Raw genomic sequence first — 55,455 nt, forward strand, 5'->3', positions numbered from 1 at the left:
GCGTCCCGACCAGAAGGCCGGAGACGGGGTATTTTATAGTCTGGCGTTGACTTTTGGCACGCTGTTGAGTTCTCAAGGAACGGACGCTTCCTTTGTACTCACCCTCTCGGGCTTTCCTCCGGGCGCTTCCCTTCGGTATTTCGTGTTTCCAACCTTACCAGATCCGTTTCCGTCCCTGGCCCCCTGCTGGAGCGGGGTCCCACCGTCTCGCTTTCGCTTTCCGGCGGTGCCGACTCTACCAGATCCTTTTCCGTGCCGTTTCCGGCTCGATTTCGTTTCCGATTCCCCGTCGGCGGGGATTTGTTTCGCGCCTTTCGGCGTGATCACTACTTTAGCGGATTCCCCGGGCGGTTCCTAATCGGAACCCGGTCCCGAATTCCGGCATGCCGAAATCGATCCCGTTCAAGGGCCGTGCGGTAGAGAGTGCCGCCAGTGAGGCGTGAAGTGCGGCCTCGCCGTCCTCGCGGACGCCGTGGCAACTCGGAGAACACTACACGAGTCCCGGGGGTGCTCCGTACCCACCCGTACACCCCACCCGTACGCCCCGCCCGTACCCACCCGGCACCGCCGACGGACCCGTCAGCGCCCCTTGCGCCGACCCTTGCCCTTGCCGTTGCCCTTCGCCTTCACCGACGGGTTGCCCGTCCGCGTCGTGCGGCGGCGCTCGTACCGCGCGGCGGCCTCCTCGTACTCCCGGCGGTGCAGCTTCTCGCCCGGGGCCTCGGTGAGGGTGCGGAGGGCGTACGCGAGAAGGGAGCCGATGAAGCCGATCAGCATGATGCTCTGCATCGACCGCTCGTCCACCGTGCCGGTCGGGCGGCCGACGAAGCGCTCCCATGTACGGCGGAACGCGAGCGCGCTGCATACGGCGAAGGCGACGACCACCAGCATGTTGACCAGGCTGCCGACCTCGGCGATCGCCAGGCCCTCGTAGCCGAAGCGCAGGACGAACGCGCCCGCCGCCGCGGCCACGAGCGCGCCGAGGCCGGCGCCCACGCGGCGCAGCGCGTAGCCGCCGTCGTGGTGGACCCAGGTCGTGCCGTAGAACCGGATCGGTTCCGGCCGCGGGCCCGTCGCGTCGGGTGCCGGTGCCTGCTGCTCATCGCTCATACGTCGATTATCGCCACCGGCGCCGGACCCGCCGTGGCCCCGGCGGCCGTCAGGCGCAGCGGATCGTCACGAACCCGTCGGCACCCGTCTTCACATACGCGTCCGACACGTACTGACCCGGCGCGATGCTGTCCCAGATGTCGGTGGTGCCGTACGGGCCGGTGACCGTCTCGCCGCGCGTCTGGCAGCGGATGGTGACGCGGGAGTCCTCGGGGAGGACCTTGATGATCTGGCTTCCGGTGTTCGGGCCGCGGCGGACGTTGACCTGGACGCCGGGGGCGACGGGGTAGTAGACGGCCGCGGCGGCCCGCATCGTCGGCGACGCCGTCTCGCCGGCCTCGGTCAGTTCGCCGCTGTCCGTGCTCTCGTTGATCTCGTCGACGGCCATGTGGCCCTCCCCCGTGAAGAATTGATCGCTCATCGAATGGCATGTGCAGGCTAGCAAGGCGGCCCCGGCACGCCTCCCGGGAATCGTCCAGGCCATCGATTAGGCTCCGGAGGCCGCCGGAAGCGGCCGAAAACACACGGGGGTGGGGGGAATGCCGCCGCTGCGCAGGACCGGGGGGCGCCCGGAAGCGGAGGATCCGGGGTACGCCGGTCAGTACCGTCTGGAAGGGCGGCTCGGCTCCGGCGGCATGGGCGTGGTCCATCTGGCGCGCTCCGCCTCCGGGCTGCGGTTGGCGGTCAAGGTGGTGCACGCCGAGTACGCGGCGGATCCGGAGTTCAGGGCACGTTTCCGGCAGGAGGTCGCGGCCGCGCGGCGGGTGAGCGGCGCGTTCACGGCGCCGGTCGTGGACGCCGATCCGGACGGTGAGCGGCCCTGGATGGCCACTCTCTATATTCCCGGTCCCACGCTTTCCGAGCGCGTCAAGCGGAACGGCCCCATGTCCGGCGGCGAGGTACTGCGGCTGGCGGCCGGGCTGGCCGAGGCGCTGCGCGACATCCACCGTGCCGGTGTCGTGCACCGCGATCTCAAGCCGAGCAATGTGCTGCTCGCCGAGGACGGCCCGAAGGTCATCGACTTCGGGATCTCCCGCCCGTACGACAGTGAGCTGCGCACCGAGACCGGCAAATTGATCGGGACGCCGCCCTTCATGGCGCCCGAGCAGTTCCAGCGCCCGCGCGAGGTGGGGCCGGCGGCGGATGTGTTCGCGCTGGCGTCGCTGCTGGTGCACGCGGCGACGGGTCGCGGGCCGTTCGAGTCGGAGAGCCCGTACATCGTCGCGTACCAGGTGGTGCACAACGAGCCGGATCTGAGCGGTGTCCCCGAGGACCTCGTGCCGCTGCTCCGTGCCTGTCTGGCGAAGGACCCGGCGGAGCGGCCCACGCCGGACGCGATCATGGCCCGGCTGCCGGACGCCGCGTCCCGCCGGGAGCCCGACGAGGCGTGCCGCCGGGAGATCCGGGGCGTCCCGCCCGCGCGGTCCGCCCCGTGCGACGCCCTCCCCACCCACGTCCGTGTCCCTCCTCAGCAGGCCGCGGCGCCTGCCCGCGCCGGCGCTCCCCGTCGCCGCGGCCGGTGGATCGCGGCGGTGGCCGCGGCCGTCGTGGCCCTGGGCGCCGGCGGCTACTGGGTGCTGGACCGGGGGGACGTCCTGGACCGCCCCTTGGAGTCGCGGCCCACCGCGGCCGGGGCCGACTGGCAGCCGTGGGAGGCGTCCGTACCGGCGGACGCGGCCGGGGACGGCACGGTACGGGCCGGCTTCTGTACGTACGGGCAGTCGGCGCTGTACTGCTCCGCGCACGGCGTGCCGGCGGCCCGGATCGACACCGGCGGCGGCAAGGTCGTCTGGCGCCGCCCGGCCGACAGCGGTCCCGCCGAGCCGGGCGCCACCGCCGCCCCGCCCGCGCCGGTGGTCTCCGGTGGCCTCGTCCACGTCATGACGCCGGACGGCGGCGTGCTCTCCGCGCTCGATCCGGCGACGGGCGAGCCGCGGTGGACGCGGAACGTGGCGGCGTACGGCGGGCGGGTCTATCACGCGGGTGACACGGTGCTGCTGGTCGCCGAGGACGGCACCGTGACCGCCGTCGACGGCGCCACCAACCGGCAGCGCTGGAGCCACCGCCTCCCCGGTCACGCCAAGCCCGTCTTCTCCTTCTACGGGGACGGCCCCGCCTATGCCGTCTCGCCGGCCGGTCAGGGCCGGCACCGTACGCAGATCCTCGCGCTCGACGCGGCGCGCGGTACGACGCTGTGGCAGCGGACGGCGGACGGGGACCTGACCGCCGTCGGCGCGGGACCGCGCGAGGCGTTGTACCTGACCGCCGCCGACTCCGACAACCGCGTCTCGGCCGTGGTGCGCTACGAGCCGGCCGACCGGCGCGAGCACCGGGTGCCGCTCGGCTCGCCCCTGTCCGTGACGAGTGCCGTCGCGTACGGCGACTCGGTCTATCTGCTTTCCTCGGACGGCGGGTTGACGGCGGTCGGCACCCAGGAGGGTCGGCGGCGGCAGCTGTGGCGGCTGGAGACCTCCATCGCCAACGGTTCGGCGCTGGTCGCCGCCGACCGGCGGCTGTACTTCTCCGCCGCCGACGGCCGGCTGCTGGCCGTGGACACCGGGCGCGGCGCGCTGCTCGGACAGACCTCGCCCCGCCTGACCAGGGCCGGGCGGGGCTATCTGGATCTGCTTCCGGCGCCGGTCGCGGCGGACGGGAAGGTCTTCGGGGCGGCGCCGGACGGGACGGTGTTCGCGGTGAGCGACCACAACCCGGCCGGCTGGCGGTGACCCGGCGGGCTAGGGCAGCCGGCTGACGTCGCGCACGGCGCCCTTGTCGGCGCTGGTGGCCATCGCCGCGTAGGCCCGCAGCGCCGCCGAGACCTTGCGGTCGCGGTTCTTCGGCGCGTACGTACCGCCGAGCGCCTCCCGGCGGGCCGTCAGCTCGGCCTCGCCGACGAGGAGTTCGATCGAGCGGTTCGGGATGTCGATGCGGATGCGGTCGCCGTCCTCGACCAGGGCGATCGTGCCGCCGGAGGCCGCCTCGGGCGAGGCGTGGCCGATGGACAGGCCCGAGGTGCCGCCGGAGAAGCGGCCGTCGGTGACCAGGGCGCAGGACTTGCCGAGGCCGCGGCCCTTGAGGAACGACGTCGGGTAGAGCATTTCCTGCATGCCGGGGCCGCCGCGGGGGCCTTCGTAGCGGATGACGACGACGTCGCCCTCCTTGATCTCCTTGCGGAGGATCTTGTCGACGGCCTCGTCCTGGGACTCGCAGACGACGGCCGGGCCCTCGAAGGTCCAGATCGATTCGTCGACACCGGCCGTCTTCACGACGCAGCCGTCGACGGCCAGGTTGCCCTTGAGGACGGCCAGGCCGCCGTCCTTGGAGTAGGCGTGCGCCGCGTCGCGGATGCAGCCGCCGGCCGCGTCCGTGTCCAGGGTCTCCCAGCGCTCGGACTGCGAGAAGGCGGTCGCGGAGCGGACGCAGCCGGGGGCCGCGTGCCACAGCTCGACGGCCTCGGCCGAGGGCGAGCCGCCGCGCACGTCCCACGTCTCCAGCCAGTCCTTGATGCCCCGCGAGTGGACGGTGTGGACGTCCTCGTCGAGCAGCCCGGCGCGGTAGAGCTCGCCGAGGATGGCGGGGATGCCGCCGGCGCGGTGCACGTCCTCCATGTAGTACGTGCCGCCGGGCGCGACGTTCGGGGCGACCTTGGCCAGGCACGGCACGCGGCGCGAGACCGCGTCGATGTCGGTCAGGTCGTAGTCGAGCCCGGCCTCCTGGGCGGCGGCGAGCAGGTGCAGGATCGTGTTGGTCGAGCCGCCCATGGCGATGTCGAGCGCCATGGCGTTGTCGAAGGCGGCGCGGGTGGCGATGTTGCGCGGCAGGACCGAGTCGTCGTCCTGCTCGTAGTAGCGCTTGGTGATCTCGACGACCGTGCGGGCCGCGTTCTCGTACAGCGCCTTGCGGGCGGTGTGGGTGGCGAGGACGGAGCCGTTGCCCGGCAGGGAGAGGCCGATGGCCTCGGTCAGGCAGTTCATGGAGTTGGCCGTGAACATGCCGGAACACGAGCCGCAGGTCGGGCAGGCGTTCTCCTCGATGCGCAGGACGTCCTCGTCGGAGACGTTCTCGTCGACCGCGTCCACGATGGCGTTGATCAGGTCGAGCTTGCGGACCGTGCCGTCGACGAGGGTGGCCTGGCCGGCCTCCATCGGGCCGCCGGAGACGAAGACGACCGGGATGTTGAGGCGCAGCGCGGCCATCAGCATGCCGGGGGTGATCTTGTCGCAGTTGGAGATGCAGATCAGCGCGTCGGCGCAGTGGGCCTCGACCATGTACTCGACGGAGTCGGCGATCAGGTCGCGGGAGGGCAGCGAATAGAGCATGCCGGCGTGGCCCATGGCGATGCCGTCGTCGACCGCGATGGTGTTGAACTCGCGCGGGACCGCGCCCGCCGCCAGGATCGCGTCGGAGACGATCCGGCCGACCGGTGCGAGGTGGGTGTGGCCGGGGACGAATTCGGTGAAGGAGTTGGCGACCGCGATGATCGGCTTGCCGATGTCCGCGCCCGCTACGCCCGAGGCCCGCATAAGGGCGCGGGCGCCCGCCATGTTGCGGCCGTGGGTGACGGTGCGGGACCTCAGCTCGGGCATCCTGCTCCACTCCTCGAAGTGTGTCGGCGACGCGTGGTGCGGCAGCGCTGTGACAGCGTCTTTCGAGCGTACGCCGGTGATCCGGGATCCGGACAGGGTCTCCGCCATTTGAGACGTATCGCGAGACGCATTGCGAGATGCATGCGAGACGTGGCGCGTCATCGGCGGGCGCCGCGGACCGTTATCCGGGTCCCGTCAGATGGTGCTGGACCGCCGGTGCCACCCGGGCGACGACCTGCTCGAAGTCGGCCGACGCCAGCGGCTCGACCTTGATCACATAGCGCAGCATGGCGACGCCGACCAGCTGGGCCGCGGCCAGCTCGGAGCGCAGCCGCGGGTCGGGGACGTCGAGCTCGCCGGCGATGCGGACCATCAGGCGGCTGGTGACGAGGTCGCGGAAGACGGCGGCGGCGGTCTCGTTGGCGACGGCGGAGCGGACGATCGCGAGGAGCCGCTCGCGGGTGGCCGGGTCCTCCCACAGGCCGAGGATGAAGCGGGTCATCCGCTCGCCCAGCGTCTCGGGGCCGCCGTGCCGGAGGATCTCCGGCGCTTCGAGGGCGGGCGCGAAGTCCGTCTCGACGGCGGCGGCGAAGATCTTCTCCTTCGGTCCGAAGTAGTGGTGCACGAGCGCCGGGTCGACGTCCGCGCCCTTGGCGATGGCGCGGATGGACGCCTTGTCGTAGCCGCGCTCGGCGAATTCGGCGCGGGCCGCGGCGAGGATGCGCTCACGGGCGCCGGGGCCCGCGGAGGCGTCGGTACGGGCGGGCCGGCCGCGCTTCTTGGGGGCACCGGCGGAGGCGCCGGCGGGGGTGTCGGCCCGGGCGTCGGTCATGGGCGGGGCACGCTGGTGGGCGAGGCCAGGTGCAGACGGGTGAAGGCCAGGGCCTCGGCGAGGTCGGCCTCGCGCTCGGCCGATGACATCGCGCGGCGGGTGTTGACCTCGATCACCACGTGCCCGTCGAAGCCGGTGGTGGCGAGCCGCTCCAGCAGCTCGGCGCAGGGCTGTTTGCCGCGGCCGGGGACGAGGTGTTCGTCCTTGGCCGAACCGTTTCCGTCGGCGAGGTGGATGTGCGCGAGCCGGCCCCCCATCCGGTCGATCATCTGGAGGGCGTCCGTCCGGGCGGTGGAGGTGTGCGAGAGGTCGACGGTGAAGTGGCGGTAGTCCTCTTTGGTGACGTCCCAGTCGGGCGCGTAGGCGAGCATCTCGCGGTCGCGGTAGCGCCAGGGGTACATGTTCTCGACGGCGAACCGGACGTCCGTCTCGTCCGCCATCCGCCACAGGCCCCGGACGAAATCGCGCGCGTACCCCCGCTGCCAGCGGAACGGCGGGTGGACGACGACCGTGCTCGCGCCGAGCTTCTCGGCGGCCGTACGGGCGCGCTGGAGCTTGACCCAGGGGTCCGTCGACCAGACTCTCTGGGTGATCAGCAGGCAGGGGGCGTGAACGGCCAGGATCGGCACCCGGTGGTAGTCGGACAGGCGGCGGAGCGCCTCGATGTCCTGGCTGACCGGATCGGTCCACACCATGACCTCGACCCCGTCGTAACCCAGGCGCCCCGCGATCTCGAAGGCCGCCGCCGTCGACTCGGGGTAGACCGAGGCCGTGGACAGCGCGACCTTCGCATCCGGGATGCGCACCACTGGCTCTGTCACGAGGGACAGCGTACGACCGCCTCTCACGCGGCGTGGCAGGTGTCTCCCATGTGGCGGAGTGTGATCCATGGTGCGGCCGACCGGCTCACCCGGTCGTACGAGTGTCCGACAGGCGCGGGGGGTCACCCCGTCGGCAGGTGATCCAGCCTGCGCAGGATGACGCCCTCGCGCAGCGCCCAGGGGCAGATCTCCAGTTCGTCGATGCCGAGGAGGTCCATCGCCGCCTCGGCGACCAGCGCGCCCGCGAGCAGCTGGGGCGCCCGGCCCTCCGCCACCCCCGGCAGCTGCGCGCGCCGCGCGGTGGTCATGCCGGCGAGTCTGGGCACCCACTCCTCCAGGGCCTTGCGGGTGAGTCCGCGCTGGACGTAGAGGCCCTCGGTGGAGCGGGCGGCGCCGGCGATGCGGGCGAGCTGCCGGAAGGTCTTGGACGTGCCGACGGTGCGGTCGGGGGCACCGAGCCGGGCGAAGTCCCCCACGATGCGGGCGATCTGTGCCCGTACGTGCCGCCGCAGGGCCCGTACGTCGGTGGGGTCGGGCGGGTCGCCGGGCAGCCAGGCGGCGGTGAGCCGGCCTGCGCCCAGCGGCAGCGAGGCGGCCCGGTCCGGCTCCTCGTCGAGGCCGAAAGCGATCTCCAGGGAGCCGCCGCCGATGTCGAGGAGGAGCAGCTTCCCGGACGACCAGCCGAACCAGCGGCGGGCGGCCAGGAAGGTCAGCCGCGCCTCTTCCTCTCCGCTCAGGACGGTCAGGGTGACGCCGGTCTCCTTCCGTACGCGGTCGAGGACGGCGTCGGCGTTGGCGGCTTCCCGGACGGCGGAGGTGGCGAAGGGCAGGACGTCCTCGCAGCCCTTGTCCTCGGCGGCCTGGAGGGCGTCCTTGATGACGGCGACGAGGCGGTCGATGCCGCCGTCGCTGATCGATCCGTCGTCGTCGAGGAGTTCCGCCAGGCGCAGCTCCGCCTTGTGGGAATGGGCGGGCAGGGGGCAGGCGCCCGGATGCGCGTCCACCACCAGCAGGTGGACCGTATTCGAACCCACATCGAGGACACCGAGTCTCATGGCCTGAACGCTACTGCTGCCTTCGCGGGCGCATAGGCTTGAGGGGTGGCAAAGACGAAGAAGGCGAAGTCGGACAAAAAGCGCGACAGGGCCAAGAAGACCTCCGAGGTCGTGACGGCCGCCGCCGGGACCGCGGAGGTCCCGGACGAGGTCGGGCTCGACTTCGCCCGCGCCTGGGTCGAGTTCCCCGACCCGGCCGATGACGAGCAGGTCTTCCGCTGCGACCTGACCTGGCTGACCTCCCGCTGGAGCTGTGTCTTCGGCAGCGGTTGCCAGGGCATCCAGGCCGGGCGCGCGGACGACGGCTGCTGCACGCTGGGCGCGCACTTCTCCGACGAGGACGACGAGAAGCGGGTGGCGGGGCACGTGGCCCGGCTCACGCCGGAGATGTGGCAGTTCCACGACGTGGGGAGCGACAGCGGCTGGACGCAGCTCGACGAGGACGGCGAGCGGCAGACGCGCCGCTGGCAGGGCTCGTGCATCTTCCAGAACCGGCCGGGCTTCGCGGGCGGCGCCGGGTGCTCGCTGCACATCCTCGCGCTGAAGGAGGGCCGCGAGCCGCTGGAGACCAAGCCGGACGTCTGCTGGCAGCTGCCGGTGCGGCGCACCTACGACTGGATCGACCGGCCGGACGACACGCGGGTGCTGCAGATCTCCATCGGTGAGTACGACCGCCGCGGGTGGGGGCCGGGCGGCCATGACCTGCACTGGTGGTGCACGTCGGCGACGTCCGCGCACGGCGCGGGCGATCCGGTGTACGTGACGTACGCGCCGGAGCTGCGGGAGCTGATGGGCAAGGAGGCGTACGACCGCCTGGTCGAGCTGTGCGAGGAGCGGCTGGCGTCCCTGCTGCCGATGGCTCCGCATCCGGCGGACCCGCGCTGACCACTGTCGGCGCGCCCCGCGGGCGCTCAGGGCGACGGCGTCGGCCCCGGTGACGTCGGTGTCGGGCTCGGCGGGGTCGGGGACGGCTGGGGCGGGGTGGGGGTGGGCTCCGGGGCGCTGCCCCGGCCCTCGATCGTGACCACCGCGCCGCCCGGCGCCATGACCACCCGGGCGCTCCAGCGCCCGGCGGGCTCGCTCGCGTGGTCGACGGTGACCACGACGGTGAGGGACTGACCGGGCCGCAGCACGCCGCCCGTACGGCTGAGCTTCAGCCAGGGCGCGTCGGTCGTCATCGACCAGACCACCGGTTCCCCGCCGCTCGCCGAGAGCGTGATCAGCGTCGTCGTGCCGCTGGGCCGCGCCTCGACCGTCAGCCGGCCGGGGCCCCGCTCGGGGCCGGGAGGCGGACCGGGCAGCGGCACCGCGCTGCCGCCGGACGCGACCGGGGCGCCGCTGGTCCCCGGGGAGGGCAGCGGTCTGCCGTCCGGTCCGAGCACCGCGACGGAGACCTCGGTGACCCCGGGCGTCCGGCGCTCGCCCGCGGCCCGCGAACCGACCGAGCCGACGGCCTTTCCGGCCTTCCCCGTCTCCTCGTACGGATACTCGCCGCCGGTGTCCCTGGCGGACAGCGACGCGGGGTCCTGGCTCTCCCCCGTCATCGGCGCGCCCCGGTAGGCGGCCCACAGCGCCAGCACAGGGGCGGCGATGACGGTGGCCACGACGGTGATGGTGATGGCTCCCTTGCGCAGCCGGCTGCGGCGGGCGGCGCGGTCCTTGGGGTCCTGGGGGTAGCCCCGCCGGTCGAAGCGCGGGGTGGGGGGTGCGGCGGACCCGCGCTGCCGGCTCGCGCGCTGGGCGTCCAGCATGGCGGCGTGCGCCGCGGCGGCCGGCGCCGCTATGACGGGCAGGGGCGCCGAGGAGGCGGCCGTGCCGGGCCAGGGCTCGCCCGCGGTGGCGCGCTCGGCCGTGCGGCGGCAGTCGGCGCAGTCGTCGACATGGCGGACCAGCTCGCGCCGGAGCGCCGCGCCCAGCAGCACCTGGGCGTCGCCGGCGAACCGGGAGACGACCGGGCAGTGACCCGACTCGACGACGGCCAGCGCGGTCCGGGTCCGCTCGACCTCGCAGGCGGCGCTGGAGAGCAGCGTCCGGGCGGCGTCGGGCTCCATCCGCACCACGGCGGCGACCTCGTGCGGGGTCAGCCCGTGGCGGACGGCCAGTTCGAGGGCTTCGCGCTGCTCGGCGGTGGTTCCGGCGGCCTCGGGCCAGGCCAGGCGGGCGAGCTCCGCGCGGCGCCGCTCGTCGGCGGGGGCGGTCCGGCCGGGGGCGGCGCCCTTCGCTCCCTTCTCCAGGAGCCGGCGCAGGCACGCCCAGCGGGCGAGGGCGTAGAGCCAGGGGCGGAGCTGCTCGTCGCCGGGGGCACGGTCGGCGCGCCGTTCGGCCAGGGCGAGGACCTCGCCGAGCGCGGCGGTCGCGGTGTCGTGCTCGCACAGGACGGACAGGCAGTAGGTGAAGAGCCCGTCGACGTACGGTTCATAGCGCACGGGCAGCCGCTGCACGAGCGTGTCCTGGCCCGTACGGGCCGTGCGCGGCGCACCGCGCCGGGCTCGGTGCGCGCCGGTGGCGTGCGTGGGGTGCTCGGGCCTGCTCGTCGTCATCCCGGCGACGGTAGGCGGGTGACAGGCCCTCGCCCCTGCTGCGGACGCATGATTAACCCATTCGGGTGACCTTCTCGCTCAAAAGGGGACAGGAGGTCCACGTTCCGTGTCGGGCGGTCACGGTGCGGGGCCGTTCGGCGGCCGCTTGTCAGTGGTCACGGCTACGGTGACCCCATGGCTGCCCGTACCTCACGCTCGTCCGCCAAGGACCGGCCCTCCTACCGCTGCACCGAGTGCGGCTGGACCACCGCCAAGTGGCTCGGCCGCTGCCCCGAGTGCCAGGCGTGGGGCACGGTCGAGGAGTTCGGCGCGCCCGCCGTGCGGACCACCGCCCCCGGCCGGGTCACCTCGGCGGCGCTGCCCATCGCGCAGGTGGACGGCCGCCAGGCCACCGCGCGCGGGACGGGCGTGGACGAGCTGGACCGCGTGCTGGGCGGCGGCCTGGTGCCGGGCGCCGTGGTGCTGCTCGCGGGCGAGCCCGGCGTCGGCAAGTCGACGCTGCTGCTGGACGTCGCCGCCAAGGCCGCGTCCGAGGAGCACCGCACGCTCTATGTGACGGGCGAGGAGTCCGCGAGCCAGGTCCGGATGCGGGCGGAGCGCATCGGCGCCCTGTCCGACCACCTCTATCTGGCCGCCGAGACCGATCTGTCCGCCGTCCTCGGGCACCTGGACACCGTCAAGCCGTCGCTGCTGGTCATGGACTCCGTCCAGACCGTGGCCTCCCCCGAGATCGACGGCGCGCCGGGCGGCATGGCCCAGGTGCGCGAGGTCGCGGGCGCCCTGATCCGGGCCTCCAAGGAGCGCGGCATGGCCACGCTGCTGGTCGGCCACGTCACCAAGGACGGCGCGATCGCCGGCCCCCGGCTGCTGGAGCACCTGGTGGACGTGGTGCTGAGCTTCGAGGGCGACCGGCACGCCCGGCTGCGCCTGGTGCGCGGTGTGAAGAACCGCTACGGCGCCACGGACGAGGTCGGCTGCTTCGAGCTGCACGACGAGGGCATCACCGGGCTGACCGACCCCAGCGGCCTGTTCCTGACCCGCCGCTCCGAGCCGGTGCCCGGCACCTGCCTGACGGTGACGCTGGAGGGCCGCCGACCCCTGGTGGCCGAGGTGCAGGCGCTCACCGTCGACTCGCAGATCCCCTCGCCCCGCCGCACCACCTCGGGCCTGGAGACCTCCCGGGTGTCGATGATGCTCGCGGTGCTGGAACAGCGCGGCAAGATCAGTGCCCTGGGCAAGCGCGACATCTACAGCGCCACGGTCGGCGGTGTGAAGCTCTCCGAGCCGGCCGCCGACCTGGCCATCGCGCTCGCCCTGGCCAGCGCCGCCAGTGACACTCCACTGCCGAAGAACCTGGTGGCCATCGGCGAGGTGGGCCTGGCGGGCGAGGTGCGGCGCGTCACGGGCGTGCAGCGGCGGCTGGCCGAGGCGGCCCGGCTCGGGTTCACGCACGCGCTGGTGCCGGCCGACCCCGGAAAGGTGCCCAGCGGCATGCGGGTGCTGGAGGTCGCGGACATAGGCGAGGCGCTTCGAGTGCTGCCCAAGCGGGTACCCCGGGAGAACCGGCGCAGAGCCGGAGCGGCCGCGCCGGCCGGGGGCGCCCTCTCCGAACCGGAAGAGAGCCCCCTTTAATAGGCTGGGCGCCGGAATACGCCAGTAGACTTTGCCCTGGTCTCGCCCGTACGTACGGACGGCAGGGCGGCCTGCGGTACCGATGACCTTGCGACCGGAGGAGTGCAGTGGCAGCCAATGACCGGGCATCGGGCCCCGGCAGGGCCGGGGGAAGCTCCGGTGGCTCCGGCGTCGACGGCCTGATGCGCGCCTCGCTGAGCGCCGTCGCGCCCGGCACGGCCCTGCGCGACGGCCTGGAGCGCATTCTTCGCGGCAATACGGGCGGACTCATCGTCCTCGGCATGGACAAGACCGTCGAGTCGATGTGCACCGGCGGTTTCGTCCTCGACGTGGAGTTCACCGCCACCCGGCTGCGCGAGCTGTGCAAGCTGGACGGCGCGCTGATCCTCGACAAGGACATCACCAAGATCGTGCGGGCGGGCGTCCAGCTGCTGCCGGACGCCTCGATCCCCACCGAGGAGACCGGCACCCGCCACCGCACCGCGCAGCGCGTCTCCATCCAGTGCGGGTTCCCCGTGGTCTCGGTCAGCCAGTCGATGCGCCTGATCGCGCTGTACGTGGGCGGTGAGCGGCGGGTCCTGGAGGAGTCGGGCGCGATCCTCTCCCGTGCCAACCAGGCGCTGGCCACCCTGGAGCGCTACAAGCTCCGTCTGGACGAGGTCGCCGGCACGCTGTCCGCCCTGGAGATCGAGGACCTGGTGACCGTCCGCGACGTCACCGCGGTCTCCCAGCGGCTGGAGATGGTGCGCCGGATCGCCACGGAGATCGCGGAGTACGTCGTCGAGCTGGGCACCGACGGCCGTCTCCTCACGCTCCAGCTGGACGAGCTGATCGCCGGCGTCGAGCCCGAGCGCGACCTGGTCGTACGGGACTATGTCCCCGAGCCCACCGCCAAGCGCACCCGCACGGTCCCCGAGGCCCTGTCGGAGCTGGACTCCCTCACCCACGCCGAGCTGCTCGAACTGCCCATCGTGGCACGCGCCCTGGGCTACAGCGGCTCGCCGGAGACGCTGGACTCCGCGGTCTCCCCGCGTGGTTACCGCCTGCTGGCCAAGGTGCCGAGGCTGCCCGGCGCGATCATCGAGCGGCTCGTGGACCACTTCGGCGGGCTCCAGAAGCTGCTCGCCGCGAGCGTGGACGACCTGCAGACGGTCGACGGCGTGGGTGAGGCCCGCGCCCGCTCGGTCCGCGAGGGGCTCTCACGGCTGGCGGAGTCGTCGATCCTGGAGCGCTACGTCTAGCGGGAACAGCGGAACGCACGACTGGAGGGGCGGCCCCGCGGGGCCGCCCCTCCAGTCGTTTCCCGGCGAGGTCGAGCTCACCGGCGGGCTCACTTCTCCAGCTTGAATTCCAGCCGTTCGGTGACGCCCGCGACCTTGACCTCGACCCGGTAGGTGCCTTCGCCCGCCGCGGCGTCGCCGGACGGGGTGGCGCACTGCGGGGCGCTGCGCTTGCGGTCCCACTCCACGGTGCGCTTGGTCTCGCCCGAGCCGGGGAGCTCCACCAGAACGGCACCGGCGCCGCGGGCGCAGTCGTCGGAGGACCAGACGTGGTCGTCACCGCTGGTGATTTTGAGGAAGGCCGCGGTCGCCCCGAAGTTCACCTTGCAGGCGCCGCTGCCGGTGTTCTTGACCACGATCTCGAACTTCGGCTTCTCGTCGGGCCGGTAGGCGTCCTTGACGCTGTGGAGCTCCAACCGCACGGAATCTGACGCGCAGTCGGGGAGCTTGGACCCGGCCGGGACGGGCTTGCCGTCGCCCGTTCCGAGGACTCCGGCGCCGGGGCCGCCGGCTCCACCGCCCGTACCGGCGCCGCCGCCACTGCCGGCGCCACCACCGCTTCCGCCACTGCTGGGGTGATCGCCACTGACCCCACCGCTGCCGGTGCCGCCGCCCGAATCACCTCGTCCGCCCGGGCGTTGGCTGATGTGCGGGCCCGAGGGGACCGGGCCGGGGGTGATGGTGGTGTCGCCCGGGCCCTTTCCATTCGAGCCCTTGCCCTGGTCATCGCCGGAGCCGCCGTCACCCCCAAGGGTGACGAACCACAAACCCAGTAGTACGAGAAGGCCGAGCAGGCCCAACGCAACTGCCCTCCGCCGCCAATAGATGGAGGAGGGAAGCGGCCCGATCGGATTGCGCAGTGATCCCACGCGAAGACTCTACGAGAGATCCGCCAGGGCACCAGCCCATACCCGCCGCATGGGTGCCTACTTTTCTCATCATCTGCCCGCACCGGGAGGGCTCGAGGTTGTCGACACTCGACGAAGTCCGGGCTTTACACCTGCCGATCCCCGATGTGGCGCGTCCATTCGGTCTTATGGCCGAAACCCTGCCCGTTGTCGGTCAGCCGCAGCCAGTCGGGGCGCAGCTCCCACAGGTCGGTGCGTTCCATCGCCCGGCGCAGGCGCTCGTCGCGCTCCACGTACGGGTAGCGCGCGGCGTACGCGCGCCAGGCCGTCTCCCGTTCCGCGCCCTCCAGCGTGCGGCAGCCGCCCCGGCCCTGAAGACCCGTCAGCGCGGTCCACTCCTGGCCGTCGCGCTGGGCGGTGAAGGCGGCCCGGCCGTCTCCGGCGAGGAGGGCGCGCCCGTGACGGGTGGTGGCCGAGGTGACGAAGAGCAGGGTGGGGCCCGCGTCCGGGGCTTCCGCCACCGCGTAGAGCACGGCGCACGCCTGCGGGCCGTCCTCGTCGACGTAGGCCAGGGTCATCGTGGAATGCGCGTCGAGGGCGGCGAGGATCTCACCCGGCGGCCGCGTCTGCGTCTCGCTCATGGGCCCATTCCACCCCTCGCGGTCACCGGTCACCAATCCGGGGTCGTACGCCCCCGGATACGACCGGTGCTTCGTACCGCCGCCCGCCTCGTACTGCCCGCCCGGGTCGGCGCTTCGTACCACCGGCCCGTCCGATCCCTACTGCGCCCCGGCGAAAGTCGGACATTCGGGGCCCGGCGCGTTTCCCCGTCGTGGACGGGCGTGTCAGGATCGGGACGCCATGACTGCCATGACTTCCGCCGCCCCGCCCGAAACGCCCGCCATCCTGCACGACCCGGTCATCGACTGGTTCGGCGCGCACGCCCGCGACCTTCCCTGGCGCCGCCCGGAGGCGGGTGCGTGGGGGGTGATGGTCAGCGAGTTCATGCTCCAGCAGACGCCGGTCAGCCGGGTGCTGCCGGTGTACGAGCAGTGGCTCGCCCGCTGGCCGCGACCGGCCGCCCTCGCCGCCGAGCCGCCCGGCGAGGCGGTCCGCGCGTGGGGCCGGCTCGGCTACCCGCGGCGCGCGCTGCGGCTGCACGCCGCCGCGTCGGCGATCACGGAGCTGCACGGCGGTGAGGTACCGAGCGATCACGCCAAACTCCTCGCGCTGCCCGGCGTCGGCGAGTACACGGCGGCGGCCGTGGCCTCCTTCGCGTACGGGCAGCGGCACGCGGTCCTCGACACCAACGTCCGCCGGGTCTTCGCGCGGGCCGTGAGCGGCGCGCAGTACCCGCCGAACGCCACCACCGCCGCCGAGCGGAAGCTGGCCCGCGCGCTGCTGCCGGAGAGCGAGCCGGTGGCCGCCCGCTGGGCCGCCGCGACGATGGAGCTGGGGGCGCTGGTCTGCACGGCCCGCACCCCCGACTGCGCGCGCTGCCCGATCGCGGCCCACTGCGCCTGGCGGGCGGCCGGTTCGCCGGCGCACGACGGTCCGCCGCGCCGCGGCCAGACCTACGCGGGGACGGACCGGCAGGTGCGCGGCAAGCTGCTGGCGGTGCTGCGCGAGGCGGTCGAGCCGGTGGAGCAGGCGGCGCTGGACGCGGTGTGGGACGAGCCGGTGCAGCGGGCCCGGGCGCTTGACGGGCTGGTCGCGGACGGGCTGGTGGAGCCCCTGGAGGGCGGCCGATACCGGCTCCCTCTCACGTAGCGGTGATGAAGTGAAGGCGCAGGGGCCCCCTTGCGCCCCATTTCTTCATCATTTCGGGCTCACTGTTACACAACCTATGGACAGCTGTGCTCCAGCCGAAGGGCTGCTGCACATCACGTCGCAACAGCACCTCCGTAGCGTCCTACTCGTGCTGGAGGACCACCAGCGTGACGCGGGGAATGCAAGCGGAATGGAGGCTGCGAGATGGCCAGCAGCGGCAAGGTTCTGGACTTCGAAGAGTACGTGCGCAACCGTCAGGACGCCCTCCTGCGCAGCGCCCGCCGTCTCGTTCCGGACCCGATCGACGCGCAGGACCTCCTCCAGACCGCTCTGGTGCGCACCTACGGCCGCTGGGAAGGCATAGCGGACAAGTCGCTGGCCGACGCCTACCTCCGCCGTGTCATGATCAACACTCGTACTGAGTGGTGGCGTGCCCGTAAGCTCGATGAGGTGCCCACCGAGCAGCTCCCCGACGCGAGCGTCGAGGACGGCACCGAGCAGCACGCCGACCGCGCCCTGCTGATGGACATCCTCGGAGTCCTGGCACCCAAGCAGCGCAGCGTCGTCGTGCTGCGACACTGGGAGCAGATGAGCACCGAGGAGACCGCGGAGGCGCTCGGCATGTCCACGGGCACGGTCAAGAGCACGCTGCACCGGGCGCTGGCCCGGCTGCGTCAGGAGCTGGAGAGCCGAGACCTGGACTTCCACGCCCTTGAGCGCAACGAGCGGGGGCAGGAACGGTGCGCAGCCTGAAAAAGGCGGCTCCCACAAGGCCGGCACTGATCACCGGCGGCACGGTCACAGCGATGGCCGCGGCCGCCGGTCTTCTGCTTGCCGGATGTGACACGGGCAGCGAGGGCGTCCGGAAGGAGGGCGCCGCGCAGAGCCAGTCCACGGCGAAACCGACCCGGCTGCCCACGGCCTCGGCGATCCCGGCCCAGCAGAAGGTCGACGCGATCAAGCTGATCAAGAGCGATCCCAAGGTCAGCGATCAGGTCAAGAAGAACCTGAAGCCGTGCGTGAAGAACGACTACCCGGTCGACGTGATCTACGGCCAGCTCACCGAAGGCTCCCGCAACGACGTGGTCATCAACGTCCTGACCTGCGGTGAGTCCTTCGGTGTCGGCGCCTATGTGTACCGTGCCAAGGGCGACTCGTACGTGAACGTGTTCTCCGCCGAGCAGCCGCCCGTCTACGCCGAGATCGACCGCCGCGACCTGCGGGTCACCCGGCAGGTCTACGGGCCCGGTGACGCGGCGTGCTGCGCGTCGGGCGAAGATGTCATGACGTACCACTGGTCGGGCGAGGAGTTCCGCGAGACCGGCCGGACGCACACCGACTTCAGCAAGGTCGGGAACAACGACAAGGATGGACTCCCGAGCGTGGGAACGGAGGGCTGAGGGCGGCGTGGCCGATACGCATGTGCTCTTCGTCGAGGACGACGACGTGATCCGCGAGGCGACCCAGCTGGCGCTGGAGCGCGACGGCTTCGAGGTCACCGCGGTGCCGGACGGGCTGCTGGGGCTGGAGAGGTTCCGCGCCCGCAGACCCGACATCGCGCTGCTCGACGTCATGGTCCCGGGCCTGGACGGCGTCAGCCTGTGCCGCCGGATCCGTGACGAGTCGACCGTTCCCGTGATCATGCTGTCCGCGCGGGCGGACTCCATCGACGTCGTGCTCGGCCTGGAGGCCGGCGCCGACGACTACGTCACCAAGCCCTTCGACGGCGCCGTGCTCGTCGCCCGGATACGGGCCGTGCTGCGCCGCTTCGGGCACGCCAGCGGGCCGAACGGCGCCGGCGCGGCCGAGGAGCCGGAGCCGCTGGAGGGCGGGGTGCTGCGCTTCGGCGATCTGGAGGTCGACACGGAGGGCATGGAGGTCCGCAAGGCGGGCGAGCCCGTGGCCCTCACGCCGACGGAGATGCGGCTGCTGCTGGAGTTCTCGGCGGCGCCGGGCACCGTGCTCTCCCGCGACCGGCTGCTGGAGCGCGTCTGGGACTACGGCTGGGGCGGCGACACCCGCGTCGTGGACGTCCACGTCCAGCGGCTGCGCGGCAAGATCGGCCAGGACCGGATCGAGACCGTCCGCGGCTTCGGCTACAAGCTCAGAGGCTGACCACCCGATGGTGACCCACGGAAATCCCCCATGGTGAAGCCGTGGTGAAGCTCGCCCTGCGCTCGGGGCTGCGCTGGAAGGTCAGCCTCGCCATCGCCGGGGTCAGCGCGCTCGTGGCCGTCGCGCTGAGCCTCGTCGTCCACAACGAGGCGCGGCTGTCCATGCTCGACAACGCCCGCGACGCGCTGGACGCCCGGGTGCAGGTCGCCCAGCGTTATTACGAGACCACCAACCGCCTCATGCTCCACGCCAAGCTGGACGACCCGACGCTGCCCCAGCCGCTGCGGGACGCCGCCGCGGTGGGGCTGCGCGCGACCTATCTCCAGGACTCCGGCGGCAAGGGCACCCCCGAGGTCTGGGCGTCGGTGCCCGTGCGCAACGGCAAGATCCTCTCGATCCACACCAAGTTCGAGGACCGCTTCTCGATCCTCGACGCCCTCGACAAGGCGCTGATCATCGGCTCGGTCTCCGTCGTGCTGGGCGGCTCCGCCCTGGGCATCCTCATCGGCGGCCAGCTCTCCCGCCGGCTGCGCAAGGCCGCCACCGCCGCCCGCAAGCTCGCCGACGGCGACTCCGAGGTGCGGGTGCGCGACGCCATCGGGGGCCGGGTGCGCGACGAGACCGACGACCTGGCGCGGGCCGTCGACGGCATGGCCGAGGCGCTCCAGGACCGGCTGGAGGCCGAGCGGCGCGTCACCGCCGACATCGCGCACGAGCTGCGCACGCCCGTCACCGGCCTGCTCACCGCCGCCGAGCTGCTGCCCCCGGGGCGCCCCACCGAGCTCGTACGCGACCGGGCGCAGGCCATGCGCACCCTGGTCGAGGACGTGCTGGAGGTCGCCCGGCTGGACGGCTTCGCCGAGCGCGCCGAGATGCAGGACATCCGGCTGGGCGACTTCGTGCTGCGCCGGGTGCGGATCGTCGAGCCGGACGCCAGGGTCAAGGTCGTCCGGGACGCCTATGTCTCCACCGATCCGCGCCGCCTGGAGCGCATCCTCGGCAATCTCCTCGCCAACGCCGCCAAGCACGGCCAGGGCCCCTTCGAGGTCACGGTCGACGGGCGCGTGCTGCGCGTGCGCGACCACGGGCCGGGGTTCCCGGAGGAGCTGCTGCGGGACGGCCCGAGCCGCTTCCGTACGGGCAGCAAGGACCGCGCGGGCAAGGGCCACGGCCTGGGCCTGACCATCGCGGCCGGCCAGGCCCGGGTGCTGGGCGCGCGGCTGACCTTCCGCAACGCCGACCCCGAGGTCGAGGGGGACACCGGCGCGATCGCCGTGCTCTGGCTGCCGGAGTCGGCGCCGACCAGCACGGGCAGCTTCCCGGTCATACAGGTGCCGGACTAACCGCCCCGCCGCCGGCTACATCGGGTCGACGCACTCGCCCCAGTCCTTGTCGAGGACCGGCCGCTCGCCGCGCTGGGTCAGCGAGAACCAGTTCCCCGAGTCGTCGCGGAAGAGGGCCTCGGTGCCGTAGGGCCGCTCCCGCGGCTCCTGGAGGAACTCCACGCCCTTGGCCGAGAGAGTGGCGTAGTCCCGCCGTACGTCGTCGGTGCTCAGCACCCCCGCGCCCAGCACCCCCTTGGCGACCAGCTTCCGCAGGGCCCCGGCGGAGTCCGGGTCCAGGCCGGGCGGGCCCGGCACCATCAGCGTGAGCTCGACGTCCGGCTGGTCCTTGGCGCCGACCGTCAGCCAGCGCATGCCGTCGTCGCCGCCCATCGTCATGTCGGTGCGGACCTCGAAACCCAGCTTCTCGGTGTAGAACTCCTTCGCCCGGTCCTGGTCGAGGACCCAGACGGTGGTGATGGCGATGCCCTTGATCATGGCGTGCTCCCGGGGATCCGTGTGCTTCACGACCACCGTAGGCACGCATGCGCGTGCCCGGCACGCCCCCGAGGGGGCGTACCGGGCACGCGGATCACGACCGGTTCGGTCAGAGGTTCTGGCCGTGGGCGCTCAGGAACGCGCGCGGCTCGATGCCACTGCCGTAGTTGGCGGTGGTGCGGATCTCGAAGTGCAGGTGGGGGCCGGACGAATTGCCGGTGGAGCCGGAGAGGCCGATCTCCTGGCCGGTGGTCACGGTCTGGCCGATCGAGACCTTCACCTGCGACAGGTGCGCGTACTGCGAGTACGTGTTGTCGTCGTGCTTGATCACGATGGCGTTGCCGTACGCCGGGCCGTCACCGCCGCCGTTCGGGCCGGCCTTCACGACCGTACCGCCGTGCACGGCCTTCACGGACGTACCGGTACCGACGACCAGATCCTGGCCACTGTGCTTGTTGGCCCACATGCTGCCGGCGATGCCGAAGGGCTGGCCGATCTGGTAGCCCTCGACGGGGGCGATCCAGGCGTCGGCACGCTTCTTGCGCGAGGCCTCGGCCTGCTGACGGGCGTCGGCGGCGCGCTTCTCGGCGTCCTGCTTCGCCCGGGCCTGGTCGGCCTTCGCCTTGGCCTCCTTGGCGGCGGCCTTCAGCTGCGTCTCGGCCTGCGCGTGCAGGGCGTCGTCCAGCGCCGCCACGGACGCGAACGCCGGGAGCTGCGCCTGGGAGGTGGTCTCCGCCGCGAGCGCCACCCCGGTTCCGAGTGCGAGCGAGGCCCCGAGCCCGGCGGCCACGACGGCGGCACGGGAACGCAGAAGGGTCGTGCCCGCATTACGGAAAGCGGTGTGCTTCGACATAAAGAAATACCTCCAGGCAAGAATGGGTCCCGGCTGCGGACCGGGATCGCCCTACCTTGGTAACCCGCATTCGCAGCCCTGCCAAGAACGGCCTCTACTAGCGAATGCCGTAGTAGGCGGCCGGGCACCGGACCCTTTATGCCGGGGCACATCGGGCAGAAATACGGGGTTTTCGCGACCGCCATTCCTGCTATCCGGCCTAGTATGTGACGCACGCCCTGTGCGCCGTATCACCGCGGAGGGACTTTCGGCCTCACCCGTTCCGGGACCAAGGGCCCCCGCCTGGCGGTACGCTCCCGGACAGCAGTCGACGGACGCGCACACCGCCGGGGGGCGACACCACGATGGGCAACGATTCCCGCTACTCCCACCTGGACGACATCGAGCTGGCGGACGCCGTCCAGGCGGTCCGCGACGGTCTCACCACCGCGGCCGCCCGCGGCGCGGGCGAGGACATCGTCTTCGAGGTCGGCGAGATCGCCATGGAGTTCACGGTCGAGATCCGCAAGGACGCCAAGGGCTCGGGCGGCGTGAAGGCATGGGTGATCAACGCGGACGCGGAAGCCTCCCGCGGCTCCACCCGCACCCACACGGTCTCCTTCACCCTCACCCCGAAGAACGCCCGCACGGGCGGCAACCTGCGGGTGGGAAATGAGCGGCCGGCCGGCGTCTCACGGTTCGGCTCCGCGGGGCAGTGACAGGGGTGCGCGTCCGGTCGGTGGAGGACCGGCTGGTGGCGGTGCTGGCGGAGGCGCAGGGCAGCGGGGTGCTGCTGACGGGGTCGCTGGTGCTGACCAGTGCGCACGTTCTGGGCGGCGAGGGCGGGGTGCGGGTCGTCGCGCTGGGCCACGCCGGGCCCGTACCGTGCGAGGTGCTGTGGGCCGGCGACCCCGAGCAGTGCGACGCCGCCCTGCTGCTGGCCGAGAGACCGCTGCTGTCCGCCGCCGACCTGCCGCCGCTGCGGTGGGGCGTCTGCGTCGGCCGGTCCCCGGTCGACGGGTGCCAGGCCCTGGGATTCCCGCAGGTCCAGCGGTACGGCCGGGAAGAGCTGGAGGCCGTACAGATCCCCGGCACCCTCGCGCCGCTGTCGGGCGTGCTGCGCGGGCGGTACGTCCTGCGCGCCGCCCATCCCCCACCGTCCGCCGGGCCCTACGGCTCGCCCTGGGCCGGGCTGTCCGGCGGCCCGGTCCTCGCCGGGCCGGTCCTGGTGGGCATCGCCACCGAGGACCCGAAGGGCTGGGCGCACTCGTCCATCGACGCCGTGCCCCTGGTCTCGATCCTGGAGGACACACAGTTCCAGGCCCGCGTGGCGGAGCACTGGCCGCAGGCGCCGCACCTGGAAGAGGTCCACTCGGCCGGTCCGGAGGACAGCGGTTACGAGGCGACGTACGCCGAGGCGATCAAGGCCGCCTACAGCAGGCTGGAGATCTTCGGTCTCGACGACCTCGGTACCGGCGACAACCACTGGGACCTGGACACCGCCTACCTCAGCCTGGAGGCCCAGGCCACCCGCTCCGGCCCGGAACAGCCGCGCTCCGAGCCGCACCGGATCGAGGCCCTGCTCGGCTCCCGCCCCCGGACGCTGCTGCGCGGCGAGGCGGGGGCCGGCAAGACGACGCTGGTGTGGTGGCTGGCCTCGCATGCCGCGTGCAACACCCTGCCCGCCGAGCTGAGCGCCCTCAACGGCCTGGTCCCCTTCGTCATCCCCATGCGCACCCTGGCCGCCCAGGGCATCATCCGCCCCACTCCTTCGCAGTTACCGACCATCGCCCGCCTGTCCGGGGTGGACGCCCCGCCGAGCGGCTGGGCGGGGCGGGTCCTGGCGGCCGGGCGCGCGCTGTTGCTGGTGGACGGGCTGGACGAGCTGCCGCAGGCCGACCGCGCGCCCGCCCGCAAGTGGCTGGCGGAGCTGCTCCGCATGCACCCCCGCACGCGCTGCCTGGTCACGGTGCGGCCGCTCGCCGTCGACCGGGCGTGGCTGGAGTCGGAGGGCTTCGAGGAGCTGCGGCTGCTGCCGATGAGCGACCGCGACATCCAGATGTTCGTGGCGGCGTGGCACACGGCCGCCCGGCTGGAATGCGACGGCTGGGCCGACACCCGGCACGCGGAGCGGATACGGAGCCGGCTCCAGGACCTCGAACGCGATCTCACGCAGGAGTTCCAGCGCAATGCCGCCCTGCGCGACCTGGCGCGCACGCCGCTGCTGTGCGCCGTCATCTGCGCCCTGCACCGCCGCCGCAGCGGTCTGCTCCCCCGGACCCGCTGGGAGCTCTACCGCGCGGCGCTGAACATGCTTCTCGGCAGCCGCGACGCCCACCGCCGCGTCCACAAGCCGGAGGGCATCGAACTGGAACCGGACGACGGCCGGCAGCTTCTCCAGCGCATCGCGATCTGGCTCGTACGGAACGGTCGCACCGAACTGTCCCGGGTCCAGGCCGTGCGGCAGCTGGAATTGGCCATGGCCGGTCTGAGGCGCATACGGCAGCAGGGCACGGCCGATGAAGTCCTCACCCATCTGCTCAACCGCAGCGGGCTTCTCCAGGAGCGCACGCCGAATTCCATCCAATTCATCCACCGCACCTTCCAGGACTATCTCGCGGCGAAGGAATTCCAGGACAGCGACAGCCTGGACGAATTGCTGGGCCACGTGGCGGAGGAGCAGTGGCAGGACGTCATCCGGCTCGTGATCGGGCATTGCGGCCGGAAGGAGGAGGAGCGGGTCATCGACGCCCTCGTCGCGGCGGGCAGGGACGCGAGCCATGAGGATGTCTGGTCGGTCCGTACACTCGCGGCGCAGTGCGCGATCAGCGCGGCGTCCCTGGCCGACACACGGCACTCGGCGGTGTGGGGAGGCCTCCGGGAGCTGGGAGCGCCACGGAGGACGTCGGAGGTCGATCATCTGGCGTCCCTGGGCCCGGAGGTTCTCGGGATCCTTCCGGAACCGGAGGGGCTGGACGGCACGGCGGCGATGCACGTGGTGAAGGTGCTGGGCCCGCTGGGAGAAGCGGCGATGCCTCTCCTGAAGCGCTACGGGCAGCACGAGGATCCGTTCGTCCGCAGGGCTGTGGCCGACGCGTGGAAATTCTCGGACGCACGGCGGTACGCGAGAGAAGTACTCGCTCCCATGCGACTCGACGACCTCAACATCGCGGTCGGAACCGCGGAACAACTCGCGTGCTTGTCGGACATCGGCCCGGTGAAAACGCTGTCCATCGGGTACGACGGGTCGGCTGAGGCTTTGCGGCAGGCGCTCCGGGGGCGCGAGGTGACCAGCCTGGTCCTCGGGGGGAACAGGCATGTCACGGATCTGGACTTCCTGGGCGACCACCCGGAGATCGAATACCTCTCGATCATGGACTGCCCGCAGTTGCGGGACGTCTCTGCCCTGGCCGGGACGCGCCTGCGCGAATTGCACCTCGAGCTCGACGGATCGAGACCGCTGGTCGACCACCTGGAGGTCCTCAAGGGAGCCTCGGAGCTGTCCTTCCTGGATGTGGCGTGCTTGCCCACGAGCGGGGGCCGCAGCAGCCTTCCGCCGCCTCTCAGCGGCGTCTCCCACCTCATGGTCACGGACAGCGACCTGTTGTCCCTGGAGGGCATCGAAGGCTGGACCGGTCTGCGCCGGCTGATGGTGATTCAGGCTTCCTTGGTGTCCCCCCACGAGCTGAACAGGCTGGGGAACCTCCACGGCCTCATCTCGTTGCAGCTCGACAGCTCCATGGACGACCTGGCGGGCGTGGACCCGTTGCCGCAGATCGCCGAGGTGGCCCTCTGCCTCACCACGGTGCCCTCCTCGGTGGACGAAAGGCTGCTGCGAGTCTTCCCCGCGCTTCGCTCGCTCTATCTGGAGCGCCTCGGGCCAGGGCCCATCACGGTGGACCTCACGAGGGTGCGCGAGCTGCCCGGGGAGAGGCTGGAGCTGTACACCTCCCCCGGTCACGAGCTGACGTTGCTGGGAGCCGACGCCTTCGGCGATCGGCTGACGCACGGATACCGGGACCTGGACGACTTCTACGAGCCCGACTGACCTCCCCCCGAACGCAAGAAACCGGCCCCGGAACCGTGCGTACGGTTCCGGGGCCGGCCTACAGCGCTACAGCCGGGCGCTGACGTGCCTTACGCGTCCTTCGACAGGTTGGGGCCGGCCCCACCCGCCGCGGACTCGATCGGCGGAGTGTCCGGCAGCGCCGACTTCTCCTCGCCGCGGAAGGTGAACTTCTTCTCCGTGCCTTCGCCCTCCGTGCCGACGACCACGATGTGGCCGGGGCGCAGCTCGCCGAAGAGGATCTTCTCGGAGAGGATGTCCTCGATCTCGCGCTGGATCGTGCGGCGCAGCGGGCGGGCACCCAGGATCGGGTCGTAGCCACGCTTGGCGAGCAGCGACTTGGCCTCCGAGCTGAGCTCGATGCCCATGTCGCGGTCCTTGAGCCGCTCGTCCACCTTGGCGACCATGAGGTCGACGATCTGGATGATGTCTTCCTCGGTCAGCTGGTGGAAGACCACCGTGTCATCGACGCGGTTGAGGAACTCGGGCCGGAAGTGCTGCTTGAGCTCTTCGTTGACCTTGGCCTTCATCCGCTCGTACCCGGTCTTGACGTCGCCCTGGGCGGCGAAGCCCAGGTTGAAGCCCTTGGAGATGTCCCGGGTGCCGAGGTTCGTCGTCATGATGATGACGGTGTTCTTGAAATCGACCACGCGGCCCTGGGAATCGGTCAGGCGACCGTCCTCCAGGATCTGCAGCAGCGAGTTGAAGATATCCGGGTGGGCCTTCTCGACCTCGTCGAAGAGGACGACGGAGAACGGCTTGCGGCGCACCTTCTCGGTGAGCTGGCCGCCCTCTTCATAACCCACGTATCCGGGCGGGGAACCGAAGAGACGCGAGACGGTGTGCTTCTCGCTGAACTCCGACATGTCGAGGGAGATCAGCGCGTCCTCGTCGCCGAAGAGGAATTCGGCGAGCGTCTTGGACAGCTCCGTCTTACCGACACCGGACGGGCCCGCGAAGATGAACGAGCCGCCGGGGCGCTTCGGGTCCTTGAGGCCCGCACGCGTGCGCCGGATGGCCTGGGAGAGCGCCTTGATGGCGTCCTTCTGGCCGATGACGCGCTTGTGGAGCTCGTCCTCCATGCGCAGCAGGCGGGAGGACTCCTCCTCCGTCAGCTTGAAGACCGGGATGCCCGTGGCCGTGGCCAGGACCTCGGCGATCAGATCGCCGTCGACCTCGGCGACGACGTCCATGTCGCCGGCCTTCCACTCCTTCTCCCGCTTGGCCTTCGCGGCGAGGAGCTGCTTCTCCTTGTCGCGCAGGGAGGCGGCCTTCTCGAAGTCCTGCGAGTCGATCGCGGACTCCTTGTCCCGGCGGACGTCGGCGATCTTCTCGTCGAACTCGCGGAGGTCCGGCGGCGCGGTCATCCGGCGGATGCGCATCCGGGAGCCGGCCTCGTCGATCAGGTCGATCGCCTTGTCCGGGAGGAAGCGGTCCGAGATGTAGCGGTCGGCCAGCTGGGCGGCCTGGACCAGGGCCTCGTCCGTGATGGAGACGCGGTGATGCGCCTCGTACCGGTCGCGCAGACCCTTGAGGATCTCGATGGTGTGCGGCAGCGAGGGCTCGGCGACCTGGATGGGCTGGAAGCGGCGCTCGAGGGCGGCGTCCTTCTCCAGGTGCTTGCGGTACTCGTCCAGCGTCGTGGCGCCGATGGTCTGGAGCTCGCCCCGGGCCAGCATGGGCTTGAGGATGCTCGCGGCGTCGATCGCGCCCTCGGCGGCGCCCGCACCCACCAGGGTGTGGAGCTCGTCGATGAACAGGATGATGTCGCCGCGGGTGCGGATCTCCTTGAGGACCTTCTTCAGGCGCTCCTCGAAGTCACCGCGATAGCGGGAGCCGGCGACCAGGGCGCCGAGGTCGAGGGTGTAGAGGTGCTTGTCCTTGAGGGTCTCGGGCACCTCGCCCTTGACGATGGCCTGGGCCAGGCCCTCGACGACCGCCGTCTTGCCGACGCCGGGCTCGCCGATGAGGACCGGGTTGTTCTTCGTACGGCGGGAGAGCACCTGCATGACCCGCTCGATCTCCTTCTCGCGCCCGATGACCGGGTCGAGCTTGGATTCGCGAGCCGCCTGGGTGAGGTTGCGGCCGAACTGGTCCAGGACGAGCGAGGTCGAGGGCGTGCCCTCGGCCGGGCCGCCGGCCGTGGCGGCCTCCTTGCCCTGGTAGCCGGAGAGCAGCTGGATGACCTGCTGCCGCACCCGGTTCAGATCGGCGCCCAGCTTGACCAGGACCTGGGCGGCGACGCCCTCGCCCTCACGGATCAGGCCGAGCAGGATGTGCTCCGTACCGATGTAGTTGTGGCCGAGCTGGAGGGCCTCGCGGAGCGACAGCTCCAGGACCTTCTTGGCACGGGGAGTGAAGGGGATGTGGCCGGACGGGGCCTGCTGCCCCTGCCCGATGATCTCCTCCACCTGCTGGCGGACCGCCTCGAGCGAAATCCCGAGGCTCTCCAGGGCCTTAGCGGCGACACCCTCACCCTCGTGGATCAGGCCCAGGAGGATGTGCTCGGTGCCGATGTAGTTGTGGTTGAGCATCCGGGCTTCTTCCTGAGCCAGGACGACAACCCGCCGCGCGCGGTCGGTGAACCTCTCGAACATCGTTAATCGCTCCTCAGAGCGGTCAGGCAGTTAGGGGTCGGTCCCCTCCCTGTCCTTCCGCATGCTAGTCCCGCGGGACGGGACAGCTCATTCCAACTGCCGACACCCGTCCTTGGCCTCCTGCCCCGAACAGCCGACATCTGCTCCAACCCGATGGTGGGAGACGATGTTCCCGCAGGCCAGGCATATACGCTCACCACCACTACGCCCATGGCGAACGCCCGCTCGGCCCGACACGCCCGCCCGGAGCCCGACCACCTCCCGCGGTGGCGCGCTCCACGCGGTGTTGTACCGCCTCTTCCCATGGGGAAGGTCCTACCCGCAAGCATTGACAGTCCATGCGGCGCGGGCCCAGCCCATCCGCTACGGGCGAACACCCCCGCACCACCCTGAGCGCCGATGCGCCCCTCAGTCCTTATACGGAGCGTGCCCAACTATCAACCCTGCGTAACCTCTTGAGGGTTTCACAGTTGCACCGCGTATGACCGTTGCCCTCCCGAGCCCCTGTGTCCCCTCATATCCATGGTGCCAGGCACGTCGGTGGTACGAGCACGCGTTGTGCTGGCCGACGGCGGGCGAGGCGCCCCTGGAGCTGCTGACCGGGGTGCGCTTCGATGTGCTGGAGCTGCCCGTGGACGCCGGTTTCGCGGTCCTCGGGCGGGCGGTGCGGACCGGGCCCGTCGCGCTCGACGAGCGGGCGCGGAGGCTACGGTTCCTGGTCGCCGCGGGCAGTGCGGACGAGCTGCCGGGGCTGCTCGACTGGCTGCAGTGGGGCGGGGTGACGCTGGATCTGACCGCGCTGGGTGCGGGCGGCCGGATCGTCGCGCCGGTGCCCGCCGGCCTCGGCCGCGGGCACCACGGGCCGCTCGGGACGGGGAAGGCCGTGTGGGTACGGCCTCCCGAGCCGGGGTCCGAGGTCGAGCCGACGCTGCCGGTGACCGGCCTCGGGGGCGATGGGGGCGCCCCCGATCTCGTACGGCTCGTGGGCGCGGCGGCTACGGAATGCCACCGGGCCCGGTTGCTGCGCGCCGGGGAAGCGCGCACGCGTCGGCCGACGGGAGATCAGCCGTTGGCCTTCTCGTACGCCTCACGGATGTCGGCGGGGACGCGGCCGCGGTCGTTGACGCTGTAGCCGTTCTTCTTGGCCCAGGCGCGGATCTTCGCGGTGTCGGGGCTGCCACCGGTGGCGACGGCACGGCCCTTGCTGCGGCCCGCGGCGGCCCGGCCACCCGTACGACGGCCACTCTTGGTGTACGGCTCCAGCAGGCCCCGGAGCTTGTCCGCGTTGGCCGTGGTGAGGTCGATCTCGTAGGTCTTGCCGTCGAGCGCGAACGTCACGGTCTCGTCCGCCTCGCCACCGTCGAGGTCATCAACAAGAAGGACCTGAACCTTCTGTGCCACGGGGAATCCTTTCAGTGGAAAATGGGATTACGGAGGAATAGCAAACCGCCTTTCCCGGAAAAACACAAACCCCCCGGGAAGGTTCAGCCCGCCTTCACCGTGGGAAGCCTCCCTTCCGGAGCCCTGTGATAGGGGCGCGATTCGGACATAGGGACCGCGATAGGGGTCACGATCACAGATGCAGAAGCATCCGGCTGTTGCCAAGGGTGTTCGGCTTCACCCGTTCGAGACCCAGGAACTCGGCAACACCCTCGTCATAGGAACGCAGGAGCTCGCTGTAGACATCACCGTCCACCGGTGTCTCACCGATCTCGACGAAGCCGTGCTTCGTGAAGAAGTCGACTTCGAAGGTGAGGCAGAAAATGCGCCGCACGCCCAGCCAGCGCGCCGTCTGCAGCAGCTTGCCCAGTACCGCGTGGCCCACTCCGCCGCCCTTGACGGCCGGGTCGACGGCGAGAGTGCGCACCTCCGCGAGGTCTTCCCACATCACATGCAGTGCGCCGCAGCCGATGACCGCGCCGTCCTCGTCCCGCTCGGCGACCCAGAACTCCTGGATGTCCTCGTAAAGCGTGACGGTGGCTTTGTCGAGGAGGATGCGGTCACGAACGTACGTGTTGATGAGCCGGCGCACCGCCGGGACATCGCTGGTCCGGGCGCGGCGGACGGTGACGACTTTTGATAGTGCGGGCATGTCGGGACGCTATCGCCCCGGAGCTCCGCCGGGGTCGCCGGGCCCGTCGAGTTGCACCACCCGGATCGCGTCGCGCAGTGCTTCCCGTTGTTCGGCCGACATCATGCCGAAGAAGGCGACGAGAGCGGCCGCGGGGTTGTCACTGAGGGACCACGCTTCGTTCATCAGTGCGGCCGAGTAGGCGGCCCGGTTGGAGACCGCCTCATATCGATAGGCACGGCCTTCGGCTTCCCGTCGCAGCCAGCCCTTCTGATACAGGTTGTCCATTACGGTCATGACGGTCGTGTACGCGATGGAGCGCTCCTGTTGAAGGTCTTCCAGGACTTCCCGAACAGTGACCGGCCGGTTCCAGTCCCACACGCGCGTCATCACGGCGTCTTCCAGATCACCCAGGCGTCGAACCACACGCGAATAATAGTGGGAGATGTCTAGAATGCCGGTTTATTCGAGTCGGCAAAAAGGGCGTACGGCCGAGAATTTCGGTCTCGGTCCGTACGCCCTGTGGGCACCACGCGGCGGCGCGCCGGCGCGCGTCCGGGGGAAAGTCAGGCGTCGCTGCCCCGGTCGGTCTGGCGGGCGCTCTCGGCGCGGGCCAGCGCGGCGTCGACGAGAGCGTCTTCCTTGCCCTTGTTCGCGCCGCCCTGACTCTTGACGATCGTCACGACCAACGCGATGAATGCCACCGCCATCACCATGGGCGGGACCAACGCGGCGACATAGTCCATGGCCGTCGGCTCCTTCTGGAATCGGGGTCTGCGGTTGCGCAATCGACCCGTCCAGATTACGCGCGCGTCAGGCGGATCTGACCCCGGGGTGACGGGCCCCGGGCGGCGGGGCCGGCTTGCGGCGGGGCGGGAAGACCTCGCCCGGGGTCGGAATGGGCCGGTCGGGCCGGGGCGCGGAGGGGCGGGGCGTCGCGGGGGCCGGAGCGGGCTCCTCGCCGGGTTTGGGTTTCGGGTCCGAGGAGTCCGCGCGTGTCACCCGCCCGCCCGGCAGGGCCCGCAGCCGGGCATGGCCCGGCGCGGGCCCGACGGCGGGTACCGCGCGGTCGGCCAGCCGGGCCCGTACGGCCAGCTCGGCGAGGCGCTCGCAGCGGGCCAGCAGCTCCCGGCGGCGGCCCGCCTCGGTGCGCCCGGCGGGTGTGCGGCAGAGCCCGCGCAGGGCGGCGAGGTCATCGGCGCCGGGCTGGTAGCCCGCCGAGAGGGCGTCCTGGAGCCGCTCGGTGTAGCCGGCCGCCGCGCCGGGCAGGGCGGCGCGGTAGCGGGCGAGGTCGGCGAGGAGGAAGGCACGCAGCCTGCCGCCCTCACGGGCCGCCTCGTCCACGGCCTCCACGAGCCCGAGGCACTCGCGCACCTCTTCGTCGCGTCCGGGGCCGGGACGCCTGGGGACGGATTGGGGGTCGAGGGCGATGGCGAGGGCTCGGCGCAGCACGCGCAGTTCGTCCGCGCTGAACGCCATGCCGCCGCGGGATCCATAGGGCGTGGGCATGCGCCGACTTTAAGTGCTAAGCGGACAAATTTCGCTGACCTGGTGTTTCCGGGCGTGGCACGGCCCCGGGAGGGCCGTTCAGCGCTGTCTGCGGCGGGTGAGGCCCAGGGCTATCGCGCCGGCGGATATGGCGGTGCCGGAGGTGGTGGCGAGCAGCAGGGTGCCATTGGTGTTCGGGTCGGCGGGGGGCGCGGGCGCCGGGTCCACGACCTCCACCTGGATCGGCGCGGAGTCGTTGGCGGGATCGGGGTCGGGGGTGTGCGCGCCGTCGCGTTCGACGATGTGCACCCGGCCCTCCGCGCCGTCGACCTTCCTGTCGATACGGACCCGGAAACGCAGCGTCTCGCGGTCGCCCGCGGGAAAGTCCTCGCCGATGGCGCACACATAGGTGGCGGCACCCCGGGCGGGGGCGGTCCTGGCCACGCACGGCTGTCTGCCGCCGCCACCCGGCGGCGGCGCGGCGGTGATCGTCGTGCCTTCGGGCGGAGTCACCTCGTACGTGCCCGCGCCCCGGCCGCCCGCCGGGGCCGGGCCGCCGTTCCTGACGCCCAGCTCGACCTCGACGGTCTGGCCGACCCGGCCCACGACGGGGTGGGCGATGGCCTGGTAATCGGCGCGCGGCGGCGCCTGGGCGTGCGCGGTGGCGGCCACCAGGCCCGGCCCGGCCGCCGCCACCGCGACGGCGGCCGCCAACCGCCGCATTCTTCGCTTCCCGCCCATACGCTCCACGTCCATCATGTGCACGATCATGTCCCGCAGCTGACAGGACAGTTGGAGCGGGCGGTTGGTTGCCTCCCGGGGAGGGCCTGAACCGGCTACGTGCGAGTCACATTGCGCTCGTAGACCAGGCGCAGGCCGATGAGCGTGAGCCAGGGCTCGTGCTCGTCGATGACCGACGCCTCGCCGACCACCAGCGGCGACAGGCCGCCGGTGGCGATGACCGTGACGTCGTCCGGATCGTCCGCCAGCTCGCGGGCCATGCGGTTGACGACGCCGTCGACCTGCCCGGCGAAGCCGTAGAGGATGCCGGACTGCATGGCCTCGACGGTGTTCTTGCCGATGACGCTGCGCGGCCGGGCCAGCTCGATCTTCCGCAGCTGGGCGCCCTTGACGCCCAGCGCCTCGACCGAGATCTCGATGCCGGGGGCGATCACTCCGCCGGTGTACTCGCCGCGCGCGCTGACCGCGTCGAAGGTGGTGGCGGTGCCGAAGTCGACGACGACGCACGGCCCGCCGTACAGCTCGACGGCCGCGACGGCGTTGACGATCCGGTCCGCGCCGACCTCCTTGGGGTTGTCCATCAGGATCGGCACACCGGTCTTGACGCCCGGCTCGACCAGGACGGCGGGGACGTCGCCGTAATAGCGGCGGGTGACCTCGCGCAGCTCGTGCAGGACGGAGGGGACCGTGGAGCAGATGGCGATGCCGTCGATGCCGTCACCCAGCTCCTCGCCGAGCAAGGGGTGCATGCCCATCAGACCCTGGAGCAGGACGGCCAGTTCATCGGCGGTGCGGCGGGCGTCGGTGGACACCCGCCAGTGCTCGACGATGTCCTCGCCGTCGAACAGACCGAGGACCGTATGGGTGTTGCCGACATCGATGGTGAGCAGCATCAGGCGCTCTCTTCCCGCAGGTCCAGACCGATGTCGAGGATCGGGGACGAGTGGATGAGCGCGCCCACGGCGAGATAGTCGACGCCGGTCTCGGCGTACGCCCGGGCGTTGACCAGGCTGAGGCGGCCCGACGACTCCAGCATGGCGCGGCCCGCGACCAGCTCGACGGCCTCGCGGGTCTGCTCGGGGGTGAAGTTGTCGAGCAGGAGCAGGTCCGCGCCCTCGGCGAGCACCGGCTCGATCTGGTCGATCCGGTCGACCTCGACCTCGACCGGTACGTCGGGGAACCGGCCGCGCACGGCCCGGAACGCCTCGGCGATGCCACCGGCGGCGACGACGTGGTTGTCCTTGATGAGCGCGGCGTCCGACAGGGACATCCGGTGGTTGACGCCGCCGCCGCAGCGGACCGCGTACTTCTCCAGGGCGCGCAGGCCGACCGTGGTCTTGCGGGTGTCGCGGACGGCGGCCTTGGTGCCCTCGAGGATGTCGGCCCACTCGCGGGTGGCGGTGGCGATGCCGGACAGGCGGCACAGGAGGTTGAGCGCGCTGCGCTCGGCGGTCAGCAGGTCGCGGGTGCGGGTGCGGACCGACAGCAGCTTCTGGCCGGCCGTGACGCGGTCGCCGTCCTCGACGTGCCGCTCGACCTCGAACTCGTCGGTGCAGACGACGGAGAGGATCGCCTCGGCGATGCGCAGCCCGGCGACGGTGCCGTCCTCGCGGGCGGTGAAGTCGCCGGTGGCGACGGCGTCCTCGGGGATGGTGGCGACGGTGGTGATGTCCTCACCGCCGTCGAGGTCCTCCTCGATGGCGAGGTGGGCGAGGTCCTCGACCTGGAGGGGGTTCAGGCCGGCCTCGGTCAGCAGGGCGGCCAGGGCGGGGTCGAGCCCGCACTCCGGCAGGTCGTCCTCGAACATCTCACCGCAGCCGCAGCCCTCGCCGCAGTCCCCGATCAGCGTTTCGGCGGGTTCGTCGCCCGGCAGGGCGATCGTGTGCAGGACGAGCTCGTCAGGGGTGCTCACGGCGGACTCCTTGGGGACGGAGGGGATGACGGGCGGGAAGTCGGCCGAGTCCGTGCGGGAGACGGCGAACGAGTGGTCCGGGCGGAGGGTCAGCAGCAGGTGGCGGTGCCAGTCGGCGTCGTCACGGTCGGGGAAGTCCTCGCGCCAGTGGCAGCCGCGGGTCTCCTCGCGGCGCAGGGCGGCGGCGACGAGGACCCGGGCCACGAGGAGGAGGTTGGTGGCCTCCCAGCTCTCGGTGCCGGGCAGCTCCACCGCGGCCTCGTGGTGGAGCCGGTCGAGCTCGGCGGCGGCCTGGCGCAGGCTCTCCGCGGAGCGGAGCACCCCGGCCCCCTGGGTCATGATGCGCTGAACGGCCCAGCGCGCCTTGGGGGCGAGCAGGGGGGTCGCCGGCCGCTCCACCGGAAGGGCGACGGCGGCGGGCGCCTCCGCCGGCAGCCGGCCGGCGATGTCCGCGGCGATGCGCTCGGCGAAGACGAGCCCCTCCAGCAGCGAGTTGGACGCCAGGCGGTTGGCGCCGTGCACGCCCGTGCAGGCGACCTCGCCGCACGCGTAGAGGCCCGGCACCGACGAGCGGCCGCGCAGGTCCGTCCGTACGCCGCCCGAGGCGTAATGGGCCGCCGGGGCGACCGGGATCGGCTCCGTCACCGGGTCGATGCCGTGCGCCCGGCAGGCGGCGAGGATCGTGGGGAAGCGGTGGGCCCACATCTCCGCGCCGAAGTGGCGGGCGTCGAGGTACATGTGCTCGGCGCCCTTCTCCTGCATGCGGCGCATGATGCCCTTGGCGACGATGTCGCGGGGGGCCAGCTCGGCCAGCTCGTGGGCGCCGACCATGAAGCGGTGGCCGTCGGCGTCGACGAGGTGGGCGCCCTCGCCGCGGACCGCCTCCGACACCAGGGGCTGCTGGCCCTCGGCGTCGGGGCCGAGCCACAGGACGGTGGGGTGGAACTGGACGAACTCCAGGTCGGAGACCTCCGCACCGGCGCGCAGCGCGAGGGCGACGCCGTCACCGGTGGAGACGGCGGGGTTGGTGGTCGCGGAGAACACCTGGCCCATGCCGCCGGTGGCCAGCACGACGGCCCCGGCGCGCACGGCGCCGACGCCGTCGCGGCGGCCCTCGCCCATGACGTGCAGGGTGACGCCGGCGGCGCGGCCCCCGGCGTCCTTGAGGAGGTCGAGGACCAGGGCGTGCTCGATGGTCTCGATGCCCGCGTCCCGGACGGCCTCGACGAGCGCGCGGGAGATCTCGGCGCCGGTGGCATCGCCGCCGGCGTGGGCGATCCGGCGGCGGTGGTGGCCGCCCTCGCGGGTCAGCAGGATCTCGCCGGTGTCGGCGTCGGTGTCGAACTCGGCGCCGGTGGCGATCAGGCGGCGGACCGCGTCGGGGCCTTCGGTGACCAGGGCGCGTACGGCCCCGGCTGAGCAGAGCCCGGCGCCGGCCACGAGGGTGTCCTCGTAGTGCTGCTCGGGGGTGTCGCCCTCGCCGAGGGCCGCCGCGATGCCGCCCTGGGCCCAGCGGGTGGAGCCGTCGTCCAGGCGCGCCTTGGTGACGACGGTGACCTTCGCGCCGGCGGCGGCGCAGCGCAGCGCGACGGTCAGTCCGGCGACGCCGGAGCCGATGACGACGACGTCGGCGTCGACCGCCCAGCCGGGGCCGGGGGCGTGGAGTCGTATGCCGGTCATCGCTGTGCTCCGAGGTCCAGGGGGATGTTGTCGATGAGGCGGGTGGTGCCCACCTTGGCCGCGACGGCGAGGACGGCCTCGCCGGTGTGGCCGTCGGGGACCTCGGTGAAGTCGGCGGGGTCGACGAGGGCCACATAGTCGAGGATGAGCGGTGGCTCCCGGCGCGCGGCGGCGTCCAGGACCGCGCGGGCGGAGCCGCGGACGGCGTCGGCGCCGAGCCCGGCTTCCTTCCGCGCGGTGAGCAGGGCGCGGGAGATCTCCAGGGCGGTGGTCCGGTCGGCCGCCGAGAGATAGCGGTTGCGGCTGGAGAGGGCGAGGTCGTCGCTCTCTCGGACCGTGGGGACGCCGACGATCTCGACGGGGAAATTGAGGTCGCGCACCATGCGGCGGATCAGGGCGAGCTGCTGGGCGTCCTTCTGCCCGTAGAGCGCGAGGTCCGGCCGGGTGAGGTGGAGGAGCTTGGCGACGACGGTGAGCACGCCGTCGAAGTGGCCGGGGCGGGAGGCGCCTTCGAGGCGCTCGCCCATGGGGCCCGCGGTGATCCGCACCTGCGGCTCGCCGCCGGGATAGACCTCTTCGACGGAGGGCGCGAAGACGGCGTCGGCGCCGGCCTTCCCGGCGAGCTCCAGGTCGGCGTCGAGGGTGCGCGGATAGCGGTCGAGGTCCTCGCCGGCGCCGAACTGGAGCGGGTTGACGAAGACCGTGACGACGACCTGGCCGTCGGGCCCGGCCAGCTCGCGGGCGGTGCGGACGAGGGTGGCGTGGCCCTCGTGCAGGGCGCCCATCGTCATCACGACGGCGCGGCGGCCCGCGCGGGGCAGGGCGCGCAGCTCCGCGGCGGTGCGGGTGAGCGGGGTGGTCATGCGTTTCCTCCGTCCGCGAGGACGCCGAGCAGGTCCTCCGCCAGTTCCGGCTTGAGCAGGCCGTGCGCGAGGGCGCGGTCGGCGGTCGTACGGGCCATCGCCAGATATCCGGCGACGGCCTGGGGTGCGTGGGTGCGCAGCTCCGCGATGTGCGCGGCGACGGTGCCGGCGTCGCCGCGCGCCACCGGGCCGGTGAGGGCGGCGTCGCCGCTGCGCAGGACGTTGTCCAGGGCGGCGCCGAGCAGGGGGCCGAGCATGCGGTCGGGGGCGGCGACGCCCGCGGTGCGCAGCAGCTCCATGGCCTGGGCGACCAGGGTGACCAGGTGGTTGGAGCTCATGGCGAGGGCCGCGTGGTAGAGCGGGCGGGCCTCCTCCGCCACCCACTCGGGCTCGCCGCCCATCTCGATGACCAGGGCCTCGGCGGCGAGCCGCAGCTCCTCGGGGGCGGTGACGCCGAACGAGCAGCCGGCGAGCCGGTCGACGTCCACGGGCGTGCCGGTGAAGGTCATGGCGGGGTGCAGGGCGAGCGGCAGGGCGCCGGCCCGGCGCGCCGGGTCCAGGATGGCGGTGCCGTGGCGGCCCGAGGTGTGCACGATCAGCTGGCCGGGGCGGACGGCGCCGGTCTCGGCGAGCCCGGCGACGAGCCCGGGGAGGACGTCGTCGGGGACGGTGAGCAGGACCAGCTCGGCGCGCGCCAGCACTTCGGCGGGCGGGACGAGCGGGACGTCCGGGAGCAGGGCGGCGGCCCGGCGGACCGAGGCGTCGGAGACGCCGGAGGCGGCGACGGGGCGGTGCCCGGCGAGCCGGAGGGCGGCGGCGAGCGACGGGCCGACGCGGCCCGCGCCGACGACGCCGACGGTGAGCCTGGCGGGTCGGTCCTGCGGGCTCGGGTGCTCCGGGATGGGGTGTGCGTTCACGCGGCGATGGCCTTCCGTTCCAGTCCGCGGGGGGTACCGGACGATTCCATCGTCATGCTACGCGAGTGAAGGGCGACCGCTTCTGAAGTCCCCAGCCCTGTGGATAACCCGCCGGTGCCGCCTCCGCTGCCCGCTCGCCTGTGGACAACTCGGGGTGGTGTCGGCCCCGTGCGTCATGCTCGGCGCATGGTCGAGGTGGAGCGGTTCGGGGAGGGCGTCGAGGAGCAGGCGGAGAGCGCGTCCGTGGTCTGCCGCGGCGCGGGCGTTTCGGAGGTCGTGGGGGTCATGGGGGTCGTGTGCGTCCCGGAGGTCGTGGGGACCGCGGCGGGGCGGAGGAGACGGAGCAGTGCGCTCCAGCGGGTGCGGCGGCCGGTGGCCCGCCCGGCGACGACGGCCTGGAAGTCGCGCCAGGTGCGGAACTCCCGCACGACCTGCCAGTCGCCCTCACCGGGGGCGGGCGGCGCGGTGTCGCGGTGCTGAGCGGCGCGGAAGAGGTCGAGCATGTGCTGCTGAGTGGCGTCCATGGGCATCACCTTGCGCCGTCCGGAAGCTCTCCCGCCCGTCGATTGACGAGGACCGTCAAATGACGGCCCCACCTGCGGAAAGACAGGAAGGATGAGGCCATGAGCGTGGACATCGACATCACCGGGCTGCCCGCCGGGCGCATCAGGTTCAGCCCTTCGCCCCTGGCCGAGCTGGGCGCGATGCTGCACGTCCTGGCCGAGCCCGGCCACCACCCGGGGCTGCACGGGTGGGCCACCGCCACCGCCTCCTCACTGGAGGCGGACCTCGCGGACCGGCTGACCGAGGCCGACTTCCTGTGGCGCTCCATGCGCTCGGACATCCTGCTGCCCGCGAACCCCCGGGCCACGCTCGCCGAGGAGCTGGACGACCTCGACCGGCTGGAGGACGAGACGTTCGTGACCGTCGCCTTCGAGATCACCTGCTCGGGTGGTTACGACCGCGAGTCGCCCTCCCCGCTGGTCGACCCGGCGCAGCGGGCCCGGGTCCGCGAGCTCTCCGCCGCACGGGGGCCCCGGCAGGCCGAGTTCACGAACCGGATGCTGGAGAACCCCGGGGCGCTGCGGGCCTGGCTGCGCCGCCTCTTCGAGGACTGCGAGCAGGCGTTCTTCGCCGACAACTGGCAGCGCGTGCGGGTCCAGCTCGCCGCCGACGCCCGCCACAAGGGCGACCTGCTGCGCCACAAGGGCCTGCGCGAGGCCCTCACGGCGGTCTCCCCCGCCGTCTCGCTCAGCGAGGACCGGTCCCGGATCGTCATCGACAAGCTGGCGGACGGCAGGACCCGGGCGCCCGGCGACGGGGTCACGTTCCTGCCGACGGCCTTCGGCTGGCCGCACCTGCTGCTCGTCTACCGCCCCGGCTGGCACCCGGTGGTGCAGTACCCCGTATCGGGCCCCGAGCTTCCGGCCGCCATGGCCCCTCAGCTGGTCCAGCAGCGGATGGAAGCCCTGGCCCACCCGGTGCGGATGCGGCTGTGCCGCACCCTCGCCCGCGGCCCCCACACCACCGGCGAGCTGGCCGCCACGTACGGCCTGACCCCGCCCGAGGTGTCCCGGCACATAGCCGTCCTGAAGAAGGCCGGGTTGCTGAGCACCCGGCGGCGGGGCCGCTATGTGCTGCACCAGCTGGATCTGACGGTGGTGGCGCGGATCGGGAGCGACTTCCTGGAGACGGTGCTGCGCTGAGTCGAGCGCGCCCGGGACAGGCAGGTTCGCCCGCCTACCGGCCGCCCGCCCTCACCAACCCGCTCTCGTACGCCATCACGACCACCTGCACCCGGTCCCGCAGCCCCAGCTTGGTCAGGATGCGGCCCACATGGGTCTTCACCGTGGCCTCCGACAGGACCAGGCGGGCCGCGATCTCGCCGTTGGAGAGGCCCTGGGCCACCAGCAGCATCACCTCGCGTTCCCGCTCGGTGAGCCGGCCCAGTTCGGCGCTGGTCGGTTCGGCGTGGGTGCTGGGGAGCATGGGGGTGAAGCGGTCCAGCAGGCGGCGCGTCGTGCTCGGGGCGACGACGGCGTCGCCGCTGTGCACGGCGCGGATCGCGCCCAGCAGCTCGGCCGGCGGCACGTCCTTGAGCATGAAGCCGCTCGCGCCGACCTTGAGCGCGGAGAAGGCGTATTCGTCGAGGTCGAAGGTGGTCAGGATCAGCACCTTCGGCGCGTTCTCCTGCGCGCAGATGCGGCGGGTCGCCTCCACGCCGTCCATCCTCGGCATGCGCACGTCCATCAGGACCACGTCCACCGCCGTGCCGGCCAGCACCTCCAGGGCCTCCGCGCCGTCCCCGGCCTCGGCGACGACCTCCATGTCGGGCTGGGCCGCCAGCACCATCCGGAAGCCGGTGCGCAGCAGCACCTGGTCGTCGACGAGCATCACGCGGATCGACATGCGGTCGCCCTTTCCTAGGTGTTCGGTCGCATCGTAAAGGTGCGGTGGTCGTAAGTGTGCAGGTCGGAAGCGAGAGGCGGCAGTGCGCAGGTCATCGGCGCGCGGGGGCGGCCGGTGCCCGCTCAGCGGCCCTGTTTGGTCGGCAGCAGCACGCTGATCCGGAAGCCGCCGCCCGGTCGCGGCCCCGCGTCCAGCGTGCCCCCGACCATGCCGACGCGCTCGCGCATCCCGATCAGCCCGTGCCCCATGCCGTCCACGCCACCGGACTCGTACAGCTCGTGCTGCGCGCCCCGGCCGTCGTCCTCGACCAGCAGGCCCAGCCCGTCGTCGAAATACGTCAGCCGTACGCTCGCGCCGGCGTCCGGTCCGCCGTGCTTGCGGGTGTTGGTGAGCGCCTCCTGCACGATGCGGTACGCGGTCAGCTCGACGCCGCTGGGCAGCGGCCGCGGCGCGCCCTCCACCTGGAAGTCGACCGGCAGGCCGGCGTTGCGGACCTGCTCCACGAGGTCGCCGATCTGCTCCACGTCGGGCTGCGGTACGTACTCGCCGCCCTCGCCGCCCTCCTCGGTGCGCAGCACGCCCAGCAGCCGGCGCATTTCGGCCAGGGCCTGGCGGCCGGTGCCGGAGATCGTCTCCAGGGCCTGCTTGGCCTGTTCGGGCGAGGCGTCCAGGACATACGCGGCGCCGTCCGCCTGGACCACCATCACCGAGACGTTGTGGGCGACGACGTCGTGCAGTTCGCGCGCGATGCGGGCCCGCTCCGCGACGACCGCCATCCGGCCCTGCTGCTCGCGCTCCTTCTCCAGGCGCGTGGCGCGCTCCTCCAGCTGGGCCCAGTACGCGCGGCGGGTGCGCATCGAGTCGCCCAGCACCCAGGCGAGCACGAACGGAACGGTCACGAAGACGGTGCCGATGATGTGCTCGTTGATCGGCTGGTCGGTATTGCCCCAGCGCGCCGCGGCGATCACCGGCGCGAGCAGCCCGCCGACGAGGGCGTACCGGGAGGCCCAGCGGACCGGCCCGGACGCGACCGTATAGATGATCACCAGCATCGCGAAGTCGGCCAGCTGCTGCGGGGCGTCGAAGACGAGCTGCGCCACCCCGGCCACGGTCGCCAGCAGCAGCATCTTCACCGGGGCCCGCCGCCGCAGGGCCACCACCAGGCACAACAGCACCGATGTGGCCAGGGACGCGAGTTTCTCCTCCCGCCCGACGGTCTCCTCGGCGACGGCCAGCCCGTTGAGGCCGAACAGCAACACAGCCCAGAAGCTGTCCACACCCGTCGGGTGCCTGCGGAGAAAGTCGTAGAGGCGCTGCACGTCACCCAGCGTAGGCATGTCGAGTACGTGCCGGGGTCAGCCGGACGATCGATCCGGCGGCGCCTCGCCTACTCCGCAAGGTGGAGGCGGTGTGGGCACGAAGGGCGCATAGCGTGTGCGTATGGCAAGCGGAACACGAACGTGGCGGGCCGCCACCGAGGTCGCCCTCTACGGCCCGAACGGCTTCTACCGGCGTCCGGAGGGCCCCGCCGGGCACTTCCGTACCTCTGTGCACGCCTCTCCTCGCTATGCGGGGGCCGTCGCCGAACTGCTGCGCCGCGTCGACGCGGCGCTGGGGCACCCGGCGGAGCTGGCGTTCACGGACGTCGGGGCCGGCCGGGGCGAGCTGCTGACGGGCGTGCTCGCGCGGATCCCGGACGAGCTGGCCGCGCGCCTGCGCCCGTACGCCGTGGAACGCGCCGACCGGCCCCCGGGGATCGACCGGCGCATCACCTGGGTGAGTGACATCCCCGACGGCCTCCAAGGGCTGCTTTTCGCCAATGAGTGGCTCGACAACGTCCCGCTGGACGTCGCCGAGGCGGACGCGGAGGGCACCGCGCGCCATGTGCTGGTGCAGGAGGACGGCGAGGAGCTCCTCGGCGAACCGGTGCGCGGCGAGGACGCCGCCTGGCTCGCCCGCTGGTGGCCCCTCGACGGCGCGCCCCCCGGCAGCCGCGCCGAGATCGGCCGGACCCGGGACGCCGCCTGGGCGGGGGCGGTGGGGAGCCTGCGCGCGGGGCTGGCCGTCGCCGTCGACTACGCGCACGAGCGCGACGGCCGCCCGCCCTTCGGGACGCTCACGGGCTTCCGCGACGGCCGCGAGGTGCGGCCCGTGCCGGACGGCTCCTGCGACATCACCGCGCACGTCGCCCTCGACGCCTGCGCCGGCCCCGGCAGCTCGCTGCTGACCCAGCGCGCGGCGCTGCGCGACCTCGGCGTCGACGGAGGCCGCCCGCCGCTGTCGCTCGCCTCGTCCGATCCGGCCGGTTATGTACGGGCCCTGGGGGCGGCCGGAGAGGCGGCCGAGCTGCTGTCACCGGCGGGGCTGGGCGGCTTCGGCTGGCTCGTACAGCCCGTCGGCGACGCCTGCGCGGGGCTGCTGGGGAACGGCGACGACCACCCGGCCGGGAAGGGCTGACAAACTACTCCCCATGGCCCCTAGCTCTGGCACCACTGGCACCTCGGAGACGACAGTCGGCATCGGCGGCGCGGCGGAGAGCACGGACATGGTGCTCAACATCGGACCGCAGCACCCGTCGACGCACGGCGTGCTGCGCCTGCGGCTCGTCCTGGACGGGGAGCGGATCCAGCACGCCGAGCCCGTCGTCGGCTATATGCACCGGGGCGCGGAGAAGCTGTTCGAGGCGCGCGACTACCGGCAGATCATCATGCTGGCCAACCGCCACGACTGGCTGTCGGCGTTCTCCAACGAGCTCGGCGTCGTCCTCGCCGTGGAGCGGATGCTCGGCATGGAGGTGCCCGAGCGCGCGGTGTGGACGCGCACCCTGCTGGCCGAGCTGAACCGGGTGCTCAACCACCTGATGTTCCTCGGCTCGTACCCCCTCGAACTCGGTGGCATCACGCCCGTCTTCCACGCCTTCCACGAGCGCGAGGAGCTCCAGGCCGTGATGGAGGAGGTCTCCGGTGGCCGGATGCACTACATGTTCAACCGCGTCGGCGGCCTGAAGGAGGACCTGCCCGCCGGCTGGCTCGACCGGACCCGGCACGCGGTGGCCCAGGTCGCCTCCCGGATGGACGTCTACGACCGGCTGGTGCTCGGCAACGAGATCTTCCGGGGCCGTACGCGCGGCGTCGGCACGCTGTCGCGCGAGGCGGTGCACGCGTACGGGGTCAGCGGGCCCATCGCCCGCGCGTCGGGCGTCGACTTCGACCTGCGCCGTGACGAGCCGTATCTGGCGTACGGGGAGCTCCAGGACACGCTGCGGGTCGTCACCCGCGAGGAGGGCGACTGCCTGGCCCGCTTCGAGTGCCTGCTGGAGCAGACGCACAACTCCCTGGAGCTGGCGGTGGCGTGCCTGGACCGGATCGCGGAGCTCGCGCCCGGCCCGATCAACCAGCGGCTGCCGAAGGTGCTGAAGGCGCCGGAGGGCTCGACGTACGCCTGGACCGAGAACCCGCTCGGCCTCAACGGCTACTACCTGGTCTCCAAGGGCGACAAGACCCCGTATCGGCTGAAGCTGCGGTCGGCGTCGTTCAACAACATCCAGGCGCTGACCGAGCTGCTGCCGGGGACGCTGGTCGCGGACATGGTGGCGATCCTCGGCTCGCTGTTCTTCGTCGTCGGCGACATCGACAAATAGCCCCCGGAACGGCGAACAACCCCCGGCGGGAGGATCCGCCGGGGGCTGAACGCTGTCGGGCGCCCTGCGAAAGGGCCCTACGAGATGGCGCTGCGCAGGTGCGCGACGTCTATCTGCTCGGTGTCGTCGTGCGCGGTCAGGTCGATGATGTCGTCCCTGCCGTCGCCCTCGGTCCCGGCCTCCGTCTCGGCCTCGGCCTGGGCGAGGGCCTCCTCGCCGACGACGTCCGCGAGGTCCGTCTCCTCGACGGGCCGCGTCAGGGGCCGCTGGGTGCCGAAGAAGTCGAACCCGCCCTGCGTACGCGACGCGGGGCGCCGTGCGGCGAGCCGCGCGGGCTCGGCGGCGACGGACCGCAAGGGGGTGGCGCCGGTGGGCGCGACGGCGTCGGTTCCGTCGGTGGCGTCGGCGCCCTTGGCACCCTTCCGGCCGGTGGTCCCGGAAACCTCGGAGACCTCGCGGTCCTTCGGCCCCTGGGCGGTGGCCTCGGTGGCGTCGGCGTTCCGGGTCTTCTCGGCGGCCGACTTCGACCCGGTCGCCGGCTCGGCCTCCGGGCCGGCCTCCGGGCCAATCTCCGCCGTCGGCTCCGTCAGCGCGGCGAGGGCCTTCTCCTCCGCCTCACGCTGCTGGCGGGCGGCGTTGCTCTCCAGGTCGCGGAGTGCCTCGGCGGCCTTGCGGTAGGCGGACGCCGCGACGTACGAACCGGGCGTGCCGGCCGGGGCGCCGGTCTCCAGCGCCTTCGCGGAACGCGACCGGGGCACGATGCCCCGCGCGACCCGCCGGCCCTCCAGCGCGCTGGCCCGCTCGGTCTCGGCCGTGGCGTAGCGGCGCAGCAGGTCGGCGTGTTCGGTACGGAGCCGGGCGAGCTCGGCGCGCTTCCCGCGCAGCTTGCCCTCCAGCGCGGCCCGGGCCGTGCGGGCCTCCTCCAGCTCCGTCTCCAGCTCGGCTATCCGCTCGTCGGTCTTCCACTCGTCCCGCACCCGGGCGGCGGTGAGCTGGGCGACCCGCTTCCCGGCGGAGCGGTCCCAACGGCGCATCAGCACGGCGCCGACCACCGCGGCGGCGGCGGCCGCCGCGGCGAGACCCCGGATGACGACCGTTTCACCTACCGCCCAGGCGCCGGCGGCGCAGGCGACCGATGTCGCGGCGACCGTCGATGGCGGAAGAAGCCTGTGCAGGGGCGGCGAATGGCGGTGGCGTCCTCGTGGCATGGCCTGAAACTTACCGTGCGTCGCCTCGGGAGTGTGACCCCACCACCAAACTCTTCCCTTGATCTTACTTCTCCGCTACTTCCCTCCTTCGTCGGCTCGACCACGCCGGCTCACTTCGTGAGCAACCGCTTGTCCTTGAGGTACTGCGCGGCGACATCCGCGGGCTTGAGCCGCTGCGCGTCCACCTTCTTGTTGAGTTCGGTGAGATCCTCCGTGGTCAGCACCCTGGTGAGCTTGGCGAGCGCGTCGGCGATCTTCTGCGAACCCGCCTTCTTCGCATTCACCACGGGCAGCACGTTGTCGGAGTTCTGGAGGTTCTTGTCGTCCTTCAGCAGGACGAGACCGAACTGTTCGAGGGTGGCGTCCGTGGTCGTGGTCAGCAGCAGCTGGTCCTTGCCGTCCTTGACCGCCTGCTTGGCCTGCGCGCTGCCGACCTCCAGCGGGTGGATGCCGGTGATGTCGATGCCGTAGGTCTTCTCCAGACCCGGCTGGCAGAAGGGTCGCTGCGGGCATTCGTCGCCCGCGGCGAGCTTGATCTTCTGCTTCGACTTCCCAAGATCGGAAAGCGTCTTGAGGCCGTGCTCCCCGGCGAACTCCTTGGTCACGGCGAAGGCGTTCTGATCGACCGCGCGGCCGGCGTCGAGGACCTTCAGGCCGCGGGGCTCGGCGAGTTTCCGAAGGGCCTTCACCGTGGCCTCGGCGTCGGCGGAGGCGACGGCCGGCGCGTCCTTGCCGTTCTGCTTCTTGTTCAGGAATTCGGCGAGCGTCGCCGCATACTCCGGGACGACATCGATCTCGCCCGTCTCCAAAGCCGGTTCATACAGCTCACGGGCGTCAACGGATTTGATCTTCGTCGAATAGCCGGCGTCCTTCAGCAGCCCCGCGTATATCTCCGCGAGCACCTTGGACTCGGTGAAGGACGCCGCGCCGACCACCAGCGTCCCCTGCCCCGGCTTCGCGGACGCGTCCCCGCCACCGGACTTCTCCAGGCTGTCGCCACCGCAGGCGGCGAGGCCCACCGTCAAGGTGGCGACACCGGCCGCCGCCAGCAGGGCGCGCGTGGTCCGCGCTCGACGCGGGGTGCTGCTCATGGGGAACTCCATCCATTCGGTGAACGTCCGTGTGCCTATGCCCGGACGCCCCTTCGTTCAGGCGCCGCGAGCGGCTTGATCAGGCGTCAGAAGAGGACCGGCTCAGGCGGGAGTGCCCACGGCCGGCAGGGAATCGGCGGCCGGTGCCGGGCCGCCGCCGCCCGCCGCCCGGCCGCGTATGCGCCTCGCGCGGCGGCGCGCCGGGTCCAGCAGCCGCTCCAGGGCGACGAACAGGGCCTCCACCAACAGCGCGAACGCCGCCACCAGCAGCGCCCCGGCCACCACCTGCGCGGTGTCGGTGAGCCGGAACCCGGCCGTGATGATCCGGCCCAGGCCGCCGCCCCCGGCCAGCGCGGCGAGCGTGGCCGTGGCCACGATCTGCACGGCGGCGGTCCGCACCCCGGTCATGATGAGCGGGAAGGCGAGCGGCAGCTCGACCCGGCCGACCACCTGACGCCCCGTCATGCCCATGCCGCGCGCGGCCTCGACCATGTCGCGGTCCACCCCGCGCATCCCCACATAGGCGTTGGTGAGCACCGGCGGGATCGCGAAGAGCACCAGCGCGATGACCGTGGGCCAGGAGCCGTACGTGCCGAGCGGGCTGAGCAGCAACAGCACCAGCACCGCGAACGTCGGCACCGCGCGCCCCGCGTTGGAGAGGTTCACCGCCAGGGCGCCGCCCCGGCCCAGGTGGCCCAGCACCACGGCGACGGGCAGCGCGACGGCGCAGGAGATCAGCAGGCTCAGCGCGGTGAGGTACAGATGCTGGTCGAGCCGGTGCCAGACACCGTCCACGCCCGTCCAGTGCGAGCCGGTGGACAGCCACGTCCACGTCCTCTCGACGACGCCCATCAGGCCACCACCTCGCCGGCCGGGCGCTTCCCGACACCACGGCCGGGGCTCGCGCGCCGCTTCGTGCGGGTCCACGGCGTCAACAGCCGCTGTACGAGCAGCAGGACGACATCGGCGACGACCGCCAGCACCACGCACAGCACCGAGGCGGTGAGCACCTGCGCCTTGAAGTAGCTGCGCAGGCCCTCCAGGATGAGATTGCCCAGGCCGCCGTAGCCGATGATCGACCCGACGGTGGTGAGGGAGACCGTGGAGACCGTGGCGATCCGCAGGCCGGCCATCAGCGCGGGCAGCGCCAGCGGGAGCTCCACCCCGAACAGCAGCCGCACCGGCCCGTATCCCATGCCACGCGCCGCCTCGCGGGCCTCCTCGGGCACGGCGGCCAGCCCGGCCAGGATGTTCCGCACGAGGATGGTCAGCGAATACAGCACCAGGCCCGTGACCACGACGGACACCGACAGTCCGAAGACCGGCACGAGCAACGAGAACATGGCGAGCGACGGGACCGTATAGAGCACGGTCGTCAGACCCAGCACCGGGGCCGCCACGGCACGCCGTCTGCGCGCCAGCAGCGCGAGCGGGAACGCCACGAGCAGGCCGATGCCGACCGACGCGAGCGTGATGCCGATGTGCTGGAGCGTAGCGTCCGCCAGCTCCTGACCGCGGGTGCGCACATATTCGCCGCAGATCCAGTCGTTGGTGACCAAGCAGCTCTGCTCCGCCATACGCCCTCACCTCCCCCTGGGCCTTGACCGTCGGTTACTGGCGACCCTAACCCCGGGCACTGACATTCGAGTCCGCCGCCACACAACGGCAACAATGTCGGGAGCGAGTACGGCCAGAATGGGGAATCATGATCCGCTTCGAGCACGTCACCAAGCGCTACGCCGACGGCACCACCGCCGTGGACGACCTGTCCTTCGAGGTGGCGGAGGGCGAGCTGGTCACGCTCGTCGGGCCGTCCGGCTGCGGCAAGACCACCACGATGAAGATGGTCAACCGGCTGATCGAGCCGAGCGGCGGCCGGATCTTCCTCGACGGCGAGGACATCGCCACGGTCGACCCCGTCGAGCTGCGCCGCCGGATCGGCTACGTCATCCAGCAGGTCGGCCTCTTCCCGCACAAGACCGTGCTCGACAACACCGCGACCGTCCCGCACCTGCTGGGCTGGCAGCGCAAGAAGGCCCGCGCCCGCGCCGCCGAGCTGCTGGACCTCGTCGGCCTCGATCCGAACGTCTACGGCGACCGCTACCCCGACCAGCTCTCCGGCGGGCAGCGCCAGCGCGTCGGGGTGGCCCGCGCGCTGGCCGCCGACCCGCCCGTACTGCTGATGGACGAGCCCTTCGGCGCGGTGGACCCGGTCGTCCGCGAGCACCTCCAGAACGAGTTCCTGCGGCTCCAGTCGCAGGTCCGCAAGACCGTGCTCTTCGTCACGCACGACATCGAGGAGGCCGTCCGCCTCGGTGACCGCATCGCGGTCTACGGGAACGGGCGCATCGAACAGTTCGACGCGCCGTCCGCGGTGCTCGGCGCCCCGGCCACCCCGTACGTCGCCGACTTCGTCGGGGCCGACCGGGGGCTCAAGCGGCTCTCGGTCACCTCCATCGAGGCCGGCGACCTCGAACAGCCGCCGGTGGTGCACCTCGACGACGACGTGAGCCGGACGGCGGCCCGGCTCTCGGGCGAGGGGGCGCGCTGGGCCGTGGTCCTGGACGACTCCGACCACCTCCACGGCTGGATCTCGGCGGACGCGCTCGCCGCCGCGCGGGCGGACGGCACGGTCCGCGACCACGCCCGCCGCATGGACGCCTGGCTGCCCGTGGGGGCCTCGCTCAAGCAGGCGTTCAGCACGATGCTCCAGCACGACGCCGGCTGGATCGCCGTCCTCGACGGCGAGCGGGCGGACCACTTCCTGGGGGTGCTGACGCCGGCGCGCCTGCACGAGGCGCTGCGGCGCTCCACGGCGGCCGACGCGGTGGGCGCCGAGCGCGCCGATGTGAAGGTGGAGACGGTCGCGGACGCGTAGTCGGCGCCGCCCGGCGGCGGGGGTGGCCTCAAGCTCCCCCGGCTACCGCCGGGAGGTGCCCCGGACGGGCTCGACAGGGCTCGGACGGGCGTGCGGAGTCACGCGGGCGCCGCGCCCGGCCCCCCGTGCTCCTCGTCGTCGTCCTCGGGCAGCTTGCACACCCGTTCGAGGAAGAACGCGGCGGCGATCACGGCCGCGCCCGCCAGCACCGACGTACCGGCGTAGATCACCTGGTCGCGGCGGGCCGTGGTGTCCAGGCCCTGGATGAGGAGGAAGACGCCGTCGCCGCCGTACATGCCCGCCACCAGCGCCGCGACCAGCGCGCTGGCCTGGCCGAAGACGACCGCGCGGGCGGCCAGCAGGGGGTCCACGCCCTTCGCGCCGGGCCGCCGCTCGCGCTGGGCCCGCAGCCGGGAGCGCAGCGACAGCGCCGTGGCGGCGAGGACGACGGCGATGACCGCCAGCACGATGGGTGCCGCCACGGGCACGCTCGGCAGTGTGCCGTACGCGTCCCACAGCCGGGCGCCCGCCCAGGACACCACTCCGGCCACGGCGAACAGCCCGACCAGCACCCCGATCCGAAGTTGCTTCACCGAGCCGTCGCCCCTCATCTCATCCGTCCGTCCGTGCGTCGAAAAGACATGATCCCAACGTCTACTCGGGGAGGCGGAGTTCCAGGTCGACCCGCGGCGCCACGCCGCTGGTGCCGACCTGGGCCAGCAGCTCGACGACCGCGCCGCGCCCCGGGACCACGGCCTCCGGGTCCACGTCGTGCCACGGCGCCAGCACGAAGGCGCGCTCGTGCGCGCGCGGGTGCGGCAGCGTGAGCACGGGCTCGTCGGAGACGACGTCCTGATAGGCCACGATGTCGACATCGAGCGTCCGCGGGCCCCAGCGCTCGTCCCGGACCCGCTCGAACGCCTCCTCGATCGCCTGCCCGCGCTCCAGCAGCGAGCCCGGCGGGAGGGTGGTCTTCACCAGCACCACGGCGTTGTAATACGACGGCTGGGTGCCCGGCTCGACGCCCCACGGCTCCGTCTCGTACACCGGGGAGACGGCCTTGACCCGCAGGCCGGGCGTGTCCTCCAGGGCGTCGATCGCGCCCTGGAGGGTCTCCAGGCGGTTGCCGAGATTGCTGCCCAGCGAGATCACGGCCCGCTTGGGGTTGCTCAAGGTCACATCTGCGGCATCCACCTGCTCCACCACGGAGGCGGGCACCGGCTGCACGGTCGGGTCGCTGCTGCTCATACTCGGCTCCGCGTAATAGTGATCGTCACATCGTCAAAAGGCACGGTGATCGGGGCGTCCGGCTTGTGCACGACCACCTCGACCTCCCGTACCGCGTCGTGCTTGAGACACTGCTGGGCGATCCGTTCGGCGAGGGTCTCGATGAGGTCCACGGGCTCCCCCTGGACGACATTGACGACCTCCTCCGCCACCACGCCGTAGTGCACGGTCTTCGTGAGGTCGTCGGCGGCCGCGGCGGGCCGGGTGTCCAGGCTCAGCACCAGGTCCACGATGAAGGTCTGGCCCTCCTCGCGCTCCCGGGGGAACACCCCGTGGTGCCCGCGAGCCTTCAAGCCGCGCAGCGCGACACGATCCACACGAATCACTCCTGCTGGTCGTTCGGTATGGCGCGCACGCACCGCCTTCGGCACGCCGCCCGCCCCCGCCGTCGGCCGGGGCGCCCACTCGAATCTACCTGCGAGCGCCGACAGCGCTCGCACATGGACGCCGAGGGCGTTGGAGATATCTCAGGACATTTACGGTTATTCGCGGACTTCGGGACTTCTGCGGACGCCACGGACAGGAAACCTCACCGGGCCACTCGACCGGGCGCCTCGTACGGACGAGGAACGGGCGGATAAACGGGCGAAGAACGGACCAAGAGCTCCGACGCCGCCGACCCGCTCGCGCCGCGCCTGCCCACCGCCCCGTACCTCACCCCTACCCGTCCTCCGAGCAGCCCGAACGAGTGGCCCGCGATCTCCTCGTACTGACGCGCCGCGCCGACGCGCCCGAGCCGGCCGCGCCGGTCTCAGGCCCCCACCTCGCCGTCCCCGCTCTCCGGCCCCTCCTCCTCGTCCTCGCGCCCGGCGAGGACCGGGGAGCCGTGGTGCGACCACACCTTCCACTCCTCGCCGACCCGCCGGAAGGCGTTCGTGGCCACGACGAGCTGGCCCACCAGCGGCCCCAGCTCGCCCTCGGTCTCGGCCGGGCCGCCGCTGAGGATGTTCTCCGTGCAGGTCACCAGCGCCGTGTCACCGGCCACCGACACCTCGACGTCGGTGAGGAAGAACTGGATGTAGTCGGTGCTCGCCATGATCAGCGCGTACGAGCGGAGCACCTCGCCCCGCCCGCGCAGCACCGGCCACCCGGGGTGCACGCAGGACACCTCGGCGTCGGGGTCGTTCAGCCACATCTCCCCCATGGCCGTCGTGTCGCCGCGCTCGACCGCCTCGTAAAGGGCGGTATTGGCGAGTTCGACCCGCTCGCTGTCCGTACGAGCGGCGCTCACACGGCCTCCCCGGCGGCCACCCGGGCCGCCTCCGCCGCCTCCGCCGCTTCCTCCACGGCCCGCACCACCCGCACCGCGTCCGCGCTCGCCCGCACCTCGTGCACCCGCACCGCCCACGCGCCCTCGCGCGCCGCGATGGTGGAGACCGCCGCCGTCGCCGCGTCCCGCTCCCGGGCCGGCGGCGGGCTGCCGTCGGGACCGGCCAGCACCCGGCCCAGGAACCGCTTCCGGGACGCCGCCACCAGCATCGGCCGGCCCAGCTCCCGGCCGAGCCGGCCCAGCTCGGCGACCAGCGCCAGGTCGTGCTCGGCGTTCTTCGCGAAGCCCAGCCCGGGATCGATCACCAGGCGGTCCGGCTCCACTCCGGCGTCGACCACCGCGTCCAGCCGTCGCCGCAGCTCGTCGAGCACCTCGCCGACCACGTCCCCGTACACCGCCCGGCTGTTCATGTCCGAGCTGAATCCGCGCCAGTGCATCACCACGAACGGCACCCGGGCCGTCGCCACCACCGGCACCATCGCCGGGTCGGCGAGCCCGCCGCTCACGTCGTTGACCAGCACCGCGCCGGCCTCGACGGCCGCCTCGGCGACCGCGGCGCGCATGGTGTCCACCGACACCACCACGCCCTCGCCGGCCAGCCCGCGGACCACCGGGATCACCCGGCGCAGCTCCTCGCCCTCGTCCACCCGGGGCGCCCCGGGGCGGGTGGACTCGCCGCCCACGTCGACCAGGTCGGCACCCCCGGCGACCAGGTCGAGCCCCCGCTTGATCGCCACTTCGGTGTCGAACCAGCGACCGCCGTCGGAGAACGAATCGGGCGTGACATTGACCACGCCCATCACCGCACAGCGGTCCCACTCCGGCAGACCGACGGGCCCGAATCGACCGCGCAACGTACTCATGGCGCCAAGCCTAGGGCGTCCCGGCCAGGGGGCGCCGCCCGCCCGGAGGCCGCGCGGCGCGGCGACCGCGGCGGGCCGACGGAACGGCGAAGGCCCCGCCCGAAGCGCCGGAAGCGCTGTCGGGCGGGGCCTTCGGCCAGGGCCTGGCGGGTCACGCCGCGCGCGTGACCTCCGCGGCCGAGACCTGGTCCTCGTCGTGGACCTCGGCCTTGGGCTGGGCCGGGCGGCGGCGCAGCAGCCGCGGCAGCTCCAGGAAGCCCTCCGCCTGCATCATCGCGAAGCCGATGCGGGGCAGGTCGCGGCTGTTGGGGAAGACCACGAAGCGCGGCTCCCAGCGCGGCCGGAACTTCTCGTTGAACTTGTACAGCGACTCGATCTGGAACCAGCGCGAGAGGAAGACCAGCACCGTGCGCTGGATGCGGACGACCGGGCCGGCGCCGAGCTTGCCGCCGCGCTCCAGGGCGGAGCGGAAGAACGCGAAGTTCAGCGACAGCCGCTTGATCTTCAGGTCGGGCGCGGCCTGGAGGAAGGCGACGATGAGCAGCTCGTTCATGCCGGGGTCGGCGCTGCGGTCGCGGCGCATCAGCTCCAGCGAGCTGCCGTCCGGGCCCCACGGCACGTAGTGCTGCATGGCCTTGAGGTCGCCGAAGGCGAGCTCCTCGCCCTCCTCCGGATCCTTGTGGGCGGTGGCGATGATGGCGTCCAGGTCCTTCGGGTCGCCGATCCGGCCCAGCGCCATGGAGAAGCCGCGCTCGTCCTCGGTGTCGCGCCAGGCGTTGGCGGCCTTCTGGACGACCTCCAGCTCCTCGGCGCTCAGGTCGCCGACGCGGCGCACCTTGGTGCTGTAGCCGTTGCGCTCGATGCGCTTGACCATCTGGCGGACGTTGCGCATGGAGCGCCCGGAGAGGCTGAAGTCGGCGACGTCGACGATGGCCTCGTCGCCCATCTCCAGCGCGTCCAGACCGGTCTCCCGGGTCCAGACCTCGCCGCCGGTCTCGCTGCAGCCGGCGACCGCGGGGGTCCAGGAGTGGCGCTTGGCGAGCGCCATGAACTGCTCGATCGCGCCCGGCCACGCCTCGACGTCGCCGATCGGGTCACCGCTGGCGAGCATCACGCCGGAGACGACGCGGTACGAGACCGCCGCCTTGCCCGACGGGGAGAAGACGACGCTCTTGTCGCGGCGCAGCGCGAAGTGGCCGAGCGAGTCGCGGGCACCGTGCTTGGCGAGCAGCTCGCGCAGCCGGTCCTCGTCCTCCTCTGTGAGGACCGCGGCCGGGTAGGCCGGGCGGAAGGCCAGGAAGGCGGTGGTGGCGACGGTCAGCAGACCGAGGGCGCCCAGGGAGTAGCCGACGGTGTAGTCGACGCCACCGGTGTAGCGGATCGATCCCTCGAAGCCGAAGAGGCCCCAGAGGACGTGCTCGATCTGCTCCAGGACCGGCGGGTCGCCGACCATCTGGTCGGGGTGCGAGCCGACGATCACCCAGCCGAGGCCGAAGCTGGCCGCGCCCATGAGCACGAAGTTGGCCAGCGCCTTCAGGCGGCTGCGCGGGTCGGGCAGCGCGAAGAACGCCTTCCGGTGCCGTACGAGGTAGGCCAGGACCAGGACGGAGAAGATCGCGCCGGGGTAGGAGTGGCGGTAGATCAGCTGGGCGGCCGCTCCTATCGGCAGCAGCACGACGGCGGCGAGCCACGCCTGCTGCTTGGCCCGCTTGAGTCCGTGGGCGAGCATCAGCAGCAGGATGCCGACGATGATCGAACCGGCCGCGGCCAGCTGCGTCACCGAGCCGGGCAGCACCTCGGCGAAGCTGTGGACACGGCTCCAGCGCCACCGGGGGACGACCCCGGCGAGGATGTCCAGCAATCCGATGACGGCCGCGACCGTGCCCACGACGGCAGGCACTTTCTCGGGCCGTGGCCCCTTGAGGATGCGCGCAAGCCCCGACAGCCTCTTGGTCCCCTCGGGAACCCCATCGGACTTTTTGCCATCTACCCTGACAGACATCTCTTCCCGTCGTCCTGTCGAGTGGTCCTGCGCCATTTGGCCGCAGCGCCCGGACAATGTGCGCCCTGTAGGACGACGGTTTCGGGGTTGAGGTTCCGCCGGGGGCCGAGCCCGGAAAGAAGTAACCATTCCGCGACCCGGCGCCGGGTCGCTCGGCAGAAAGCACCTCATGGGTCTCACCAGCATGGCGGTTCTGCTGCTTGCCATCGCGGCGGCGGTAGTGCTCTTCGCTTTGACCATTTGGCTCTGGCCCCGACTGGGCAAGAAGAGCATCGGCTCGATTCTCGGCCGGGTGGGCATGATGCTCGCCACCCAGCTGACGCTGTTCGCCGCCATCGGCCTGTACGCGAACCAGTCCTTCGGTTTCTACGCCTCCTGGGCCGACCTCTTCGGTCAGGTCAAGGAGGAGGGCGTCGTCGTCGACCACAGCGCGAGCGGCAAGCGCGTCCAGGTCGTGGGCGTCCAGCAGGTGAAGGTGCCCCGCGCCGACGTACCGCGCGTGGCCGGCAAGATCGAGAAGATCAATATCGCGGGCCCCGAATCGAAGATCAACAGCCCGGCGTACGTCTATCTGCCGCCGGAGTACTTCCAGCCGCAGTACGCCAACAAGAACTTTCCGGCCTCGGTCGTCCTGACCGGATTCCCGGGCACCGCCGAGGCGCTCATCAAGGGCCTCGACTACCCGGTGCGGGCGCACAAGCTGGCCAAGGACAAGAAGATGCAGCCCACCATCCTGGTGATGATGCGTCCGACCGTGGCCCCGCCGCGCGACACCGAGTGCATAGACATACCCAACGGCCCCCAGACCGAGACCTTCTTCACCAAGGATCTCCGCAAGTCCGTCGCCACCCAGTACCGGGTCGGCGAGAAGGCCGCCAATTGGGGCGTGATCGGCGACTCCACCGGTGGCTACTGCGCCCTGAAGTTCGCCATGCGCCACCCCGACGCCTACGGCGCCGCGGCCTCCCTGTCCGGCTACTACAAGGCCCCGCAGGACCCGACGACCGGCTCCCTCTTCGGCGGAAACAAGCAGCTGGAGAAGGAGAACAACCTGATGTGGCGGCTGAAGAACAAGCCGATGCCGCCCGTGTCGCTGCTGCTCACCACCAGCAAGCAGGGTGAGAGCAACTACAAGGACACGATGGAATTCATCAAGTCCACCAAGGCACCGACCCGCATCTCCTCGATCGTCCTGGACACCGGCGGCCACAACTTCAACACCTGGCGCCGT

52 protein-coding genes and 1 pseudogene (1 of these 53 only partly in view) are annotated in these 55,455 nt (G+C 72.1%); 17 read left to right on the top strand and 36 right to left on the bottom strand.

Going from position 1 to position 55,455, the window contains the following annotated elements:
* Positions 1–579 precede the first annotated feature (579 nt).
* On the bottom strand, positions 580–1,110 hold the full coding sequence (locus ACZ303_RS30670) for a hypothetical protein (protein ID WP_467343752.1): 531 nt from the start codon (positions 1,108–1,110) through the stop codon (positions 580–582).
* 49 nt (positions 1,111–1,159) lie between these two features.
* Positions 1,160–1,531: an SH3 domain-containing protein gene (locus ACZ303_RS30675; protein WP_467343753.1), complete on the bottom strand. Its 372-nt coding sequence runs from the start codon at positions 1,529–1,531 to the stop codon at positions 1,160–1,162.
* A 118-nt stretch (positions 1,532–1,649) separates the two neighbouring features.
* Here ACZ303_RS30675 and ACZ303_RS30680 point away from each other — a divergent pair, with 118 nt between their 5' ends.
* Entirely contained in the window at positions 1,650–3,836 is a 2,187-nt protein-coding gene (locus tag ACZ303_RS30680) for a serine/threonine-protein kinase (RefSeq protein ID WP_467343754.1), read from the top strand.
* A 9-nt stretch (positions 3,837–3,845) separates the two neighbouring features.
* Here the strand turns inward: ACZ303_RS30680 and ilvD are convergent, their stop codons facing one another.
* The 4 genes from ilvD to ACZ303_RS30700 all read right to left on the bottom strand — a co-directional run bounded on the left by ilvD (position 3,846) and on the right by ACZ303_RS30700 (position 8,404).
* Positions 3,846–5,696, bottom strand: coding sequence for a dihydroxy-acid dehydratase (gene ilvD / locus ACZ303_RS30685; RefSeq protein ID WP_467343755.1), 1,851 nt, complete (start codon positions 5,694–5,696; stop codon positions 3,846–3,848).
* Positions 5,697–5,877: 181 nt separating this feature from the next.
* Entirely contained in the window at positions 5,878–6,528 is a 651-nt protein-coding gene (locus ACZ303_RS30690; RefSeq protein ID WP_467343756.1) for a TetR/AcrR family transcriptional regulator, read from the bottom strand.
* Entirely contained in the window at positions 6,525–7,349 is an 825-nt protein-coding gene (locus ACZ303_RS30695) for a sugar phosphate isomerase/epimerase family protein (protein ID WP_467343757.1), read from the bottom strand. Before ACZ303_RS30695 ends, ACZ303_RS30690 begins: the two co-directional genes overlap by 4 nt.
* Positions 7,350–7,471: 122 nt before the next feature.
* Positions 7,472–8,404, bottom strand: a complete 933-nt coding sequence (locus ACZ303_RS30700) for a Ppx/GppA family phosphatase (protein ID WP_467343758.1) — start codon at positions 8,402–8,404, stop codon at positions 7,472–7,474.
* Positions 8,405–8,449: 45 nt separating this feature from the next.
* On the opposite strand from ACZ303_RS30700, the gene ACZ303_RS30705 reads away from it, so the two are divergent.
* Entirely contained in the window at positions 8,450–9,289 is an 840-nt protein-coding gene (locus ACZ303_RS30705; protein WP_467343759.1) for a DUF3109 family protein, read from the top strand.
* A gap of 26 nt (positions 9,290–9,315) precedes the next feature.
* Here the strand turns inward: ACZ303_RS30705 and ACZ303_RS30710 are convergent, their stop codons facing one another.
* Complete coding sequence (locus tag ACZ303_RS30710) at positions 9,316–10,944, bottom strand: BACON domain-containing protein (RefSeq protein ID WP_467343760.1); 1,629 nt, start codon at positions 10,942–10,944, stop codon at positions 9,316–9,318.
* Positions 10,945–11,118: 174 nt separating this feature from the next.
* On the opposite strand from ACZ303_RS30710, the gene radA reads away from it, so the two are divergent.
* Together radA and disA are read left to right on the top strand one after the other, a co-directional pair.
* Positions 11,119–12,576, top strand: coding sequence for a DNA repair protein RadA (gene radA, locus ACZ303_RS30715; RefSeq protein WP_467343761.1), 1,458 nt, complete (start codon positions 11,119–11,121; stop codon positions 12,574–12,576).
* A 107-nt stretch (positions 12,577–12,683) separates the two neighbouring features.
* A complete protein-coding gene (gene disA / locus ACZ303_RS30720; protein WP_467343762.1) occupies positions 12,684–13,817 on the top strand; it encodes a DNA integrity scanning diadenylate cyclase DisA in 1,134 nt (377 codons plus the stop codon).
* An 89-nt stretch (positions 13,818–13,906) separates the two neighbouring features.
* Here the strand turns inward: disA and ACZ303_RS30725 are convergent, their stop codons facing one another.
* A complete protein-coding gene (locus ACZ303_RS30725) occupies positions 13,907–14,623 on the bottom strand; it encodes a hypothetical protein (protein WP_467343763.1) in 717 nt (238 codons plus the stop codon).
* Between the two features lie 227 nt (positions 14,624–14,850).
* Complete coding sequence (locus tag ACZ303_RS30730) at positions 14,851–15,345, bottom strand: pyridoxamine 5'-phosphate oxidase family protein (protein WP_467343764.1); 495 nt, start codon at positions 15,343–15,345, stop codon at positions 14,851–14,853.
* Between the two features lie 220 nt (positions 15,346–15,565).
* Here ACZ303_RS30730 and ACZ303_RS30735 point away from each other — a divergent pair, with 220 nt between their 5' ends.
* From ACZ303_RS30735 to cseC, 5 genes are all read left to right on the top strand, one after another.
* Positions 15,566–16,474 carry an HhH-GPD family protein gene (locus tag ACZ303_RS30735; protein ID WP_467343765.1) on the top strand — a complete coding sequence of 303 codons (909 nt, stop codon included), beginning with the start codon at positions 15,566–15,568 and terminating at the stop codon, positions 16,472–16,474.
* A gap of 204 nt (positions 16,475–16,678) precedes the next feature.
* A complete protein-coding gene (locus ACZ303_RS30740) occupies positions 16,679–17,227 on the top strand; it encodes a SigE family RNA polymerase sigma factor (RefSeq protein ID WP_043189586.1) in 549 nt (182 codons plus the stop codon).
* A gap of 53 nt (positions 17,228–17,280) precedes the next feature.
* Positions 17,281–17,874: a hypothetical protein gene (locus ACZ303_RS30745; RefSeq protein ID WP_467343766.1), complete on the top strand. Its 594-nt coding sequence runs from the start codon at positions 17,281–17,283 to the stop codon at positions 17,872–17,874.
* The gene (gene cseB, locus ACZ303_RS30750) at positions 17,843–18,589 is read left to right on the top strand and encodes a two-component system response regulator CseB (protein ID WP_467343767.1); all 747 of its coding nucleotides are present in this window, start codon (positions 17,843–17,845) and stop codon (positions 18,587–18,589) included. Before ACZ303_RS30745 ends, cseB begins: the two co-directional genes overlap by 32 nt.
* A gap of 41 nt (positions 18,590–18,630) precedes the next feature.
* A complete protein-coding gene (gene cseC / locus ACZ303_RS30755; protein ID WP_467343768.1) occupies positions 18,631–19,932 on the top strand; it encodes a two-component system sensor histidine kinase CseC in 1,302 nt (433 codons plus the stop codon).
* A 15-nt stretch (positions 19,933–19,947) separates the two neighbouring features.
* Here the strand turns inward: cseC and ACZ303_RS30760 are convergent, their stop codons facing one another.
* Both ACZ303_RS30760 and ACZ303_RS30765 read right to left on the bottom strand, forming a co-directional pair.
* Positions 19,948–20,409 carry a VOC family protein gene (locus ACZ303_RS30760; RefSeq protein WP_467343803.1) on the bottom strand — a complete coding sequence of 154 codons (462 nt, stop codon included), beginning with the start codon at positions 20,407–20,409 and terminating at the stop codon, positions 19,948–19,950.
* Positions 20,410–20,518: 109 nt separating this feature from the next.
* The gene (locus ACZ303_RS30765) at positions 20,519–21,262 is read right to left on the bottom strand and encodes a M23 family metallopeptidase (protein WP_467343769.1); all 744 of its coding nucleotides are present in this window, start codon (positions 21,260–21,262) and stop codon (positions 20,519–20,521) included.
* A gap of 344 nt (positions 21,263–21,606) precedes the next feature.
* Between ACZ303_RS30765 and ACZ303_RS30770 the strand changes: the two genes are divergently transcribed.
* A complete protein-coding gene (locus tag ACZ303_RS30770; protein WP_467343770.1) occupies positions 21,607–21,960 on the top strand; it encodes a trypco2 family protein in 354 nt (117 codons plus the stop codon).
* A 5-nt stretch (positions 21,961–21,965) separates the two neighbouring features.
* The gene (locus tag ACZ303_RS30775; protein ID WP_467343771.1) at positions 21,966–25,289 is read left to right on the top strand and encodes an NACHT domain-containing protein; all 3,324 of its coding nucleotides are present in this window, start codon (positions 21,966–21,968) and stop codon (positions 25,287–25,289) included.
* An 89-nt stretch (positions 25,290–25,378) separates the two neighbouring features.
* Here the strand turns inward: ACZ303_RS30775 and ACZ303_RS30780 are convergent, their stop codons facing one another.
* A complete protein-coding gene (locus tag ACZ303_RS30780) occupies positions 25,379–27,904 on the bottom strand; it encodes an ATP-dependent Clp protease ATP-binding subunit (protein WP_467343772.1) in 2,526 nt (841 codons plus the stop codon).
* Positions 27,905–28,385: 481 nt separating this feature from the next.
* Here ACZ303_RS30780 and ACZ303_RS30785 point away from each other — a divergent pair, with 481 nt between their 5' ends.
* Complete coding sequence (locus ACZ303_RS30785) at positions 28,386–29,036, top strand: SCO3374 family protein (protein WP_467343773.1); 651 nt, start codon at positions 28,386–28,388, stop codon at positions 29,034–29,036.
* On the opposite strand, the gene ACZ303_RS30790 is transcribed toward ACZ303_RS30785, so the two are convergent.
* The 12 genes and pseudogenes from ACZ303_RS30790 to ACZ303_RS30845 form a co-directional block, all read right to left on the bottom strand.
* The gene (locus ACZ303_RS30790; RefSeq protein ID WP_467343774.1) at positions 28,967–29,305 is read right to left on the bottom strand and encodes a histone-like nucleoid-structuring protein Lsr2; all 339 of its coding nucleotides are present in this window, start codon (positions 29,303–29,305) and stop codon (positions 28,967–28,969) included. The two genes, ACZ303_RS30785 and ACZ303_RS30790, sit on opposite strands and share 70 nt — an antisense overlap.
* 172 nt (positions 29,306–29,477) lie before the next feature.
* Positions 29,478–29,996, bottom strand: a complete 519-nt coding sequence (locus tag ACZ303_RS30795) for an amino-acid N-acetyltransferase (protein ID WP_215079669.1) — start codon at positions 29,994–29,996, stop codon at positions 29,478–29,480.
* A gap of 9 nt (positions 29,997–30,005) precedes the next feature.
* Positions 30,006–30,401, bottom strand: coding sequence for a BlaI/MecI/CopY family transcriptional regulator (locus tag ACZ303_RS30800; RefSeq protein ID WP_467343775.1), 396 nt, complete (start codon positions 30,399–30,401; stop codon positions 30,006–30,008).
* Positions 30,402–30,541: 140 nt separating this feature from the next.
* Positions 30,542–30,721: a hypothetical protein gene (locus ACZ303_RS30805; RefSeq protein ID WP_467343776.1), complete on the bottom strand. Its 180-nt coding sequence runs from the start codon at positions 30,719–30,721 to the stop codon at positions 30,542–30,544.
* 67 nt (positions 30,722–30,788) lie between these two features.
* Positions 30,789–31,484, bottom strand: coding sequence for a hypothetical protein (locus tag ACZ303_RS30810; RefSeq protein WP_467343777.1), 696 nt, complete (start codon positions 31,482–31,484; stop codon positions 30,789–30,791).
* 78 nt (positions 31,485–31,562) lie between these two features.
* Positions 31,563–32,222, bottom strand: a complete 660-nt coding sequence (locus ACZ303_RS30815) for a hypothetical protein (protein WP_467343778.1) — start codon at positions 32,220–32,222, stop codon at positions 31,563–31,565.
* Positions 32,223–32,299: 77 nt separating this feature from the next.
* Positions 32,300–33,097 carry a type III pantothenate kinase gene (locus tag ACZ303_RS30820; RefSeq protein ID WP_467343779.1) on the bottom strand — a complete coding sequence of 266 codons (798 nt, stop codon included), beginning with the start codon at positions 33,095–33,097 and terminating at the stop codon, positions 32,300–32,302.
* Entirely contained in the window at positions 33,097–34,011 is a 915-nt protein-coding gene (nadC, locus tag ACZ303_RS30825) for a carboxylating nicotinate-nucleotide diphosphorylase (RefSeq protein WP_467343804.1), read from the bottom strand. The genes ACZ303_RS30820 and nadC overlap by 1 nt, the downstream gene beginning before the upstream one ends.
* Before the next feature lie 135 nt (positions 34,012–34,146).
* Positions 34,147–35,796 (bottom strand): annotated as a pseudogene (locus ACZ303_RS30830) (L-aspartate oxidase); the annotation flags it as partial.
* Positions 35,793–36,659, bottom strand: a complete 867-nt coding sequence (gene panC, locus ACZ303_RS30835) for a pantoate--beta-alanine ligase (protein WP_467343780.1) — start codon at positions 36,657–36,659, stop codon at positions 35,793–35,795. The pseudogene ACZ303_RS30830 and the gene panC, both read right to left, overlap by 4 nt.
* On the bottom strand, positions 36,656–37,576 hold the full coding sequence (locus ACZ303_RS30840) for a Rossmann-like and DUF2520 domain-containing protein (protein WP_467343781.1): 921 nt from the start codon (positions 37,574–37,576) through the stop codon (positions 36,656–36,658). The genes panC and ACZ303_RS30840 overlap by 4 nt, the downstream gene beginning before the upstream one ends.
* Positions 37,577–37,749: 173 nt before the next feature.
* Positions 37,750–38,100 carry a hypothetical protein gene (locus tag ACZ303_RS30845; RefSeq protein WP_467343782.1) on the bottom strand — a complete coding sequence of 117 codons (351 nt, stop codon included), beginning with the start codon at positions 38,098–38,100 and terminating at the stop codon, positions 37,750–37,752.
* Positions 38,101–38,199: 99 nt separating this feature from the next.
* Here ACZ303_RS30845 and ACZ303_RS30850 point away from each other — a divergent pair, with 99 nt between their 5' ends.
* Positions 38,200–39,282, top strand: a complete 1,083-nt coding sequence (locus ACZ303_RS30850) for a DUF5937 family protein (protein WP_467343783.1) — start codon at positions 38,200–38,202, stop codon at positions 39,280–39,282.
* A 34-nt stretch (positions 39,283–39,316) separates the two neighbouring features.
* Here the strand turns inward: ACZ303_RS30850 and ACZ303_RS30855 are convergent, their stop codons facing one another.
* Together ACZ303_RS30855 and ACZ303_RS30860 are read right to left on the bottom strand one after the other, a co-directional pair.
* Entirely contained in the window at positions 39,317–39,985 is a 669-nt protein-coding gene (locus ACZ303_RS30855; RefSeq protein WP_467343784.1) for a response regulator, read from the bottom strand.
* Positions 39,986–40,107: 122 nt separating this feature from the next.
* Positions 40,108–41,304, bottom strand: a complete 1,197-nt coding sequence (locus tag ACZ303_RS30860) for a sensor histidine kinase (RefSeq protein WP_467343805.1) — start codon at positions 41,302–41,304, stop codon at positions 40,108–40,110.
* A 121-nt stretch (positions 41,305–41,425) separates the two neighbouring features.
* Here ACZ303_RS30860 and ACZ303_RS30865 point away from each other — a divergent pair, with 121 nt between their 5' ends.
* Both ACZ303_RS30865 and ACZ303_RS30870 read left to right on the top strand, forming a co-directional pair.
* Entirely contained in the window at positions 41,426–42,442 is a 1,017-nt protein-coding gene (locus ACZ303_RS30865) for an SAM-dependent methyltransferase (RefSeq protein ID WP_467343785.1), read from the top strand.
* Between the two features lie 13 nt (positions 42,443–42,455).
* Entirely contained in the window at positions 42,456–43,625 is a 1,170-nt protein-coding gene (locus ACZ303_RS30870; protein WP_467343786.1) for an NADH-quinone oxidoreductase subunit D, read from the top strand.
* Between the two features lie 77 nt (positions 43,626–43,702).
* Here the strand turns inward: ACZ303_RS30870 and ACZ303_RS30875 are convergent, their stop codons facing one another.
* The 4 genes from ACZ303_RS30875 to ACZ303_RS30890 form a co-directional block, all read right to left on the bottom strand.
* Positions 43,703–44,833, bottom strand: coding sequence for a hypothetical protein (locus ACZ303_RS30875; RefSeq protein WP_467343787.1), 1,131 nt, complete (start codon positions 44,831–44,833; stop codon positions 43,703–43,705).
* 110 nt (positions 44,834–44,943) lie between these two features.
* Positions 44,944–45,924, bottom strand: coding sequence for an ABC transporter substrate-binding protein (locus ACZ303_RS30880; protein WP_467343788.1), 981 nt, complete (start codon positions 45,922–45,924; stop codon positions 44,944–44,946).
* 102 nt (positions 45,925–46,026) lie between these two features.
* Positions 46,027–46,776, bottom strand: coding sequence for an ABC transporter permease (locus tag ACZ303_RS30885; RefSeq protein WP_467343789.1), 750 nt, complete (start codon positions 46,774–46,776; stop codon positions 46,027–46,029).
* A complete protein-coding gene (locus ACZ303_RS30890; protein ID WP_467343790.1) occupies positions 46,776–47,501 on the bottom strand; it encodes an ABC transporter permease in 726 nt (241 codons plus the stop codon). Before ACZ303_RS30890 ends, ACZ303_RS30885 begins: the two co-directional genes overlap by 1 nt.
* Positions 47,502–47,629: 128 nt before the next feature.
* Between ACZ303_RS30890 and ACZ303_RS30895 the strand changes: the two genes are divergently transcribed.
* Positions 47,630–48,802 (top strand): ABC transporter ATP-binding protein, encoded by a 1,173-nt coding sequence (locus ACZ303_RS30895; protein ID WP_467343791.1) that lies wholly within the window; start codon positions 47,630–47,632, stop codon positions 48,800–48,802.
* A 98-nt stretch (positions 48,803–48,900) separates the two neighbouring features.
* On the opposite strand, the gene ACZ303_RS30900 is transcribed toward ACZ303_RS30895, so the two are convergent.
* From ACZ303_RS30900 to ACZ303_RS30925, 6 genes are all read right to left on the bottom strand, one after another.
* Positions 48,901–49,395, bottom strand: a complete 495-nt coding sequence (locus ACZ303_RS30900) for a DUF3180 domain-containing protein (RefSeq protein WP_467343792.1) — start codon at positions 49,393–49,395, stop codon at positions 48,901–48,903.
* A 61-nt stretch (positions 49,396–49,456) separates the two neighbouring features.
* Positions 49,457–50,050 carry a 2-amino-4-hydroxy-6-hydroxymethyldihydropteridine diphosphokinase gene (folK, locus tag ACZ303_RS30905; protein WP_467343793.1) on the bottom strand — a complete coding sequence of 198 codons (594 nt, stop codon included), beginning with the start codon at positions 50,048–50,050 and terminating at the stop codon, positions 49,457–49,459.
* Complete coding sequence (gene folB, locus ACZ303_RS30910) at positions 50,047–50,406, bottom strand: dihydroneopterin aldolase (protein ID WP_467343794.1); 360 nt, start codon at positions 50,404–50,406, stop codon at positions 50,047–50,049. Before folB ends, folK begins: the two co-directional genes overlap by 4 nt.
* Positions 50,407–50,840: 434 nt before the next feature.
* Positions 50,841–51,320, bottom strand: a complete 480-nt coding sequence (locus tag ACZ303_RS30915) for a nuclear transport factor 2 family protein (RefSeq protein WP_467343795.1) — start codon at positions 51,318–51,320, stop codon at positions 50,841–50,843.
* Complete coding sequence (gene folP / locus ACZ303_RS30920) at positions 51,317–52,222, bottom strand: dihydropteroate synthase (RefSeq protein ID WP_467343796.1); 906 nt, start codon at positions 52,220–52,222, stop codon at positions 51,317–51,319. Before folP ends, ACZ303_RS30915 begins: the two co-directional genes overlap by 4 nt.
* Before the next feature lie 151 nt (positions 52,223–52,373).
* Positions 52,374–54,224, bottom strand: a complete 1,851-nt coding sequence (locus ACZ303_RS30925) for a phosphatidylglycerol lysyltransferase domain-containing protein (RefSeq protein WP_467343797.1) — start codon at positions 54,222–54,224, stop codon at positions 52,374–52,376.
* Positions 54,225–54,393: 169 nt separating this feature from the next.
* Here ACZ303_RS30925 and ACZ303_RS30930 point away from each other — a divergent pair, with 169 nt between their 5' ends.
* Positions 54,394–55,455 carry the 5' portion of an alpha/beta hydrolase gene (locus ACZ303_RS30930; RefSeq protein WP_467343798.1) on the top strand. It continues 48 nt past the right edge of the window, so 1,062 of the gene's 1,110 nt are visible here — the first part of the coding sequence; it begins with the start codon at positions 54,394–54,396; its stop codon lies off the right edge, out of view.

It is taken from the genome of Streptomyces sp. NPDC023527, from assembly GCF_055560115.1.

Excerpts from the sequence above, each read along its gene's own strand:
- ACZ303_RS30670 (WP_467343752.1), bottom strand. The coding sequence starts at position 1,110 with ATGAGCGATGAGCAGCAGGCACCGGCACCCGACGCGACGGGCCCGCGG.
- ACZ303_RS30675 (WP_467343753.1), bottom strand. The coding sequence starts at position 1,531 with ATGAGCGATCAATTCTTCACGGGGGAGGGCCACATGGCCGTCGACGAG.
- ACZ303_RS30680 (WP_467343754.1), top strand. The coding sequence starts at position 1,650 with ATGCCGCCGCTGCGCAGGACCGGGGGGCGCCCGGAAGCGGAGGATCCG.
- ilvD (WP_467343755.1), bottom strand. The coding sequence starts at position 5,696 with ATGCCCGAGCTGAGGTCCCGCACCGTCACCCACGGCCGCAACATGGCG.
- ACZ303_RS30690 (WP_467343756.1), bottom strand. The coding sequence starts at position 6,528 with ATGACCGACGCCCGGGCCGACACCCCCGCCGGCGCCTCCGCCGGTGCC.
- ACZ303_RS30700 (WP_467343758.1), bottom strand. The coding sequence starts at position 8,404 with ATGAGACTCGGTGTCCTCGATGTGGGTTCGAATACGGTCCACCTGCTG.
- ACZ303_RS30710 (WP_467343760.1), bottom strand. The coding sequence starts at position 10,944 with ATGACGACGAGCAGGCCCGAGCACCCCACGCACGCCACCGGCGCGCAC.
- radA (WP_467343761.1), top strand. The coding sequence starts at position 11,119 with ATGGCTGCCCGTACCTCACGCTCGTCCGCCAAGGACCGGCCCTCCTAC.
- ACZ303_RS30730 (WP_467343764.1), bottom strand. The coding sequence starts at position 15,345 with ATGAGCGAGACGCAGACGCGGCCGCCGGGTGAGATCCTCGCCGCCCTC.
- ACZ303_RS30735 (WP_467343765.1), top strand. The coding sequence starts at position 15,566 with ATGACTGCCATGACTTCCGCCGCCCCGCCCGAAACGCCCGCCATCCTG.
- ACZ303_RS30740 (WP_043189586.1), top strand. The coding sequence starts at position 16,679 with ATGGCCAGCAGCGGCAAGGTTCTGGACTTCGAAGAGTACGTGCGCAAC.
- ACZ303_RS30745 (WP_467343766.1), top strand. The coding sequence starts at position 17,281 with ATGGCCGCGGCCGCCGGTCTTCTGCTTGCCGGATGTGACACGGGCAGC.
- cseB (WP_467343767.1), top strand. The coding sequence starts at position 17,843 with ATGGACTCCCGAGCGTGGGAACGGAGGGCTGAGGGCGGCGTGGCCGAT.
- ACZ303_RS30760 (WP_467343803.1), bottom strand. The coding sequence starts at position 20,409 with ATGATCAAGGGCATCGCCATCACCACCGTCTGGGTCCTCGACCAGGAC.
- ACZ303_RS30765 (WP_467343769.1), bottom strand. The coding sequence starts at position 21,262 with ATGTCGAAGCACACCGCTTTCCGTAATGCGGGCACGACCCTTCTGCGT.
- ACZ303_RS30770 (WP_467343770.1), top strand. The coding sequence starts at position 21,607 with ATGGGCAACGATTCCCGCTACTCCCACCTGGACGACATCGAGCTGGCG.
- ACZ303_RS30780 (WP_467343772.1), bottom strand. The coding sequence starts at position 27,904 with ATGTTCGAGAGGTTCACCGACCGCGCGCGGCGGGTTGTCGTCCTGGCT.
- ACZ303_RS30785 (WP_467343773.1), top strand. The coding sequence starts at position 28,386 with ATGACCGTTGCCCTCCCGAGCCCCTGTGTCCCCTCATATCCATGGTGC.
- ACZ303_RS30795 (WP_215079669.1), bottom strand. The coding sequence starts at position 29,996 with ATGCCCGCACTATCAAAAGTCGTCACCGTCCGCCGCGCCCGGACCAGC.
- ACZ303_RS30805 (WP_467343776.1), bottom strand. The coding sequence starts at position 30,721 with ATGGACTATGTCGCCGCGTTGGTCCCGCCCATGGTGATGGCGGTGGCA.
- ACZ303_RS30810 (WP_467343777.1), bottom strand. The coding sequence starts at position 31,484 with ATGCCCACGCCCTATGGATCCCGCGGCGGCATGGCGTTCAGCGCGGAC.
- ACZ303_RS30815 (WP_467343778.1), bottom strand. The coding sequence starts at position 32,222 with ATGATGGACGTGGAGCGTATGGGCGGGAAGCGAAGAATGCGGCGGTTG.
- ACZ303_RS30820 (WP_467343779.1), bottom strand. The coding sequence starts at position 33,097 with ATGCTGCTCACCATCGATGTCGGCAACACCCATACGGTCCTCGGTCTG.
- nadC (WP_467343804.1), bottom strand. The coding sequence starts at position 34,011 with ATGTTCGAGGACGACCTGCCGGAGTGCGGGCTCGACCCCGCCCTGGCC.
- panC (WP_467343780.1), bottom strand. The coding sequence starts at position 36,659 with ATGACCACCCCGCTCACCCGCACCGCCGCGGAGCTGCGCGCCCTGCCC.
- ACZ303_RS30845 (WP_467343782.1), bottom strand. The coding sequence starts at position 38,100 with ATGGACGCCACTCAGCAGCACATGCTCGACCTCTTCCGCGCCGCTCAG.
- ACZ303_RS30850 (WP_467343783.1), top strand. The coding sequence starts at position 38,200 with ATGAGCGTGGACATCGACATCACCGGGCTGCCCGCCGGGCGCATCAGG.
- ACZ303_RS30855 (WP_467343784.1), bottom strand. The coding sequence starts at position 39,985 with ATGTCGATCCGCGTGATGCTCGTCGACGACCAGGTGCTGCTGCGCACC.
- ACZ303_RS30865 (WP_467343785.1), top strand. The coding sequence starts at position 41,426 with ATGGCAAGCGGAACACGAACGTGGCGGGCCGCCACCGAGGTCGCCCTC.
- ACZ303_RS30870 (WP_467343786.1), top strand. The coding sequence starts at position 42,456 with ATGGCCCCTAGCTCTGGCACCACTGGCACCTCGGAGACGACAGTCGGC.
- ACZ303_RS30875 (WP_467343787.1), bottom strand. The coding sequence starts at position 44,833 with ATGCCACGAGGACGCCACCGCCATTCGCCGCCCCTGCACAGGCTTCTT.
- ACZ303_RS30880 (WP_467343788.1), bottom strand. The coding sequence starts at position 45,924 with ATGAGCAGCACCCCGCGTCGAGCGCGGACCACGCGCGCCCTGCTGGCG.
- ACZ303_RS30885 (WP_467343789.1), bottom strand. The coding sequence starts at position 46,776 with ATGGGCGTCGTCGAGAGGACGTGGACGTGGCTGTCCACCGGCTCGCAC.
- ACZ303_RS30890 (WP_467343790.1), bottom strand. The coding sequence starts at position 47,501 with ATGGCGGAGCAGAGCTGCTTGGTCACCAACGACTGGATCTGCGGCGAA.
- ACZ303_RS30895 (WP_467343791.1), top strand. The coding sequence starts at position 47,630 with ATGATCCGCTTCGAGCACGTCACCAAGCGCTACGCCGACGGCACCACC.
- folK (WP_467343793.1), bottom strand. The coding sequence starts at position 50,050 with ATGAGCAGCAGCGACCCGACCGTGCAGCCGGTGCCCGCCTCCGTGGTG.
- folP (WP_467343796.1), bottom strand. The coding sequence starts at position 52,222 with ATGAGTACGTTGCGCGGTCGATTCGGGCCCGTCGGTCTGCCGGAGTGG.
- ACZ303_RS30925 (WP_467343797.1), bottom strand. The coding sequence starts at position 54,224 with ATGTCTGTCAGGGTAGATGGCAAAAAGTCCGATGGGGTTCCCGAGGGG.